Origin of the sequence: Hydrotalea sp. AMD (genome assembly GCF_004100315.1) — a bacterium.
GTDB lineage: Bacteria > Bacteroidota > Bacteroidia > Chitinophagales > Chitinophagaceae > Hydrotalea > Hydrotalea flava.
Genome location: NZ_SCKY01000011.1, coordinates 57,672 through 115,342 on the forward strand (window position 1 = coordinate 57,672; position 57,671 = coordinate 115,342).

The 57,671-nt window shown below is 37.1% G+C and carries 56 protein-coding genes and 1 tRNA gene (1 of these 57 only partly in view); 42 read left to right on the forward strand and 15 right to left on the reverse strand.

The window, feature by feature from the left end:
• On the reverse strand, positions 1-193 hold the start of the coding sequence (locus EO766_RS09620) for a dipeptide ABC transporter ATP-binding protein (protein WP_287100946.1). The gene continues 1,565 nt to the left of window position 1, outside the view; 193 of the gene's 1,758 nt are visible here — the first part of the coding sequence; its start codon is at positions 191-193; its stop codon lies beyond the left edge, outside the window.
• Positions 194-322: 129 nt separating this feature from the next.
• Between EO766_RS09620 and ccsA the strand changes: the two genes are divergently transcribed.
• From ccsA to EO766_RS09640, 4 genes are all read left to right on the forward strand, one after another.
• Positions 323-1,000 (forward strand): cytochrome c biogenesis protein CcsA, encoded by a 678-nt coding sequence (gene ccsA, locus EO766_RS09625; RefSeq protein WP_081301279.1) that lies wholly within the window; start codon positions 323-325, stop codon positions 998-1,000.
• On the forward strand, positions 1,000-1,215 hold the full coding sequence (locus EO766_RS09630) for a CcmD family protein (protein ID WP_074419936.1): 216 nt from the start codon (positions 1,000-1,002) through the stop codon (positions 1,213-1,215). Before ccsA ends, EO766_RS09630 begins: the two co-directional genes overlap by 1 nt.
• A 102-nt stretch (positions 1,216-1,317) precedes the next feature.
• Entirely contained in the window at positions 1,318-2,736 is a 1,419-nt protein-coding gene (locus EO766_RS09635) for a Glu/Leu/Phe/Val family dehydrogenase (protein WP_074419937.1), read from the forward strand.
• Positions 2,737-2,856: 120 nt separating this feature from the next.
• Positions 2,857-4,335 (forward strand): hypothetical protein, encoded by a 1,479-nt coding sequence (locus EO766_RS09640; protein WP_074419938.1) that lies wholly within the window; start codon positions 2,857-2,859, stop codon positions 4,333-4,335.
• On the opposite strand, the gene EO766_RS09645 is transcribed toward EO766_RS09640, so the two are convergent.
• Positions 4,326-4,757, reverse strand: coding sequence for a type I restriction enzyme HsdR N-terminal domain-containing protein (locus EO766_RS09645; protein ID WP_074419939.1), 432 nt, complete (start codon positions 4,755-4,757; stop codon positions 4,326-4,328). The genes EO766_RS09640 and EO766_RS09645 overlap by 10 nt on opposite strands.
• 224 nt (positions 4,758-4,981) lie before the next feature.
• Here EO766_RS09645 and EO766_RS09650 point away from each other — a divergent pair, with 224 nt between their 5' ends.
• Positions 4,982-5,752 (forward strand): AMP nucleosidase, encoded by a 771-nt coding sequence (locus tag EO766_RS09650; RefSeq protein ID WP_074419940.1) that lies wholly within the window; start codon positions 4,982-4,984, stop codon positions 5,750-5,752.
• Here the strand turns inward: EO766_RS09650 and EO766_RS09655 are convergent.
• Together EO766_RS09655 and EO766_RS09660 are read right to left on the reverse strand one after the other, a co-directional pair.
• A complete protein-coding gene (locus EO766_RS09655; RefSeq protein WP_074419941.1) occupies positions 5,749-6,405 on the reverse strand; it encodes a heme exporter protein CcmB in 657 nt (218 codons plus the stop codon). The two genes, EO766_RS09650 and EO766_RS09655, sit on opposite strands and share 4 nt — an antisense overlap.
• Positions 6,405-6,974 (reverse strand): thymidine kinase, encoded by a 570-nt coding sequence (locus EO766_RS09660; RefSeq protein ID WP_074419963.1) that lies wholly within the window; start codon positions 6,972-6,974, stop codon positions 6,405-6,407. Before EO766_RS09660 ends, EO766_RS09655 begins: the two co-directional genes overlap by 1 nt.
• 74 nt (positions 6,975-7,048) lie before the next feature.
• On the opposite strand from EO766_RS09660, the gene EO766_RS09665 reads away from it, so the two are divergent.
• Positions 7,049-7,681, forward strand: coding sequence for a DUF8457 domain-containing protein (locus EO766_RS09665; protein WP_074419942.1), 633 nt, complete (start codon positions 7,049-7,051; stop codon positions 7,679-7,681).
• On the opposite strand, the gene EO766_RS09670 is transcribed toward EO766_RS09665, so the two are convergent.
• Positions 7,654-8,913, reverse strand: coding sequence for a 3-deoxy-D-manno-octulosonic acid transferase (locus EO766_RS09670; protein WP_074419943.1), 1,260 nt, complete (start codon positions 8,911-8,913; stop codon positions 7,654-7,656). The two genes, EO766_RS09665 and EO766_RS09670, sit on opposite strands and share 28 nt — an antisense overlap.
• 118 nt (positions 8,914-9,031) lie before the next feature.
• Between EO766_RS09670 and EO766_RS09675 the strand changes: the two genes are divergently transcribed.
• The 7 genes from EO766_RS09675 (at position 9,032) to EO766_RS09705 (ending at position 15,723) form a co-directional block, all read left to right on the forward strand.
• Complete coding sequence (locus EO766_RS09675; protein ID WP_074419944.1) at positions 9,032-10,162, forward strand: DegT/DnrJ/EryC1/StrS family aminotransferase; 1,131 nt, start codon at positions 9,032-9,034, stop codon at positions 10,160-10,162.
• A gap of 3 nt (positions 10,163-10,165) precedes the next feature.
• Positions 10,166-11,467, forward strand: a complete 1,302-nt coding sequence (locus tag EO766_RS09680) for a UDP-glucose dehydrogenase family protein (RefSeq protein ID WP_074419945.1) — start codon at positions 10,166-10,168, stop codon at positions 11,465-11,467.
• Positions 11,468-11,477: 10 nt separating this feature from the next.
• Positions 11,478-12,458, forward strand: a complete 981-nt coding sequence (locus EO766_RS09685) for a UDP-glucuronic acid decarboxylase family protein (protein WP_074419946.1) — start codon at positions 11,478-11,480, stop codon at positions 12,456-12,458.
• Positions 12,459-12,479: 21 nt separating this feature from the next.
• Positions 12,480-13,754, forward strand: a complete 1,275-nt coding sequence (locus tag EO766_RS09690) for a nucleotide sugar dehydrogenase (protein ID WP_074419947.1) — start codon at positions 12,480-12,482, stop codon at positions 13,752-13,754.
• A gap of 9 nt (positions 13,755-13,763) precedes the next feature.
• Positions 13,764-14,657, forward strand: a complete 894-nt coding sequence (rfbD, locus tag EO766_RS09695) for a dTDP-4-dehydrorhamnose reductase (RefSeq protein WP_074419948.1) — start codon at positions 13,764-13,766, stop codon at positions 14,655-14,657.
• A gap of 97 nt (positions 14,658-14,754) precedes the next feature.
• Positions 14,755-15,219 (forward strand): redoxin domain-containing protein, encoded by a 465-nt coding sequence (locus EO766_RS09700; protein WP_074419949.1) that lies wholly within the window; start codon positions 14,755-14,757, stop codon positions 15,217-15,219.
• Between the two features lie 156 nt (positions 15,220-15,375).
• Positions 15,376-15,723, forward strand: coding sequence for a T9SS type A sorting domain-containing protein (locus tag EO766_RS09705; RefSeq protein WP_074421153.1), 348 nt, complete (start codon positions 15,376-15,378; stop codon positions 15,721-15,723).
• Positions 15,724-15,730: 7 nt separating this feature from the next.
• Here the strand turns inward: EO766_RS09705 and EO766_RS09710 are convergent, their stop codons facing one another.
• On the reverse strand, positions 15,731-16,906 hold the full coding sequence (locus tag EO766_RS09710) for a class I SAM-dependent rRNA methyltransferase (protein ID WP_074419951.1): 1,176 nt from the start codon (positions 16,904-16,906) through the stop codon (positions 15,731-15,733).
• Between the two features lie 92 nt (positions 16,907-16,998).
• Here EO766_RS09710 and EO766_RS09715 point away from each other — a divergent pair, with 92 nt between their 5' ends.
• Together EO766_RS09715 and dnaJ are read left to right on the forward strand one after the other, a co-directional pair.
• The gene (locus EO766_RS09715) at positions 16,999-17,559 is read left to right on the forward strand and encodes a nucleotide exchange factor GrpE (RefSeq protein ID WP_074419952.1); all 561 of its coding nucleotides are present in this window, start codon (positions 16,999-17,001) and stop codon (positions 17,557-17,559) included.
• 40 nt (positions 17,560-17,599) lie between these two features.
• Complete coding sequence (gene dnaJ / locus EO766_RS09720) at positions 17,600-18,760, forward strand: molecular chaperone DnaJ (protein ID WP_074419953.1); 1,161 nt, start codon at positions 17,600-17,602, stop codon at positions 18,758-18,760.
• A 121-nt stretch (positions 18,761-18,881) separates the two neighbouring features.
• Here the strand turns inward: dnaJ and rfaE2 are convergent, their stop codons facing one another.
• From rfaE2 to panC, 4 genes are read right to left on the reverse strand one after another with little or no spacing between them, the layout of a single operon-like run.
• Positions 18,882-19,376: a D-glycero-beta-D-manno-heptose 1-phosphate adenylyltransferase gene (rfaE2, locus tag EO766_RS09725; protein ID WP_081301280.1), complete on the reverse strand. Its 495-nt coding sequence runs from the start codon at positions 19,374-19,376 to the stop codon at positions 18,882-18,884.
• A gap of 31 nt (positions 19,377-19,407) precedes the next feature.
• Complete coding sequence (locus tag EO766_RS09730; protein WP_068246550.1) at positions 19,408-20,430, reverse strand: lysylphosphatidylglycerol synthase transmembrane domain-containing protein; 1,023 nt, start codon at positions 20,428-20,430, stop codon at positions 19,408-19,410.
• 40 nt (positions 20,431-20,470) lie between these two features.
• Positions 20,471-20,815 carry an aspartate 1-decarboxylase gene (gene panD / locus EO766_RS09735; protein WP_068246547.1) on the reverse strand — a complete coding sequence of 115 codons (345 nt, stop codon included), beginning with the start codon at positions 20,813-20,815 and terminating at the stop codon, positions 20,471-20,473.
• Between the two features lie 50 nt (positions 20,816-20,865).
• On the reverse strand, positions 20,866-21,720 hold the full coding sequence (panC, locus tag EO766_RS09740) for a pantoate--beta-alanine ligase (protein ID WP_074419954.1): 855 nt from the start codon (positions 21,718-21,720) through the stop codon (positions 20,866-20,868).
• 105 nt (positions 21,721-21,825) lie between these two features.
• Here panC and EO766_RS09745 point away from each other — a divergent pair, with 105 nt between their 5' ends.
• From EO766_RS09745 to EO766_RS09770, 6 genes are all read left to right on the forward strand, one after another.
• Complete coding sequence (locus EO766_RS09745) at positions 21,826-22,638, forward strand: glycogen/starch synthase (RefSeq protein ID WP_074419955.1); 813 nt, start codon at positions 21,826-21,828, stop codon at positions 22,636-22,638.
• A gap of 95 nt (positions 22,639-22,733) precedes the next feature.
• Entirely contained in the window at positions 22,734-23,987 is a 1,254-nt protein-coding gene (gene metK, locus EO766_RS09750; RefSeq protein ID WP_074419956.1) for a methionine adenosyltransferase, read from the forward strand.
• 93 nt (positions 23,988-24,080) lie between these two features.
• Positions 24,081-24,668: an NUDIX domain-containing protein gene (locus tag EO766_RS09755; RefSeq protein WP_074419965.1), complete on the forward strand. Its 588-nt coding sequence runs from the start codon at positions 24,081-24,083 to the stop codon at positions 24,666-24,668.
• Positions 24,661-25,407: a 23S rRNA (guanosine(2251)-2'-O)-methyltransferase RlmB gene (rlmB, locus tag EO766_RS09760; protein WP_074419957.1), complete on the forward strand. Its 747-nt coding sequence runs from the start codon at positions 24,661-24,663 to the stop codon at positions 25,405-25,407. The genes EO766_RS09755 and rlmB overlap by 8 nt, the downstream gene beginning before the upstream one ends.
• A 39-nt stretch (positions 25,408-25,446) precedes the next feature.
• Positions 25,447-26,313 (forward strand): hydroxymethylglutaryl-CoA lyase-like TIM-barrel protein, encoded by an 867-nt coding sequence (locus EO766_RS09765; RefSeq protein WP_074419958.1) that lies wholly within the window; start codon positions 25,447-25,449, stop codon positions 26,311-26,313.
• A gap of 42 nt (positions 26,314-26,355) precedes the next feature.
• Entirely contained in the window at positions 26,356-27,360 is a 1,005-nt protein-coding gene (locus tag EO766_RS09770; protein WP_074419959.1) for a GSCFA domain-containing protein, read from the forward strand.
• Between the two features lie 19 nt (positions 27,361-27,379).
• Here the strand turns inward: EO766_RS09770 and EO766_RS09775 are convergent, their stop codons facing one another.
• Positions 27,380-27,988: a MiaE family protein gene (locus EO766_RS09775; protein ID WP_074419966.1), complete on the reverse strand. Its 609-nt coding sequence runs from the start codon at positions 27,986-27,988 to the stop codon at positions 27,380-27,382.
• Between the two features lie 88 nt (positions 27,989-28,076).
• On the opposite strand from EO766_RS09775, the gene EO766_RS09780 reads away from it, so the two are divergent.
• From EO766_RS09780 to trhO, 4 genes are all read left to right on the forward strand, one after another.
• A complete protein-coding gene (locus EO766_RS09780) occupies positions 28,077-29,174 on the forward strand; it encodes an aminotransferase class I/II-fold pyridoxal phosphate-dependent enzyme (RefSeq protein WP_074419960.1) in 1,098 nt (365 codons plus the stop codon).
• 167 nt (positions 29,175-29,341) lie between these two features.
• Entirely contained in the window at positions 29,342-31,804 is a 2,463-nt protein-coding gene (locus tag EO766_RS09785; RefSeq protein ID WP_287100955.1) for a penicillin acylase family protein, read from the forward strand.
• 66 nt (positions 31,805-31,870) lie between these two features.
• Complete coding sequence (locus EO766_RS09790) at positions 31,871-32,224, forward strand: hypothetical protein (RefSeq protein ID WP_068247083.1); 354 nt, start codon at positions 31,871-31,873, stop codon at positions 32,222-32,224.
• A gap of 142 nt (positions 32,225-32,366) precedes the next feature.
• Entirely contained in the window at positions 32,367-33,413 is a 1,047-nt protein-coding gene (gene trhO / locus EO766_RS09795; protein WP_218331173.1) for an oxygen-dependent tRNA uridine(34) hydroxylase TrhO, read from the forward strand.
• Here the strand turns inward: trhO and EO766_RS09800 are convergent.
• Positions 33,410-34,339 (reverse strand): phosphoribosylaminoimidazolesuccinocarboxamide synthase, encoded by a 930-nt coding sequence (locus tag EO766_RS09800; RefSeq protein ID WP_287100957.1) that lies wholly within the window; start codon positions 34,337-34,339, stop codon positions 33,410-33,412. The genes trhO and EO766_RS09800 overlap by 4 nt on opposite strands.
• A gap of 171 nt (positions 34,340-34,510) precedes the next feature.
• Between EO766_RS09800 and EO766_RS09805 the strand changes: the two genes are divergently transcribed.
• The 12 genes from EO766_RS09805 (at position 34,511) to EO766_RS09860 (ending at position 50,192) form a co-directional block, all read left to right on the forward strand.
• The gene (locus tag EO766_RS09805) at positions 34,511-37,381 is read left to right on the forward strand and encodes a TonB-dependent receptor (protein WP_287100958.1); all 2,871 of its coding nucleotides are present in this window, start codon (positions 34,511-34,513) and stop codon (positions 37,379-37,381) included.
• Between the two features lie 131 nt (positions 37,382-37,512).
• Positions 37,513-38,499: a pyruvate dehydrogenase complex E1 component subunit beta gene (locus tag EO766_RS09810; protein WP_068246497.1), complete on the forward strand. Its 987-nt coding sequence runs from the start codon at positions 37,513-37,515 to the stop codon at positions 38,497-38,499.
• A 155-nt stretch (positions 38,500-38,654) separates the two neighbouring features.
• Positions 38,655-40,718 (forward strand): TonB-dependent receptor, encoded by a 2,064-nt coding sequence (locus EO766_RS09815; RefSeq protein WP_287100960.1) that lies wholly within the window; start codon positions 38,655-38,657, stop codon positions 40,716-40,718.
• A gap of 68 nt (positions 40,719-40,786) precedes the next feature.
• Positions 40,787-41,947, forward strand: coding sequence for a sigma-54-dependent transcriptional regulator (locus EO766_RS09820; protein WP_287100961.1), 1,161 nt, complete (start codon positions 40,787-40,789; stop codon positions 41,945-41,947).
• A 122-nt stretch (positions 41,948-42,069) separates the two neighbouring features.
• Positions 42,070-43,605: a signal peptidase I gene (lepB, locus tag EO766_RS09825; RefSeq protein WP_218331178.1), complete on the forward strand. Its 1,536-nt coding sequence runs from the start codon at positions 42,070-42,072 to the stop codon at positions 43,603-43,605.
• A 99-nt stretch (positions 43,606-43,704) separates the two neighbouring features.
• The gene (locus EO766_RS09830) at positions 43,705-44,184 is read left to right on the forward strand and encodes a cytidine deaminase (RefSeq protein WP_218331179.1); all 480 of its coding nucleotides are present in this window, start codon (positions 43,705-43,707) and stop codon (positions 44,182-44,184) included.
• A gap of 379 nt (positions 44,185-44,563) precedes the next feature.
• On the forward strand, positions 44,564-45,859 hold the full coding sequence (locus EO766_RS09835) for an aminopeptidase P family protein (protein WP_218331180.1): 1,296 nt from the start codon (positions 44,564-44,566) through the stop codon (positions 45,857-45,859).
• Positions 45,860-45,886: 27 nt separating this feature from the next.
• Positions 45,887-46,657: a CDP-alcohol phosphatidyltransferase family protein gene (locus tag EO766_RS09840; RefSeq protein ID WP_074421081.1), complete on the forward strand. Its 771-nt coding sequence runs from the start codon at positions 45,887-45,889 to the stop codon at positions 46,655-46,657.
• A complete protein-coding gene (gene purS / locus EO766_RS09845; RefSeq protein WP_074420570.1) occupies positions 46,654-46,926 on the forward strand; it encodes a phosphoribosylformylglycinamidine synthase subunit PurS in 273 nt (90 codons plus the stop codon). The genes EO766_RS09840 and purS overlap by 4 nt, the downstream gene beginning before the upstream one ends.
• Positions 46,927-46,933: 7 nt before the next feature.
• Complete coding sequence (gene rsmI, locus EO766_RS09850; protein WP_074420569.1) at positions 46,934-47,641, forward strand: 16S rRNA (cytidine(1402)-2'-O)-methyltransferase; 708 nt, start codon at positions 46,934-46,936, stop codon at positions 47,639-47,641.
• A 32-nt stretch (positions 47,642-47,673) separates the two neighbouring features.
• Positions 47,674-48,120: a PepSY-like domain-containing protein gene (locus tag EO766_RS09855; RefSeq protein ID WP_074421082.1), complete on the forward strand. Its 447-nt coding sequence runs from the start codon at positions 47,674-47,676 to the stop codon at positions 48,118-48,120.
• A gap of 128 nt (positions 48,121-48,248) precedes the next feature.
• Entirely contained in the window at positions 48,249-50,192 is a 1,944-nt protein-coding gene (locus EO766_RS09860; RefSeq protein ID WP_074420234.1) for a M1 family metallopeptidase, read from the forward strand.
• A gap of 44 nt (positions 50,193-50,236) precedes the next feature.
• Here the strand turns inward: EO766_RS09860 and rsmG are convergent, their stop codons facing one another.
• Together rsmG and EO766_RS09870 are read right to left on the reverse strand one after the other, a co-directional pair.
• Positions 50,237-50,869 carry a 16S rRNA (guanine(527)-N(7))-methyltransferase RsmG gene (gene rsmG, locus EO766_RS09865; protein ID WP_074420233.1) on the reverse strand — a complete coding sequence of 211 codons (633 nt, stop codon included), beginning with the start codon at positions 50,867-50,869 and terminating at the stop codon, positions 50,237-50,239.
• 25 nt (positions 50,870-50,894) lie between these two features.
• Positions 50,895-52,019, reverse strand: coding sequence for a glycosyltransferase (locus tag EO766_RS09870; protein ID WP_074420232.1), 1,125 nt, complete (start codon positions 52,017-52,019; stop codon positions 50,895-50,897).
• 141 nt (positions 52,020-52,160) lie between these two features.
• Here EO766_RS09870 and tgt point away from each other — a divergent pair, with 141 nt between their 5' ends.
• The 5 genes from tgt to EO766_RS09895 all read left to right on the forward strand — a co-directional run bounded on the left by tgt (position 52,161) and on the right by EO766_RS09895 (position 57,135).
• Positions 52,161-53,300 (forward strand): tRNA guanosine(34) transglycosylase Tgt, encoded by a 1,140-nt coding sequence (tgt, locus tag EO766_RS09875; protein WP_074417675.1) that lies wholly within the window; start codon positions 52,161-52,163, stop codon positions 53,298-53,300.
• A gap of 457 nt (positions 53,301-53,757) precedes the next feature.
• A complete protein-coding gene (locus EO766_RS09880; protein WP_074417676.1) occupies positions 53,758-54,861 on the forward strand; it encodes an LptF/LptG family permease in 1,104 nt (367 codons plus the stop codon).
• Between the two features lie 228 nt (positions 54,862-55,089).
• On the forward strand, positions 55,090-56,412 hold the full coding sequence (locus tag EO766_RS09885) for a citrate (Si)-synthase, eukaryotic (protein ID WP_074417677.1): 1,323 nt from the start codon (positions 55,090-55,092) through the stop codon (positions 56,410-56,412).
• Between the two features lie 171 nt (positions 56,413-56,583).
• Positions 56,584-57,000 (forward strand): EamA family transporter, encoded by a 417-nt coding sequence (locus tag EO766_RS09890; RefSeq protein ID WP_074417678.1) that lies wholly within the window; start codon positions 56,584-56,586, stop codon positions 56,998-57,000.
• Positions 57,001-57,061: 61 nt separating this feature from the next.
• A tRNA-Ala gene (locus tag EO766_RS09895) sits at positions 57,062-57,135 on the forward strand.
• A 243-nt stretch (positions 57,136-57,378) separates the two neighbouring features.
• Here the strand turns inward: EO766_RS09895 and EO766_RS09900 are convergent.
• Positions 57,379-57,594, reverse strand: a complete 216-nt coding sequence (locus tag EO766_RS09900; RefSeq protein WP_074420230.1) for a hypothetical protein — start codon at positions 57,592-57,594, stop codon at positions 57,379-57,381.
• Positions 57,595-57,671 lie beyond the last annotated feature (77 nt).

Below are 57,671 nucleotides of genomic sequence, written 5' to 3' on the forward strand. Positions count from 1 at the left end.
TGCCACTACCGCTTTCTCCCACAATGGCCACCCATTCGCCCCGCGATATTGTGAACTGAATGTTTTCAATAGCAGTGGTAATGTTTTTATTTTGAACAAAATCAACTGATAGTTGATTGATTTCTAACAAAGGTTTAGACATAGTGCTAATTAAACCATTTTTCTGCATAGAATCTCTAATAATTTCAAACATTGTTTAAATGTTGTTTAACAATTGCATCACTGGTTAATCTTTGCGTAAATTTTATAACATGTATGCATTTCATGGCATACAATGCCCTAATTTTGCGAAACTAAAGTTTTGGTACAGCCTATTTTTGTTATGATAAAATCAGCCTGGTGGAAGATATTGAGTTTCTTGTTATTAATGTACACCTGTTTTATGGGGTTTTTAGTAAGAGTGCCTACGCCACCCGGTGTTCCTTTACAACAAAGCATCCGTAATTTATTTTTTCATGTGCCCATGTGGTTTGGGATGAATATTTTATTCCTGGTATCCTTTATATATGCCATAAAATATTTACGTAATCCGCTTAAAAAGTATGATACCTATTCATTAGAATATGCCCGTACCGGAATAGTTTTTGGCATTCTGGGCTTAGTTACAGGTGCCATTTGGGCCAAATACCAATGGGGTGCTGCCTGGAGTGGCGATGCCAAACAAAATGGGGCCGCTATTGCTTTACTCATTTATTTGGCTTATTTTGTTTTAAGAGGTTCGTTGAATGATGATGAGAAAAAAGCCAGGGTAGGTGGTGTTTATAATATATTTGCATTTTTTATGTTATATCCCTCTATCTGGATATTACCCAGATTAGTAGAAAGTTTGCATCCGGGTGGATTGGGTAGTGACGGCAACCCGGCATTGAATGGGAATGATTTAGACGCTTCCATGCGTTTGGTGTTTTGGCCCGCTGTTATTGGCTGGTCACTTTTAGGTGTTTGGATAACCACCTTGCGTATTCGGTTACAATTTATTAAAGAAAAAGCCATAGCATAATGATAAAAAAAATAAAATTTTGGATGATGGCAGTATGCTTATTCTTATTGAATAATGTACTGGTGGCACAAACCAATACACCAGATGATGGTAGCATCATGAAAAGTAATGGAAAAATTTATGTAGTAATGGCAGTGGTAGTGGTAATTGTGCTGGGCTTATTCATTTATCTGATTGCATTAGACCGTCAAATCAGGCGCATTGAAAAAAAGTAGAACATCCTATTTCTACCACTTCATTATTAAAAATACACACAATTTTATCTTCACTAGCATAAACGATTTACTACGATACATAATATTTAAAAACGATTGATTATGTCAAATGAACAGTACAGCTTTTTTCATAACGTAGAACGCAGTTTTGATAAAGCAGCAGAATTTACCAAATGGGATAAAGGTTTGTTAGAACAAATCAAAGCCTGTAACAGCGTGTATAGAATGCGTTTTCCTGTTAAAATGGATGACGGCAGGATAGAAGTAATTGAAGCCTATCGGGTACAACACAGTCAGCACAAATCACCCTGTAAAGGGGGTATTCGCTTCAGTGAAGCAGTTGATCAGGACGAGGTAATGGCTTTGGCCAGTTTAATGACTTATAAATGCGCCATTGTAAATGTGCCTTTTGGTGGGGCCAAAGGTGGAATTAAAATTAATCCCAGAAATTACAGCACTTATGAGTTAGAAAAAATTACCCGCCGTTATACCAGTGAATTGGTAAAGAAAAATTTTATTGGTCCCGGCATAGATGTTCCGGCACCTGATTATGGAACAGGAGAAAGAGAGATGGCCTGGATTGTAGATACCTATGCTTCATTAAAACCCGGCGAAATTGATGCTGCCGGTTGTGTTACCGGAAAACCCGTATCGCAGGGTGGGGTTCGGGGCAGAAAAGAAGCCACCGGATTGGGGGTATTTTATGGTGTTCGCGAAGTATGCAATATGGCCGGCAGAATGAAAAAATTAGGTCTTACTCCCGGTGTTGAAGGAAAGCGAGTAGTAGTGCAGGGTTTGGGTAATGTGGGCTATCACTCTGCAAAATTTTTCAGAGAGCATGGTTCAATCGTTATTGCCATTGCTGAATATGAAGGTGCTATATTTAACCCCAACGGTTTGAATGAGGAAGCGGTATTTCAGCATCGAAAATCAACCGGTTCAATTTTAAATTTTCCCGGTGCAACAAATATTGTAAAAAGTACTGATGCATTGGAGTTAGAATGTGATATTTTGATACCTGCAGCATTGGAGAATGTAATTAATGGCAATAATGCAGACCGCATCAAAGCAAAAATTATTGGAGAAGCTGCCAACGGTCCATTAACACCTGAAGCCGATGCTATTTTAAACAAAAAAGGCACTTTAATTGTGCCCGATATGTACTTAAATGCCGGTGGAGTAACGGTGTCTTATTTTGAATGGCTTAAAAACCTTTCACATGTGCGTTATGGCCGTTTGGAAAAAAGGTTTACTGAAAATATGAATAGCCATATTTTAACGCAAATGGAAGGACTAACCGGGAAAAAAGTTTCTGATGCTGAAAGAAAATTCATTATGCATGGGGCTGAAGAAGTAGATTTAGTGCATAGCGGATTGGAAGAAACCATGATTACTGCTACACAGGAAATTATTGAGATTTGGGATAAAAATTCTGAAATTCCTGATATGCGTACTGCAGCATATGTTTGTGCTATTAATAAAGTAGCTATTTCATATAATGAATTGGGAATTTTCCCATAATCTGCTTCATGTACAATGCTGAATAATATTGCCGTTGCTTTTGCAACGGCTTTTTTTCGGTGTACAAAAATTGATGATACCAAATGAATTCATTAATTTAACTGTTGATTCATTGATGATATGAGAAACCTTATTGCTATATTCCTGCTCATTCCTGTTTGCATTGAAGCACAACCGCCCAAATGGATCAATAATATTTTAAGTAATGAGGTGATTAAAATTCCCGTTTATCAGATAGATGCAGTCAGTACTTCTGTTTTGTATTTACCCATGCCTTTTGCCAAATCTGATTTTGTTGATACTGCCGGTGTCTTTCATTTACAACATGCAGATATTTTATCGGTTGATTTGGTATTTACTGATTATCCTGCAGTCAAAACATTAACATCACTCAATGGTGCCCGGTTCAAATCATTGCTACAACTTATTCCCTTTATTCATGATCAATCTTTTACACAATGGAGAATGATTCGCCAAACCAATGGAAAGGATGCCATCACTTCAGAACAATTGATGCACGGATTCGTAATTCATTATCGTTCCTTTCCTACACTTGCCTCGGTTCAAAAAGAATTAACCCTGGTAAAACAAACAGCAACTGCACTCCGGCAATTATCATATCATCCGGTTCTGCAAACTGCTTCCAATGCACCTGAACCGGCTAAAAAAATCAGGTATTGGGATGTAATTTATGGTTCATCAGCATCCACCGCATCTGTATTCTATATCAAAAATAGGCCGGTATTGCAAATTGCTGATACTGTTTTTACTTCAATTGTACCATCCGATTCAATTGTGCAAATGCCTTTTAAGGCTGCCATGCAAAAAAGAATGCTTACCCGGCAACAACAACAAAAGTTTCAAAAAGCAACACAATTGTATTGTTTATTAGGTGCACCACGTGAATGGTCGGATGATCAACCGCATCAATCAGTTGTAATCGCCAATCCATTACCGTTACCAGACATAACATTATTACATAACCTGCGGCAACAAACATTCAAACAGGCATTATTGGTGGTAGATGTTACGGCCAGTATGTCGTTGTATACGGTACAACTGTTACATTGGTTGCAACAAACAGATACGCTGCATTCCATTAAACAGTTTTCCTGTTTTAATGATGGAGATGATATGCCTACAGAGCAAAAGGTAATGGGGCATACCGGCGGTATTTATATAACGCCATACACCAATATTAAAAATGCTGCTGCATTGATGGAAACTGCCATGCAAAAGGGTTCCGGGGGTGATACGCCCGAAAATGTTTGTGAGGCGCTCATTCAATCTATAGCGCGTTGTGCAGATTGTAAAGAAGTTGTTTTAATAGCTGATAACTGGGCGCCGGTAAGAGATATTGAACTGGTACAAGAAATAAAAAAGCCGGTACACATTATGATTTGCGGTGGTACAATTGGCGTGCATCCTGATTATGTAACCATTGCCTATAAAACCGGTGGAAGTTTGCATTTCACTGATAAAACAATTTCAGATTTTAGTGCGTTGCAAAATGGGGGGGAGCTGCTGATCCGTTCTTTGCCATTCCGGATAGATAAAAATGGCCGGGTTATGGTTAGTATCCACAGCCGTCATGAATGATATTCGGGTAAATCGTCAAGGGCTTTTCCATTCATGGTATCCCAACAAAAACTTTGGTTCCCATTTGTTATTACCAGATAATCGGTTTTTAATATTTGTTGGTATGATAAAATCTGGTCAATAATAGAAGTGGATAAGGATACCTTCATCTCCTTACATTCTATCAGCATCCAGGGCACCTTGTTTTTATAAATGGCAATATCAAATCTTTTCTTTTTATCGCTTATCCGTATTTCCTGTTCAACTGCAATCAACGATGCAGGATATTTTTTTTCTTTTACCAGATAATTTAAAAAATTTTGTCGTACCCATTCTTCCGGCGTTAAGGTTACCCAGCTTTTTCTGATTGTATCAAAAATAAAAGCTTTTTCGCCTTGTTCTTTAATACTAAAATCCGGTTTGGGGTACTGTATTTGAATCATGATTTGAAGTTGGTTTTTGCCATCTCAATTTTTTTGAAATAGTTTGTAAATATACGTTTTGATATTTTTTTAATGGAAGCATGCAGAATTTAAGCAAAAAATGGCTACATTTACCGGTTAAACTATTGGGAAATATTGAAATAAATCAATTACCTGTTGTTTTGAAAATTAGAATGATGTAACGATTGTGTATTTAAATAATATACATTATATATTAAGAAATTATGAAAACAAAATCTGAAATTGTAAAAAACTGGTTACCCCGTTATACCGGCGAAAAATTAGAAAACTTTGGGGAATATATATTGCTCACCAATTTCAATAATTATGTTGAAAAATTTGCAGAATGGAATAAGGTAAATGTAGTGGGAAGAGATCGTTCTTTTCAATGTGCAACAGCGAATGATATTACGATTATTAATTTTGGGATGGGGAGTCCGGGTGCAGCCACGATTATGGATTTACTTTCAGCCATTGAACCCAAAGCAGTATTGTTTTTAGGAAAATGTGGTGGCTTAAAAAAACGTAATAAAATTGGTGATTTAATTTTACCCATTGCTGCCCTTCGCGGCGAAGGTACTTCTAACGATTATTTTCCACCTGAAGTGCCTGCACTGCCGGCATTTGCTTTGCAAAAAGCTATTTCAACCACCATTCGCGATAATAAAGTTGATTATTGGACAGGAACTGTTTACACTACCAACAGACGGGTTTGGGAACATGACGATGATTTTAAGGCCTACCTTACCAAGGTTCGTGCTTATGCCATTGATATGGAAACAGCAACAATATTTACTGTTGGTTTTTATAACCATATACCTACAGGGGCATTATTACTGGTAAGCGATTCTCCTATGATTCCTGAAGGGGTAAAAACAGAAGCAAGTGATAAAAAAGTAACCAGCAAATTTGTAGACCGTCATCTTAAAATTGGTATTGATTCACTTTTACAACTTAAAAATAACGGATTAACGGTAAGGCACTTGCGTTTTTAATCTTTCCATAAAAAAGGAAACAATATAAAGGCCAGTATGGCCACCATTGCATCGAGGCCAATCATTAAACCCACCATTTGCCAGAGGCCACCCTGAACAACAGAGGAAAAGCCAATGGATGCAATTTTGATGAGTAGCAATAGCTGCGGTATAATGAGTGGAAACCCCATGATAGCCATCAATGCAGCCTGTTGTTCTGCTTTAGCAGCAATGGCAGCTAAAAATGTAAATACCAAACTAAGGCTAAGCCCGCCTAACATACTAATACCCACAAAGGCGGTCATGTTTTTAAGTGGATTACCCAATAGCAAGGTAAATACAGCCAAACTAACAAGGCTCATCAATAACATGAGTATGGCATTGAACACCAGTTTTGCGATCATAAAATCGCCGGCACCTGCAATTGAATAAAAATACAACATTCTACCCCTGCTTTCAGCTAAAAAACTTTTGGCTACAGCATTAATGCATATAAATAATTGCACTACCCAAAATAAAGCATTCCAAACCCGATCTTCCGGTTGCCCCATACTTAAATACACTACAAAAATAGTAGAAGCCACATACAGTAAAATACCGTAGAAGGTATATTGCTGTCGGGTTTCGAGCAATATATCTTTTTTAATTAGGGCAATAATGTGCTGCTTGTTCATCAGGGCTTAATTTGATGGCATTTCCTGCATCTGGGTTCATAAATATCTTTTTCGCCCAATAAAACCTGGCCAGACTGTTCTGTTTTTCTATGCGATATGTTCGCGATATTGCCACATACTACACAAATGGCATGTAGTTTGGTAATGTAATCTGCTCGTGCTAACAAATTGGGCATTTGTCCAAATGGGTTGCCTAAATAATCCATATCTAATCCTGCAATAATAACGCGTATACCCCTTAAAGCCAATTTTTCACATACATCACCAATTTCATCATCAAAAAATTGCGCTTCGTCAATACCAACTACGTCAACATCCTGTGCCAAAAGTAGTATAGTTTGTGAATTTTCTATAGGAGTGGAAGCAATGGCATTGGCATCATGACTTACCACATCATTATCATCATATCTGGTATCAATTGCAGGTTTAAAAATTTCAACTTTCAAATTAGCAATTCTGGCTCTTTTCAATCTTCTAATCAGTTCTTCTGTTTTTCCGCTAAACATACTGCCGCATATCACTTCAATCCAACCAATTTTATCGCCTTTGATGTGTGGTTCTATAAACATTTTTTTAAAAGGGTTAATTGGTAAAAGCTTATTAACTTTAACCGTATTTTCAAACATCAAATGTATTACATCCTATGGAAAGAGTAGATACTCTTATCAACAAATTAAATGAGCAATGGGCAAAAAAAGAGTCATCGGCTGCTTTATTAGCCACTGTTCAATTGTTGCTGGCAGCCTTGCAGCAGGATCATCATCATGCGCCTGTGGGTAATCATGTATCGGTGGTGATGCCATTTCATTTTCCTGCTTCTGGTTCAGAACAGGCTATGCCCATTCCGGAAAAGAAAATTTTAGAGGATAATAAGGATACATCGAATACCTACATAGCAAATCTATTCCAAAAGCCAACATTCATTCCGCATCCTAACAAACCCGCCTCCGAATTTAAGGAAGGAATGGAAGGCGATAAAAGCCTGAACGAAAAATTAAAAACAGAAAAGAAAGAATTAGCAGCCACCTTACAGGAAGCACCCATAAAAGATTTACACAAAGCCATTGGCATTAACGATCGCTATCTTTTTGTGAATGAATTGTTTCATGGAGATGAAACCATGTTTGAAAGGAGTATTAAAACCATTAATGGTTTTGCATCTTTTCCGGAAGCTTCATTTTGGATGGAAAAAGAACTAAAACTGAAATTAGGCTGGCAGGATGAGAATGAAACAATTGCCACTTTTTATCAATTGGTTAAAAGAAGATTTTCCTGAATATATTTTATAATACCTCTGGTTGAACCAGCATGCTGTTGTACATAATTTCCGGAAATTTTACAGGCATTTGAATATAGCTCCGCTTCATTCAATAATTTTTTAAATTCTTGTTCAAGCATCAAAGCATCATCTATGCTAAAGGCTCCACCTAATTCAACCAAGGCTGTTGCTTCAAAAAATTTATCGTAAACGGGGCCAAAAACAACAGGTTTGCCATAAACGGCGGCTTCTAAAATATTATGTACCCCATCTTCCCCAAATCCACCTCCTACATAGCATATAGTGGCGTATCGGTACAATCGGCTTAACATACCAATATTATCAATGATTAAAGCGTTGCATCCTGAAAAATCGATACCTGCATGTAAACCGGAGTAGCAAATATTATTTTTATATAGTGCTTTGCATTCGGCAATTCTATCTTCATCAATTTCATGTGGGGCAATAATAAAGCATAACTCAGGATGGGAATTGGCAAAATGATCTAAGGCTTCATCGTCTTCTGTCCATGTACTGCCAGCAACAATAACCTGCCTGTTTTGAATAAATTGTTCAATCAATGCATTTTGATAAGACTCAAGGGCAATATTAATAACACGGTCAAATCTGGTATCTCCGGCAACAGTGGTTTTATTGTCCAATCCAATAGAAGCAAGTAGTTTTTTTGAATCCTGATTTTGAACAAACAGATGTTGAAAGCAATGTAGCATGTTTCGATGCAGGCCTCCATACCATTTAAAAAATGGCTGGTTGCCTCTGAAAATGCCTGATACCAAAATGGCAGGGATATTTTTATTTTTGATAGCAGTTAAATAATAATACCAAAATTCATATTTAACAAATACTACCAAAGCAGGCATTGTTATGGTCAGCCATTGCTCAGCATGGGCAGCACTATCCATTGGTAAATAAAACATCCAATCAGCAATGGCATCATTCTTTTTTGCTTCATAACCCGAAGGAGAAAAAAAAGTAACCAGAATTTTATAAGCAGGAAATTGGGTTTTTATCTGTTCCATTAATGGCCTTCCCTGTTCAAATTCGCCTAATGAGGCGCAATGAAACCAAACAGTGGGTGAAGTATTGTTTTGTAAAGCATCTGAAACCTGATCAAAAATATTTTTTCTGCCGGTTAACCACAAAGCAGCCTTTTTATTGCCACGTTGAATGAGCCTGGCAATAACCACATACAATTTTAAAAAAAGGTTATAAAAAAAAAGTTGCCACATAATTGTTGGTACAAATAAACGCTTTTAAACCATTTAATGTACAAGTTATGGCATGAAATATGTAAAACTGTTTTCAATTATAATTTTGTTTTACTTTTGCCGCACTTAAATTGAGCCCATGAAACCAATTCAAATGGTGGATACCAAAACCCAGTATCTTAAAATTAAAGATGCTATACAAGAAGGAATTCAGGAAGTGTTAGAGAGTGCTGCATATATTAATGGGCCTGCTGTTCAAAGGTTTACCCATTCTTTAAATACCTATATGGGGTCCAAACACACCATTCCTTGTGCCAATGGTACCGATGCGTTACAAATTGCTTTAATGGCATTGGGTTTACAACCCGGCGATGAAATAATTACTCCATCCTTTACCTATATTGCAACTACTGAAGTGGTGGCTTTATTGCGTTTAAAGCCGGTGTTTGTTGATGTGGATCCTGTTACATTTTGTATTGACCCCAATGTTATTGAAAAATCCATTACTCCAAAAACCAAAGCAATTGTGCCGGTGCATTTATACGGACAGGCGGCGAATATGGAAGCAATTATGGCCATTGCAGAAGCACACCATTTATTTGTTGTGGAAGATAATGCGCAGGCCATTGGTTGTAACTATACCTTCTCAAATGGTACAACTGTAAAAACAGGAACCATTGGCCATATTGGATGTACCTCTTTTTATCCCAGTAAAAATTTAGGTGCTTATGGTGATGGGGGTGCTATGTTTACCAACGATGACACATTGGCGGACAAACTGCGAATAATTGCTAATCATGGTCAAAAGGTTAGGTATTATCATGATGTGGTAGGATGTAATTCCAGATTAGATGCCATACAGGCCGCTATTTTAGATGTTAAATTAAAACACCTGGATGAATATATTGCCGCACGTAATCAGACTGCTGCATTTTATAACCAGGCATTTGCCAACCATGCAAATATTACTGTGCCGGGTATTGCATCGTATTCAAACCATGTTTATCATCAATATACGCTGGTATTGAATAATGCTGACAGAGATGCTTTGAATGCCTATTTGGCTGAACAAAAAATTCCTTCCATGATCTATTATCCTGTACCCGGCCATAAACAAAAAATGTTCAGCACATTTGGTTTGCCGGAAGTGCAGTTGCCTGTTACTGACTGGCTTACCGAACGGGTAATTTCACTGCCCATGCATACAGAATTAGATGCAGAACAATTAGGATATATTACCACGCATGTTTTAAATTTTTTAAATAAATAATATATGAAGATAGCAGTTGTTGGTACCGGATATGTTGGATTAGTTTCCGGAACCTGTTTTGCTGAAACCGGAAATCATGTTACTTGTATTGATATAGATGCCAAAAAGGTGCAAAAATTAGCTGCCGGCACCATTACCATTTATGAGCCGGGTTTAGAAAAAATTTTCATCAGAAACTTAAATGAAAAGCGGTTAGATTTTACTACCCATCTTGCCGAAGGCATAAAAGATGCACAAATCATTTTTCTGGCATTGCCTACCCCGCCGGGGGAAGATGGTTCTGCTGACTTAAAATATATTTTAGGGGTTGCAGACCAGTTAGGAAAATTATTAAACGGTTATAAAGTAATAGTTGATAAAAGTACCGTTCCGGTTGGAACGGCCGATAAAGTAAAAGCAGCCATTGCCGCAAATTTTAAGGGTGAATTTGATGTGGTAAGTAATCCTGAATTTTTAAGAGAAGGTGTTGCTGTAGATGATTTTATGAAACCAGACAGGGTAGTGATTGGTACTACTTCTGAAAGAGCCAGAAAAATAATGGGTGAATTGTATGCTCCGTATGTGCGGCAAGGTAATCCCGTTATATTTATGGATGAAAAAAGTGCAGAGCTCACAAAATATGCTGCCAATTCTTTTTTGGCAACCAAAATATCATTCATGAATGAAATTGCACAACTCTGCGAAAAGTTAGGAGCAGATGTGGATATGGTACGCAGGGGTATTGGTAGTGACGAACGCATTGGAAAACGATTTTTATTTCCTGGTATTGGTTATGGTGGCAGTTGCTTTCCAAAAGATGTGCAGGCCTTAATTAAATCTGCCGAACAAGTGCAATACGATTTTAAAATTTTAAAAGCAGTTGAAACAGTAAATGAAAACCAAAAATTGCACCTGCTTCCTAAAATAAAAAATTATTTTTCAGGCAAACTGACAGGTAAGCATTTTGCATTGTGGGGTTTAGCTTTTAAACCGAATACAGATGATATTCGTGAAGCACCTGCTTTGTATATCATTCAGGTATTATTAGCCGAAGGTGCTACCATTACAGCTTTTGATCCGGAAGCAATGCACAATGTGCAACAGCAAATTGGCGATCGTATTCACTATGCAAAAGATCAGTATGAAGCCCTGCAAAATGCAGATGCATTAATTATTGCTACTGAGTGGAATGAATTCAGAACACCCGATTTTGACGAAATGGTAAAAAGAATGAATCAGAAAACTATATTTGATGGCAGAAATTTATTTGAAGTAAAAATCATGCAGGATAAAGGTTTTTATTACGAAAGTATTGGCCGTCCATAAAAACAATTACATGGAAAAAAAACGCATTCTCATTACCGGAGCAGCCGGATTTTTAGGCTCGCATTTATGCGACAGATTTATAAAAGAAGGCTATGATGTTATTGGTATGGATAACCTGATTACAGGCGATCTGCGCAATATTGAGCACCTGTTTAAACTGCCCGAATTTGAATTTTATCATCACGATATATCTAAATTTATACATGTACCCGGTAAGCTGGATTATATTCTTCACTTTGCCTCTCCGGCCAGCCCCATCGATTATTTGAAAATACCCATTCAAACTTTAAAAGTTGGCTCATTGGGAACGCATAATTGTTTGGGTTTGGCAAAAGAAAAGAAAGCAAGAATGCTCATTGCTTCTACTTCAGAAGTATACGGCGACCCATTAGTGCACCCTCAAAATGAATCGTACTGGGGAAATGTGAATCCAATCGGTCCTCGTGGTGTATATGATGAAGCCAAAAGATTTCAGGAAGCCATTACCATGGCATACCATACCTATCATGGATTAGAAACCCGTATTGTTCGTATTTTCAATACGTATGGCCCTCGTATGCGTTTAAATGATGGCCGGGCATTACCCGCTTTCATTGGTCAGGCTTTGCGTGGGGAAGATTTAACCGTATTTGGTGACGGAAGCCAGACTCGCTCTTTTTGTTACGTAGATGATTTAATTGAAGGAATTTACAGATTGTTGTTAAGTGATTATCCTTATCCGGTAAACATTGGCAATCCCAATGAAATCAGTTTAAAAGATTTTGCAGAAGAAGTATTGAAATTAACCGGCGCCGCTGTAAAAATAGTGTACAAACCCTTACCTGTAGATGATCCAAAGCAAAGGCAACCCGATATTACAAAAGCAAAAGAAATTTTAGGATGGCAACCCACTATTGACAGAGCAGAGGGCTTGAAGCGCACTTATAATTATTTTAAATCTTTACCACATGAAGAATTATTTAAGCAGCCAAAAGAATTTGTTCAGCATTAAATTGTATTCAACAAAAAAATTATGCAGCAAAAAGAGAAAGTAGCTATTATTGGCTTAGGCTATGTGGGGCTTTCTCTTGCATTGGCATTTGCCAAAAAAAGAGCAGTAATAGGCTTTGATATTAATGCTGATAAAATTCAATTACTGCAAAATAAGATTGATCCAAATCAGGAATTTGATGCAGATGCTTTCAATGATATTGATATTCAATTTACAGATCAGCTAAAAGATATTGCCGGTGCTGATTATTATATTGTTGCAGTACCTACTCCTGTAAATGGAGAACGGATTCCTAATTTAACAGCATTGCTCAATGCCTGTAAAAGTGTGGGAACCGTTATTACTCCCGGTAATATTGTTATTTTCGAATCCACCGTTTATCCCGGTTGTACCGAGGAAGATTGTATTCCTTTGATTGAACAGGTAAGTGGCTTAAAAGCGGGTACTGATTTTTTTTATGGATACTCTCCCGAACGAATTAATCCAGGTGATGCGCAACATACCCTGGAGCAAGTGATAAAAGTAGTAGCAGGGTGTAATGAATACGCCACTTCAAAAGTTGCTGCATTATATGGCGAAGTAGTGCAGGCAGGTATTCACATTGTACCGAATATTCAAACCGCAGAAGCCGCCAAAATAATAGAGAATACCCAACGCGATTTGAATATTGGATTGATGAATGAATTGTCGATGATTTTTGATAAAATGCAGTTAGATACCAAAGCCGTACTGGCTGCTGCAGCCACAAAATGGAATTTTATGCCATTTTCACCGGGGTTAGTGGGCGGTCATTGTATTGGTGTTGATCCCTATTACCTTACTTATAAAGCAGCCAGATTAGGCTATAATTCCCAAATTATTACTGCTGCAAGAATGATTAATGATGGAATGGGAAAATATGTTGCCGATAAAATTATACAACACTTAATTGTAGCTGTTGATGTGGTGAAAAGTGCGAAGGTGTTGGTGATGGGTGCTACTTTTAAAGAAAATGTATCAGATATCAGAAATGCCAAAATTGCTGATGTGGTATTTGCATTACAGCAATTGAATATACAGGTGCATGTAACAGACCCCAGAGCCAGTCACAATGCCCTGATGCAGGAATATGGATTTGGATTAACAACATCGGTTGAGAAAGATTATGATGTGGTTATTGTGGCTGTGCCACATAAAGAATATCTATTATTAACTGATGATTATTTTAGTTCTATTACACAACCACATGCATTGATTGTAGATATCAAAGGAATTTATTCAAACAAAATTTATTCCAGAAAATATTGGTCACTTTAATTTACGTTCATGTATTTACCAGTTGTACTTGTTACCGGAAAAAATGGTCAGTTAGGCAGTGAACTGCAACAACTTGCTGTTCAGTATAAAGCGCTGTTTCAGTTTATTTTTACAGATAAATCTACATTGGATATCACCAATCCTGATCTCGTTTACCATTTTTTTGAGCAACACAGGCCTCAGTTTTGCATTAACTGCGCCGCCTATACAGCTGTAGATAAAGCAGAAACTGAACAACAACAGGCCTATGCCATTAATGCAGAAGCTGTGAATACATTAGCCAAAGCCTGCGCTGCAACGAATGCTGGTTTCATTAGTTTTTCAACTGATTATGTTTTCGATGGCACACAAAATAAACCCTATAAGCCGGATGATGCTACGCAACCTGTTAACTATTATGGTTATTCAAAATACATGGGTGAACAACTGGCGCTTAAAAATTGTGAAAAATCAATCATTATTCGAACATCGTGGGTTTATAGCAGGTATGGCAATAATTTTGTAAAAACCATGTTGCGTTTAATGAAAGAACGAACTGAAATTAACGTGGTAAACGATCAATATGGCTGCCCAACCTATGCTGCGGATCTTGCAAAAGCTGTATTGGATATTTTGCAACCATTAAGCAATGCATCTTTCAATTATTTCCCATCCGGAATTTATCATTATGCCAATGAAGGTGCTATTTCATGGTTTCAATTTGCACAGGCTATACAGCAATTAACCCAATTGCCCTGTACTGTACATCCCATTCCATCATCTGCGTATCCAACTGCGGCAAAGCGGCCAATGTATAGTGTATTGAACATAAAAAAAATATTGCATGTGTTTCATCTGCAACAGACTAACTGGCGGCAGAGTTTACAAAGTTGTTTAACTGCAATGAAAGCTATGCAACAATAATATTCATATTGCCATAATATTTATATGTTATGGAACAATTTCAAAATTTTCTTGTTATAACTTCAGTTCATTCTAAACATTAAAAAATATAAATTTTATGCAATTACAAAAAGGAATGCAGGCACCTGATTTTGCGCTTTATGATACTGATAGAAATCAGGTAACATTAAGTTCATTGAAAGGCAAAAAAGTAATCTTGTTATTTTTTCCAATGGCTTTTACCGGTGTTTGTACCAAAGAATTATGTGCAGTTAGAGATGGTATGGCAGTTTATAATAATTCAGATGCAGTAGTATTGGGCATTTCAGTAGATTCTCCTTTTACTTTAGCAAAATTTAAAGAAGCAGAAGGCCTGAATTTTCAATTGTTGAGCGATTTCAATAAAGAAGTTTCAACGGCTTATGGTGCAATATATGACTCATTTATTGGATGGATGAAAGGTGTTAGTAAAAGAGCAGCATTTTTAATTGATGCCAATAGCACTATTCAATATGCAGAAGTTTTAGAAAATGCCGGCGATTTGCCTAATTTTGAAGCCATTCAACACATACTGGCAGCATAAATGTAGCCATTTTAAAAAGGGATTGTTTCGTTAACAATCCCTTATTTTTTCTACAAACCTGCTTCATATAATTGTACAGTTGTTGTAGTAATTACCAAAATGGTTCTCTTGTTCACCGGTATGCAGTAACTTAGCTAAGCAATTAAGTGTTGATTGATGACAAAACTTTGCTTTACAATTTTATTGTTTTTTACATGTTTTGCGGGCAATGCACATCCTGAAAAACCTGTTTTCCCTGATAATTTTGATCAGGTAAAATTGGTAACTGTCTACCCCAATCCTGCTACTTCATTCATTAATTTTGAATTTGAAGGAAATCAGAATTATAAAAATTATACTTTATATATATTCAGCTTTATTGGCAAAAAAATGAATGATTATTTGGTGGATGGTACCAAAATTACTGTTCCGCTGGATGATTATTACCGCGGCATGTATGTGTATCAGTTACGCAATCAAAACGGCATCATTGTTCAATCCGGGCGCTTTCAGGTAGTAAAATAATATTGCGCTATTGGTCTTGAACTTCTACAATTAAAAATTTCAGGTATTCCGTATTGTCTAATCCCCGGATGATTGGATGGTCATTGGATTGTGTTTGAAACAAAACCTGTCGTATTCTTTTTCTTGCATCCTTTGCAGCCATTTCAATGGTGGTTAAGAATTGCTGTGGTGTTATTAAATTGGTACAACTGGAGGTAACCAAAAAACCGCCGTTTTCTACTAATTTTATGCCGCGTAAATTAATTTCCTTGTATCCGTTTAATGCATTTTGAATATTGCTCCTGCTTTTGGTAAATGCAGGCGGGTCTAACATTACTACATCATATTTCTGTTCTTCTTTGGCCCATTGTTTCAGCACATCAAATGCATTGGCTACTTCAAACCGGCAAATGTTTTCTAATCCGTTTAAAGCCGCATTTTTATTGGCTTGCTGCACTGCCTGTTCGCTACTATCAATTCCTTTTACTTTTTTGGCACCAAAATGTGCAGCATGAATTTCGAATGTGCCGATATAAGTAAAAGCGCCTAAAACATTTGCATTTTTTACAATGGGTTCAATTGCATTCCGGTTGTGTTGCTGGTCTAAAAAATAACCGGTTTTTTGTCCGTTTTCTATATCCACATAAAATTGTAACCCGTTTTCATTCAATAGAATATTGGTGGGAAATGCAGCCGATAAAAACCCTTTTTGCTGTGGTAAACCCTCCAGTTCCCTTACTGGCACGTCATTGCGTTCATAAATTCCTTTAGGATGAAATATTTGTTCCAACGCAGCTATAATGGCAGGTTTCCATCGGTCAATACCCAATGCCAATGTTTGAATAACAAAATAAGCATTAAACTTATCAATAATCAGAGCGGGCAAACCATCGGCCTCACCAAAAACCAACCGGCAATTTTCCCGGTAGCCTAATTTTTGCCGGTATTGCCAGGCCAACATTATTCTATTGTAAAAAAAGTCTTCATCTATTTTTTCCTTTTTTCTTGTTAACAGCCGAACCGTGATCTGCGATTTTGGATTGTAATAGCCAATTCCAATCAATTTTTTATCATTGCTGTATACTTCAACCAAATCGCCTGGTGTAATGTGTTCGGGAATAGGTTGTAATTCATTCCCAAATATCCATGGATGGCCACCGGCAATTCGGGGATTCATTTTTTTGTTTAAAAAAACCTTTGTCATTTTGCAAAAATAAGCGCAACACCTGCCAATTTTACTGATTCAGGCTTATTGGCAAAAAAATTGCCTTTCTTTAATCACTTCAAATATAAACTATGCAAGGAAAAGACAAACACCAAAAACACCTTACTGAGAGTGATTTATCATTAAATACTGACGAAAATGCAGCCGGGTCTGCACATTTAAAAGAACCCGTGGCAGAACAGGGGGAAATAGAAAAATTAGAAGCCGAAATACAGGAACAAAAGGATAAATATTTACGTTTATTGGCTGAATTCGAAAATTTTAAGCGTAGAACAGCGAAAGAACGTTTGGAATTGCAACAAACAGCCGGAAAAGAAGTGATTGTATCTTTATTGGATGTATTGGATGATTGTGACAGGGCCGAGAAACAATTGAACAGCACAGATGATATTGCCCTGCAAAAAGAAGGTATTCAATTAGTTTTTAATAAACTAAGAAATGTGCTGCAAAACAAGGGGTTAAAAGTAATGGACAGCATGCAAACTGATTTTGATATTGAAAAACATGAGGCTATTACCGAAATTCCTGCTCCGAATGAAAGTTTAAAAGGTAAAGTATTAGATGAGGTACAAAAAGGCTATTATTTGAATGACAAACTGATACGTTTTGCGAAAGTAATTGTTGGAAAATAATATGTAGTGTCTACTACCACAATCACAAGAAAAATTCTATATGTCAAAAAGAGATTATTACGAAATCCTAAGTGTTTCTAAAACTGCTACTGCTGAAGAAATAAAAAAGTCGTACCGCAAAGTAGCAATGCAATACCATCCGGACAGAAATCCTGGCGATAAAGCGGCGGAAGAAAAATTTAAAGAAGCAGCAGAAGCCTATGAAGTGTTAAGTGATCCGGATAAACGTGCCCGCTACGACCGTTATGGCCATCAGGCTTTTGGCCCGGGAAGCAGTGGTTTTGGTGGTGCCCAAAATATGGAAGATATCTTTAGCCATTTTGGCGATATATTTGGAGATGATGTATTTGGCAGTTTTTTTGGCGGCGGAGGTTCCAGACGCGGTAACAGTGGCAGAAGACCAACCGGACAAAGAGGTAGTAATCTTCGGATAAAAATTAAACTAACTTTTGAAGAAATTGCCAAAGGAGTTAATAAACAGGTAAAAGTAAAAAAATACATTGTTTGTTCTACCTGTGGAGGCAATGGTGCAAAAGATAAAAACAGCATACAAACCTGTGGTACTTGTGGTGGCTCCGGACAGGTGCGGAAGGTTACCAATACTTTTTTAGGACAAATGCAAACAGTAACCACCTGCCCTACCTGTAATGGTGAGGGTAGTGCTGTCACCAATAAGTGTACTGCCTGTAAAGGTGAGGGAAGAGTATATGGCGAAGAAACCATTTCAATTGATGTACCTGCCGGCGTGCAGGAAGGTATGCAATTGAGCATGAGTGGAAAGGGCAATGCAGGAGAACGAGGAGGTATGCCTGGCGATTTACTCATTCAGATTGAAGAAGAAGCTCATTCTGATTTACAACGTGATGGGTTAAATGTAGCATTCGATTTGCATATTTCTATTCCGGAAGCCGTTTTTGGTACACAGGTAGAAGTACCTACTATTGATGGAAAAGCTAAAATTAAGATACCGCCCGGTACACAAAGCGGGAAAATATTTCGTTTAAAAGGGAAAGGCTTCCCCGAAGTACAGGGTTATGCTAAAGGTGATCAATTGATTCATGTCAATATCTGGACACCTCAAACAGTTTCGGCGGAAGAAAAGGAAATTTTGGAAAAATTAAGCCATAGCCCCAATTTTAAACCGCAGCCCGGTAAAAATGATAAATCATTTTTTGAAAGAGTAAAAGAAGCATTTCAATAAACTCAAAAGCCCCGAAAGGGGCTTTGGTTTTATAGGTATAATACTGAAAAATAGTTGGTAAAATCGTCTGTAATTCAATACAGAGTTGAGTTATAAGGAAGTTTGGTGAAAATATTTTCGACTAACCAAGTTGCCTTATTTTTTGAAGAATGCCAGTGGTAGAAAAACCTTCAATTATCGGATTAATGACTACACGACCATGATTGGCTAAAACTTCTTTTGCGCCTACAATAGTTTCAATTGTATAATCTCCACCCTTTACCAATACATCCGGTTCCAGTGATTTAATTAATTCTAACGGGGTATCTTCCTCAAAAATAACTACAGCATCCACCATTAATAAAGAGGCAAGTAATAGTACACGGCTATGTTCATGGTTAATTGGGCGCTCTGCACCTTTTAAGCGTTTGGTACTGGCATCACTATTTACACCCACTATCAAAAAATCTGCTTCTTCAGCAGCTTTTGATAGTGAGGCAATATGCCCTTCATGTAAAATATCAAAACAGCCATTGGTAAAAGCAACCGTTTTATTGCGCATTTTCCAGCCTGTTCTAATGGCTTTAAGGGTTGCTAAAGGCATTATTTTTTGTTGAATAGCTTGTGTGTACCGCATACATTTCCTATATAAAAATTCATTCAATTTGTTATGAAGCCTGTGATGTTGGCACCATTCTTTTTTTATTATACCAGGGTAATAATCCCAAACAAACAAATCCCCAAATTAATATAATAATAAATTGTGCAAACCATTGTAATGTTCCATTGGCATAACCAATTCCAAAAGCTATTCCGTTTTTTTCTAAAACCATTGCCATTAAATAAGCATAGGCTCCAATGCCGCCGGGTGTTACAATCATACCAATACTTGCAAAAGCTAATGCAGAAAAAGCTACAGGAATGCCTAAACCGTTGGTACCAACGGTAGCATAAAAACCAACCCAGGTGCCCAACAAGTATAATAACCAAATGCCAAAAGAATAAAAAATGAATAAGCCTTTTTGCTGAATATCTTTAATACTGCTTAATCCTTCCCAAATGCCACGTATAATTTTTTTTAATTGAATTACCAGTTTTAAATGCGCAAAACGGTTAAACCAATGCCTGATGATTACAATGATAATCAGCAAAATACCCATTGCAATGGCCATTTTCCGCACCGAAATTCCTCCCGATTTTGATTGAAAGGTTTCTTTGAATAACTGGATGGCATAGTCGCCTATAATTTCATATTGGGTTAGCAGCGCCAGCAGGAAAACAATTCCAAGCGATAGTACATCAAACGCCCTTTCGGCTACAATAGTGCCAACTAATTTTTCGGCGGGTACTTTTTCATAGCGTGCCAGCAATGTACACTTTAATACTTCACCCAGTCGGGGTACGGCCAAATTTGCCAGATAACCTATCATTACAGCAAAATAAGTATTGATGACAGATGGTTTATAGCCCATGGGTTGCATCAATATTTTCCAGCGCAGCGCTCTGAGAATATGGCTTAATGTAAGTATGAAAAATACCGGAATGAATAGTATATATTTTGCATGGGTTAAAGCGCCGGTAAACTCTCCCCACTGATTAGCAGGTATTTGATGAAGACTCCACCAAACCAAAAATATACCCAGCCCCAGGAAAAAAAGATATTTTACAAATACTTTCAGTTTTCTTTTCATGCAGGAAAATTCTACTGCAATTTACAGAAGCCTGTGTTAATTATAATTTATTTCCCGGTTTTGGAAAAACTACAATTGGTTTAAAAGTTTTGGCAGCGTCAAAATCCATGTGTGCATATGACATGATTACAATAATATCTCCAACAGCAGCTTTTCTAGCAGCCGGCCCGTTTAAACAGACCACGCCTGAACCTCGTTGCCCTTTAATTAAATAGGTTTCTAAACGTTCACCATTATTTACGTTCACCACCTGTATTTTCTCATTTTCAATCATATTGGCAGCATCCATTAAATCTTCATCTAAGGTTAAACTGCCAACATAATTCAAATTTGCCTCGGTAATTACCGCACGGTGAACTTTTGATTTTAATATTTCTATCAGCATAATGGGCGCAAATGTAAAAGATGATAGGATTATAACAAGTTTCCTTTTATTTAGTTAATCATCAAATTGTCAATTAACCGAACGCCTTGTATATATGCGGCTGCCAGTACAATGGTTCGGTTGGCAGGTTTCGTGGTTGATATTGGGGCAAGTGTAGCAGCATCTGCTATGCTAATGTAATCAACTTTTTCAAACCCAGCTTTCAACAGCATTTGGGTTGCCTGTTCCACTAATTCAGCTATTGTAAATTGTTGTATATTAGACTGAATAAATACAAGGCTTTGGTACAGAGCAGCTGCTTTTATCAAATTTTCTGCCGAAAGCCGCCTGTTTCTGGAACTCATGGCCAGTCCGCTTTGTTCACGAATAGTGGGTTGCAGGTGCAATTGTATTTTCAAAAATGCCGGGTTTAATTGTAATAAACGATTTATTACTATGCATTGTTGGTAATCTTTACTTCCCATGTACAGTTGATGCGGCTGAATAATGGTTAATAACCGGTCAACTATTTGACAAACGCCCTGAAAATGGCCTGGACGGTACTTGCCTTCTAAAATGGTTTCTAAGGTTCCTAAAGGGTATGGGGTAATCAGCTTTGGCCCATTGGGGTACATTTCTGAAACTGAAGGCAAAAACAAAACATCACACTGGTGGGTTATTAATAAAGCAATATCGGCTTCAATTGAAATGGGGTATTTTTCAAAATCTTCCGGATTATTGAATTGCGTTGGGTTTACAAAAATGCTGCAAATAGTAAAATTGTTGGCTTGTTTGGCTGCTTCAACCAGCGCAATATGGCCCTTATGCAAAGCCCCCATAGTGGGCACAAACCCAATTGAGGCATTGGCCTTTTTCTGAGATTGAATCATCTCCTGCAGTGCTATAATACTTTTACAAATGACCATATTTTGCCGATATTATTTTCTATAAATATGCTTTTATCACCTATTTGGTGTATTTTAATTAACTTTGCACCCTTATTTTTCGCCTCACTTAAATTGGCTTAGTAGATGTCAAAGAAAAGAATTTTATTTATTGCAACCGAAATGTCGCCTTATTTAGAGTTGACAGAGTTTGCAGAAATTGTAAACAAACTTGCAATAAAGAGCAATGACAGTGGTTTAGAAGTGCGTTGTATTATGCCCCGTTTTGGTGTTATTAATGAACGCCGGCATCGATTACATGAAGTAGTGCGTTTATCGGGAATTAATGTTTCGATTGATGATGATGATTATCCGCTTCAAATTAAGGTAGCTTCTTTACCGAATGCCCGCTTACAGGTTTATTTTTTAGAAAATGAAGATTTCTTTAAACGCAAACAAATTTTTCATGATGATGAAGAAAACTGGTTTGATGATAATGGCTTAAGAAGTATCTTTTTTTGTAAAGGAGCACTTGAAACGGTAAAAAAATTTGGCTGGCCTCCCGATATTATTCATTGCAGCGGCTGGATGACTGGTTTGGTGCCTGCCTATATTAAAACTGCCTACAAACGTGAGGCTGTGTTTAGTAACAGTAAGGTTGTTTTTACCGTAGGGCAAAATACATTTCAGGAAAAATTAAGTGCCGATTTTGTGAAGAAAGCAGTGATTAATGCCAATATTAAAGAGAAAGATTTAGAACTTTTTAAAGACGCTACCAACACTTCTCTTTTCAAAGGTGGTGCGCATTTTGCAGATGCCGTTACAATTGGTGATGATCAATTAGAGAAAAAACTAATGGACGATATCACAAAACTGAAAGGCAAAACCATTGTTCCTTTTAAAGGATGGGATTCTGATTTAACTGAGTATATAGAACTCTATCAGGAATTGTCTAAATAACCGTTGATCAAAAATTATACAGTTGTCTTAGCAACCCATTTATCATTATAACAATACTATTATCTTTGCTTACATTTCAATAAAAACAAATATTCATGTCTTATTTATTTACCTCCGAAAGTGTTTCTGAAGGCCATCCTGATAAAGTTGCCGACCAGATTTCTGATGCATTAATCGATAATTTTCTTGCATTTGATCCACAATCAAAAGTAGCTTGCGAAACTTTGGTAACTACAGGTCAGGTAGTATTGGCAGGTGAAGTTCGTTCGAAAGCTTATTTAGATGTTCAGGAAATTGCACGTGGTGTAATTCGCAAAATTGGATATACCAAAAGTGAATATATGTTTGAAGCACACTCTTGTGGTGTTTTATCTGCCATTCACGAACAATCACCTGATATTAATCAAGGTGTTGACCGTAAGAAAAAAGAAGAACAGGGTGCCGGCGATCAGGGCATGATGTTCGGGTATGCTACCAATGAAACGGATGATTACATGCCACTTACATTAGATTTGGCACAAAAAATATTGATTGAGCTGGCCGCCTTGCGTAGAGAAAACAAACAAATTAAATACCTGCGTCCCGATGCAAAAAGTCAGGTAACATTAGAGTATGATGACAATAATAAACCTGTTAGAATTGATACCATTGTGGTTTCTACACAACACGATGATTTTGATACAGAAGAAAAAATGCAGGCTAAAATCAGGAAAGATATTATTGAAATATTAATTCCGAGAGTAAAATCGAAATATAAGAAGTATGCCAAATTATTCAACAACCAGGTAACATACCATATTAATCCCACCGGAAAATTTGTAATTGGCGGCCCTCATGGCGATACCGGTTTAACCGGAAGAAAAATTATTGTAGATACTTATGGCGGTAAAGGCGCACATGGTGGCGGTGCATTTAGCGGAAAAGATCCTTCTAAAGTAGACCGGTCAGCCGCCTATGCTACCCGTCATATTGCAAAAAATTTAGTAGCTGCAGGTGTTGCCGATGAAATTCTGGTACAGGTTTCTTATGCCATTGGTGTTGCACAACCCACCTCCATTTATGTAAATACATACGGCACAGCTAAAGTGAACATGAGTGATGCTGAAATCAGTAAAATTGTTACTGAAATTTTTGATATGCGTCCTTATTTTATTGAACAACGTTTAAAATTGCGTAATCCAATTTATAGTGAAACGGCAGCATATGGACACATGGGCCGCAAAAATGAAGTGGTAACCAAAGAGTTTAAAACACCCGATGGTAAAGTAAAAAAAGTAAAAGTTGAATTGTTTACCTGGGAAAAATTAGATTATGTTCCAAAAGTGAAAAAAGCTTTTGGCATTAAATAGCTGTAAGTTAATTTTTTATTGAACAAAAAAGGGCTGTCTGAAAAGATGGCCTTTTTTCTGTTCAATGCAGTAGTTTTAACCAAAATAATTTGTATGTCTGCAAACAGGGAAGTCAATCCGTGGATAATTTTAGATGAACAGGAAGTATATCAAAATGCCTGGATACAGCTCAATCATTACAAGGTAATCAACCCATCCGGTAAAGAGGGGATATATGGAAAAGTACATTTTAAAAATAAAGCTGTTGGCGTTATTCCAATAGATGAAACGCTGCATACATATCTGGTAGGCCAATATAGGTTCACCATTCAACAATATAGTTGGGAAATTCCGGAAGGTGGTTGCCCTGAAAATGAAACAGCTTTAAGTGCTGCTAAGCGCGAATTGATGGAAGAAACAGGGTTACAGGCAGAAAAATGGGAATATTTAGGAGCAGCATTTCTTTCCAATTCGGTAACCGATGAAGCGAGTGAATTTTTTGTAGCAACCGGATTATCAAAATATAAATCTGCTCCCGAAGAAACAGAACAGCTGGCAGTAAAAAAAGTAGCACTTCAACAGGCATTTGAAATGGTTGAAAACGGAACTATTACTGATGCATTATCGGTACTGGCTTTGCAAAAACTGCAATTATTGTGGATGCAGGGAAAATGGAAACCAATAATTTTGCAACATGGGTAAATCATCATCAACCTTAATCATTGGGCGGCAACCATTAATTGAAGCTATTGAACAGGGTAGGACAATCGATAAAATACTATTACAAAAAAATGCATCCGGCGAAACTGTGGCTGACATTCGGCAACTATCCAAACAACATCAAATACCCATTCAACTGGTTCCGGTTGAAAAATTAAATTATTTATCCAAAGCCAATCATCAGGGCGTAATTGCTTTTGCAGCTTTGGTGCCTTATATGGATTTACAGGAAGTAATTAACTTTGTGGTGCAACAGGGAACGGTGCCTTTATTTGTAATGTTAGATGGTATTACCGATGTAAGAAATATTGGCGCCATAGCAAGAAGTGCATTGTGTTGTGGTGCGCAGGCTTTGATTCTACCCGATAAAGGAGTAGGCGCCCTCAATGAAGAAGCTTTAAAAAGCAGTGCCGGTGCATTAGAGCAGATACAGGTATGCAGAGTAAACAGTTTGCTGAAAGCTATTGATACACTGCATTTAAATGGTATTCAGGTGTTTACTTCAGAAATGCGTGCCGATAAAAATGTATTTGAATTAAATTTTACCTTACCCACCTGCGTTATAATGGGTGCAGAAGGAAAGGGGGTGCAGGCTTATCTTGCAAAAGCTGCTGATTATTTTTTTAAAATACCTATGGCCGGCAATTTTAATTCATTTAATGTTTCAGTAGCTACAGGTATTATTTTGTATGAAGCACTCAAACAGCGACAGTTTTCATAATATACAATCATTATTTTTTCACTTTAGAATGTGTTTACCATGCCATCTGCTGTTAAAACCATACAATTGATTGAATGTCCGCGAGATGCAATGCAGGGCTGGCCACATCCCATACCTACCGAAAAAAAAATTAACTATATCAACCAACTTTTGCAGGTTGGCTTTCATACCATTGATTTTGGCAGCTTTGTTTCACCCAAAGCCATCCCACAAATGGCAGATACGGTTCAGGTATTGAAGGGGCTTCATTTCAACAATAGCATTACAAAACTATTGGCCATTGTAGCCAATGTAAGAGGTGCTGAAGCAGCGGTTTTGTTTGATGAAATTACTTATCTGGGTTTTCCTTTTTCGGTTTCGCCAACATTCCAAATGCGCAATACCAACAGTACACAGGAAGAAAGTGTGCAAACCATTGAAACCATTCAGGAACTGTGTATCAAAAACAACAAACAGTTGGTGGTGTATTTAAGCATGGGTTTCGGCAATCCCTATGGTGATGTATATAACAGTGAAATATTACTGCAATGGGCCGATGCAATGATACAAAAAGACATTACCATCATCTCACTGGCCGATACGGTTGGACTGGCAGCGCCTATACAAATTAGCGAAGTATTTCAGGCATTAATTCCTGCTTATCCACACATTATTTTTGGTGCACATTTACATGCAAGCCCCGATAATCGTATCGCCAAATTAGCAGCCGCCTATCATGCAGGCTGTATGCGTTTTGATGGCGCTTTACGTGGGTATGGCGGATGCCCCATGGCGCAAAATGAACTGGTCGGGAATATGGATAGCTTATCTATCATAGATTACTTCAGTAAGGAAGGATTGTCGTTTCATTTCAATGCAAATGCGTTAGAAAATAGTGTATTATTAGCGGGTGAAATATTCAGCTAATGTGCTTTTGATGCGTTTTTATTCCATATTAAAAATCTGAACATGAAGTTCCACGCCGAATTCGATATTAAAAAAATAGATGAACCCATTCATCATCGGCATAAAATAATGCTGATAGGTTCTTGTTTTACTGAAAAAATAGGTGAAAAATTAAGTAATAGTGGCTTTTCAGTGCTGCAAAATCCAAATGGAATTCTGTTTAATCCGGTAAGTGTGGCGGAAGCCATTATAAACATTATTCAACACAAAATTTATACAACATCCGATTTGTTTTGTTTTAATGAAACATGGCATAGCTGGCAGTTTCATAGCCGATATTCCGGCATTACTCCGGAAGATGCTGTTCAAAAAATAAATACATCTATTCAAACAGGGCATACCTTTTTAAAGCATGCCGATTATCTTATAATTACATTAGGTTCTGCCTGGGTGTACACATTAACGGAACAGGCTGCCAATGGCAAACCCGGTACCGTTGCCGCCAATAATCATAAAGCACCGGCCGGTTGGTTTCAAAAAAAATTAATGGATACCACACAAATTATTACCGTGTTGGGTACTATGCTGGATAGATTGGGCATTTTTAATCCAAATATAAAAATTATTTTCACCATCAGTCCGGTGCGCCATTTACGCGAAGGTGCTGTTAATAATAATCGCAGCAAAGCAGCTTTAATCAGTGCAGTGCATTACTTAACAGAACAACTCCCCAAATTGTATTATTTTCCTGCCTATGAACTTGTAATAGATGATTTGCGTGATTATCGGTTTTATGCGGAAGATTTGGTACACCCCAACCATACAGCAACAGAATATGTATGGGCTAAATTGATGAATGCATGTATGAATGCAGATACCATTGCATTGATACACAAGATTGATGAAATTAATATTGCACGCAGGCATACACCATTCAATCCTTCATCGGTGCAGCATCAGGCGTTTTTAAAAAAATATGCCGCCCTTACACAATCGTTACTAAACGAGTTTCCATTTCTTCCTTTAGCAGAAACATTGCAATATTTTCAGCAGGGCAGTAAAAATTAAAACTGTGGGCACTCATTTTTTAATGTATTCTGTCGCCTCTTAATGCAGTGCTTTGCATAACGAGCATTTCATGTTCAAGCCATTGTTGCCAACGTTTTTCCACTTTTTCGGGTGTGGTATATTGTTTGGCTAAATCTAAAAACAGTGTATAATGACCTGCCTCACTTGCCATAAAACGACGGTAAAAATTACGCAGGCCTGCATCTTCCAAGCCTTCGCTTAATCTTTTAAAACGTTCGCAACTGCGTGCTTCAATCAATGCCATGGTTAACAGCTTGTCTAATAAACGGCTATCTTCATGGCCTCCTTTTTGTTGAAAGGCTAATAATTGATTTACATAAACGTCTTTCCGTTGGTTGCCTAACGGTAAATTTCTTCGTTCTAATTCCTGTAAAACTAATCTGAAATGTCCCCATTCTTCGGTTACTATGGGCGATAAACGGTATACAATTTCTTTTTTTGAAGAATAATGCTGAATGAGTGAAATACAGGAAATGGCTGCTTTTTGCTCGCAATAAGCATGATCGGTTAAAATACCACCGATGCTGATTGCTGCCAGATTTACCCAGCGTGGATCTGTGGCTAAAGGTAAGTTTAAAATTGATTTTACATCTGCAGATAAATTCATAAAAACACTTAAGCACTGCAAAAATATCAATTGCTGCTGTTTAAGTTGCAGGCTGCACAATACAATTGTATTTATGTAGTTTTGAAACATGTACCACGATGAATTTCTTGACGATAAATTGAACGACCGAAAATTGCAAAGAAGCTATCGCTCTTTACAACCATCGGACAATAAAATAGATTTTTTTTCAAACGATTATTTGGGAATAGCCCAACAACGGCTGCTTACATCCGAAGATGTGCATATTTATGCCGCAGGTGCAACAGGTTCCAGATTATTGTCGGGCAATTATGCATTGATTGACGCGGCAGAAAGCACCTTAGCAACATTTCACCAAACACCTGCGGCGCTCATTTTCAATTCGGGTTATGACGCCAATGTAGGTTTGCTTTCTGCCATACCTCAAAAAGGCGATACCATTTTATACGATGCTTTATCACACGCCTCTATACGGGAAGGCCTTCGTTTATCTTTTGCACAAAGTTTTTCATTCCGGCATAATGACCTTATGCATTTGGAAGAAAAGTTAAAACTGGCAAAGGGTCATATTTTTATTGTAACCGAAACGGTTTTTAGTATGGATGGAGACAGGTGTCCATTGCCTGATTTGGTTTTACTTGCCCAAAAATATGGTGCACACCTTATTGTAGATGAAGCACATGCCACAGGAATAATTGGGAAAAATGGAGCAGGACTTACCCAACACGATCAATTACAGGAAGCTATTTTTGCCCGTATCCATACTTTTGGAAAAGCGGTGGGCTGTCAGGGTGCAGCAGTATTGGGTTCTGAACGATTGAAAGCATATTTAGTTAATTTTTCCAGACCCTTTATTTACACAACAGCACTTCCACCATTGGCCATTAAAGCAGTAATCAAGTCCTATCAAATATTTCCTGAAATGCACACTGAACGGCAGGTATTACAGCAGCATATTCAACAGTTTCAACAGGCAAAACTTCCATTTCAAAAGTTGATTTCAGATACACCTATTCAGGGTTTGATAATACCTGGCAATGAAAATGTAATTCAGATAGCTACAACCTTACAAAATAATGGGTTTGCAGTACGGCCTATTCTTTATCCAACAGTGCCCAAAAATGCAGAAAGGCTGCGCATTATTTTGCATGCTTTCAATACCAAAAACGAACTGCAAAATTTATTACACCTGCTCGCTTCCACATAAAATCAACAATTGTTGAAATAAAAAAAATGAATGTATGCAAAAAATTATTATTTTCAATGCTGAATAAAACCTGAAATTGTTTTCAATGATTTTTTTGTTGTACAAGTATTGCTGAAAACAATAGGTTTGAACACTGCCAATACCCTGAACTTTTATAAAACTTGTCTATGAAATATGTTTACACGGGCTTAGCTGCACTGCTCACCATTGCTTTAATTGTAGTACTCAATATTCAGTTGCCGGTTGGTAATTCAAAAACACCAAGGCTAGGTTATTTTTTATCTCCTCAACAAGGATTTTGGCAAAATGCAGAATCTGATAATACTGATTTTGGTGGAGAAATTGTTTTAAGTGGATTAAAAGGCAAAGCAGATGTTTATTTTGACAATCGTTTAGTACCTCATATTTATGCCGACAATGATGCAGATGCATATTTTTTGCAAGGCTATTTGCATGCGAAGTTTCGTTTGTTTCAAATGGAGTTTGAGACCAACGTGGCTGGAGGAAGATTAAGCGAATTAATTGGAAAAGACGGGCTGGCAATTGATAAATATTTCAGGAGATTAGGGATGGTATATGCTGCCGAAAATTCGTTAAAAGTTATGGAAGCAGACCCGGTAGTAAAATCAGCCATGGATGCTTATACAGCAGGTGTAAATGCCTATATAGCTCATTTAAAACCCAATCAAATTCCTTTAGAATTTAAATTGTTAAATGCTACACCTGAACCCTGGACCAATTTGCGTTCGGCATTGTTTTTAAAATTTATGTCGTATGATTTAACCGGGCAGGGCGACGATGATTTATTAATGACCAATACCAAAAACCTGTTAGGATACAATATGTTTCAAAAATTATTTCCCGACAGGGCCGATTCATTAGATCCTATTTTACCTATTGGTACCACTTTTGAAAAACCTTCTATTGTACCCAAAATACCTGTGAATGTAGATTCTGTATACTACGGAATTTCCGGGGGCACCTCCACAGCCATTCCACCTGTTATGCCCAATAAAAATAATGGCAGCAATAACTGGGCAGTTAGTGGCAGTAAAACAAAAAGCGGAAGGCCTATTTTGTGTAACGACCCACATTTGGGTTTAAATCTTCCTTCTCTTTGGTATGAAGTGCAAATTAGCACCCCAACACAAAATACGTATGGTGCAACATTTCCTGGTGCACCTTGTGTAATTATAGGGTTTAATGACAGTTGTGCCTGGGGGGTAACCAATGCAGGCAGAGATGTGAAAGATTTTTATGAAATGCAGTTTAAAGACAGCACCATGCAAGAGTATTGGTTCAATAACGCATGGGAAAAAGCTGAGATACGGAAAGAGGTGATTAAAGTAAAAGATGGTCCCGATGATGTGGAAACATTAGCCATGACTGTATTTGGACTGGTAATGTATGATAAAAATTATCAGAGTAAAAATAAAGATGGCCGTTACTATGCCGTACGTTGGAAAGCGCATGATGGTAGTAATGAATTGGCTACTTTTTATTATTTAAACAGAGCTAAAAACTATACCGATTACAGCAATGCCGTTAATTATTTTGAATGTCCAGGGCAAAATTTTGTATTTGCCTGTAAAAATGGAGATATTGCCATTAAGCAGCAGGGAGCTTTTGTAGCCAAGTGGAAACACCAGGGCGAGTTTGTGATGCCGGGTACAGATAGCGCTTATATGTGGCAGGGAATTATACCCAATAAAGAAAACCCGCTGATGTATAACCCGGCACGTGGTTTTGTAAGCAGCGCCAATCAAATGGTTGTAGATACAACTTATCCATATTATTTAGGCAGATCTGGAAATTTCCCTATTTACAGAGGGCTCATCATCAATCGGTTTTTAGCAGGTATGAATAATATTACACCCGAAGATATGATGAAAATGCAAACCAATAATTACAATGTATTTGCCGAAATGGCCAGACCCGCATTGTTTAAATATTTAGATGAAACCGCATTAAGCCCAACAGAAATGCGTTATATGGATAAATTGAAAGAATGGAATTTGGTGAGTGATTATAATGCAACAGCTCCTACTATTTTTGAATGTTTTTGGGATAGTGTTTTTGTAGATATTTATGCTGATGAATTGAACAGTACCGGCTTGCCGTACATGTGGCCGGAGCAAGCAACCTTAGTGGAGGCAATGATTAAAGACACGAATTACCTGTTTGCTGATGATATTAGAACAAAAGATGTGAAAGAAAATATGCGCACCATTGTACAAAATGCATGTAAACAGGCCTGTGCAGCATTAGAAAATTTAGAAAAAATGGGTAAGTTAAACTGGGGAAAATATAAGGACACCTACATTGGTCATTTATTAAAAATTCCTGCACTGAGCAGGTTGCATGTGCCAATAGGAGGTGGAACAAACATTATTAATGCCACCACATCCAATCATGGGCCCAGTTGGCGAATGATTGTACAATTAACGGATAAAACAGAAGCTTATGGAGTTTATCCTGGCGGGCAAAGTGGTAATCCGGGCAGTAAATATTATGATAATTTTATTGATACATGGGCAGCCGGTAAATATTATCCGCTATTGTTTTTAACGAAAAGTATGGCTGCAACAAGTTCTGATATGAAATGGCATTTGGAAGTGAAAAATGGATAAAACATCTGTTGGAGGAAAACTTTGCATTATTCAATTGCTAAAAAAAACATTTATAAAATTAAAAATATGAAGTTTGTAATATCTGTTATCATCACTGCTTTTTTAAGTTACTCATTTGGGTTATATGCAGCATTCCCCTGGTATAGTTTTGCTATCTGTGCATTGGCAGTTGCATTGGCCATACATCAAAAACCATATAAAGCATTTTTGTCGGGATTTATTGCTTTATTTTTATTGTGGGGAATCATGGCATTATTGATGGACAATGCCAATCACCATATTCTTTCGCAAAAAGTAGCCCAGATATTACCATTGGAAGGTTCTTCCATGGCAATTATATTGCTAACTGCATTCATAGGCGGATTGGTAGCTGGAATGGCTGCATTAACCGGCAGTTTAATCAGAAAAAGGTCAAATTGATTGGTTTAAAAAGAAAGGCCTTTTTTGTTACAATCATAAAATAAGTATTTTCGCACCGATATTTTGCCCACCCTGCAAGTGGGTCCATATTTAATCATGGAACTTTTGCCTTTGCGTAAAAAGTCTGAAATGTAATTTCTTTATGGCATTGTTACACAATCGTATTAATAATGAGGAGTTGAAAAAGCGCCTCATGGAAGAAAAAGAACCCCGCATTACTGTAAGTTTCTATCAGTATTTTGAAGTATCCAATCCACTGGCTTTTCGAGATTACCTGTATAAGCATTTGCATGCGCTGAAAGTGTTTGGCAGAATTTATATTGCCAAAGAAGGTATTAATGCACAAGCCAGTGTGCCCGAATCTAATTTTGAAGCATTCAAAACATTTTTATATAGTATTGAACCTTTAAATGGCTTACGAATTAATATTGCCGTGGATGATGATGGGAAAAGTTTTTGGGTATTAAAAGTTAAGGTGCGTGAAAAAATAGTAGCAGACGGTATTAATGATCCCGATTTTAATATGTATCAAAAAGGGAAGTATGTAGACGCCATTACCATGAACCGGTTACTGGCTGACCCCAATACCATTGTAATTGATATGCGTAACCATTACGAATATGAAGTGGGCCATTTTGTAAAAGCATTAGAAGTGCCTTCAGATACTTTTCGCGAACAATTGCCCATGGCAGTGGAAATGATGAAAGGTAATGAAGACAAAAACATCATCATGTATTGTACAGGTGGTATTCGTTGTGAAAAAGCCAGTGCATATATGTTGCATAAGGGCTTTAAAAATGTATATCATTTGGAAGGTGGAATTATTAATTATGCCCGCCAGACCCAACAATTGGGGTTAGAAAGTTATTTTAAAGGTAAAAACTTTGTGTTCGATAACAGGCTGGGTGAAAGAATTACACCCGATGTAATTGCGCATTGCCACCAATGCGGAAACCCCTGCGATACCCATACCAACTGTAAAAATGATGGTTGCCACCTTTTGTTTATACAGTGCGATGAATGTGCCACAAAATACAATGGTTGTTGCAGTGAGGCCTGCGCAGAAACCATTCATTTACCTGTTGAAAGGCAAAAGCAAATTAGAAAGGGAATAGATAAAGGTCAAAATATATTCCACAAATCTAAAGCCCGTTTAAGGCCCAGATTGAATGAAATAAATGGCGTTTAGTGATAAACGCCTAATATTTTTAATGCTTCCATTGTTTTTTCAAAAGTAATTTCATCAGAAAGAGATTGTGGAACAAATTTTTCTCCAATCAGTTTTTCGTATAATTCAATATATCGGTTCGATATGGTTTGAATCCATTCATCCGTCATTTCCGGAACAACTTCTCCTGCTTTTCCCATGAAATGATGGGCAATTAACCATTCTCTTACAAATTCTTTACTCAATTGTTTTTGTTTTTCGCCTTTTTGCTGGCGCTCCTCAAATCCTTCTGCATAAAAATATCTTGAACTATCTGGTGTATGAATTTCATCCATTAAATAAATTTCATCTCCAATTTTCCCAAACTCATATTTGGTATCTACTAAAATCAGCCCCCGTTGTGCAGCCAGTTGTTTTCCCCTTTCAAAAAGCGCTAATGCGCATGTTTCTAATTGTGCCCAATCTTTTTCACTGGCCAGTCCGCCTGCAATTATGGCTTCTTTTGTAATATCTTCATCATGCCCTTCTGCAGCTTTGGTAGAGGGTGTTATAATGGGTGACGGAAAAAAATCATTTTCCTGCATCCCCTCGGGTAATGCCACACCGCATAATGTTCTTTTGCCCGATTGATAGGTACGCCAGGCATGTCCGGTTAAATTACCCCTTATCACCATTTCTATTTTAAACGGTTCGCATTTTTTTCCAATACTTACATTAGGCGCAGGTACACTTAACAACCAGTTTTTGCAAATATCTTGGGTAGCCTGCAACATATAAGCAGCAATCTGATTCAGTACCTGCCCTTTAAATGGAATGGGCTTGGGTAGTATTACATCAAAAGCCGAAATTCGGTTACTGGCCACCATTACCAGTATATTTTGGCCAATACTATATACATCTCTTACTTTACCCTTGTAAAAATTGGTTTGTTGGGGAAATTGATACATTGCCATGCATCAAAAATACTCTTGCAAAATAATATACAGGCGCTTTTTTCGTTTTTTTTCTTTCGGATAATTTTTTTGAACGATTACATAAAAGTATTTTTCAAGTATTTTTTAATATTTTTTTTATTCAGCCAACTATTTTCTAAATTGCTGTTAAACAAAAACTGCCGTATGAGAAAATTAATGTTAATGGTTTCTTTTTGCATTACTGTTTCATTGTTTTATGTAACAGCCCATGCACAAGAAGCTACCACTGTTAGTGGCGTTATTAAAAATGCAAGTAACAATGAAACTGTATCATCTGTTTCAGTAACTATTAAGGGAGGTTCAACTGGTGCCTATACCGATGAAAAAGGTTATTTTAAATTTACTACCGCACAAAAACCGCCATTTACATTGGTTATCTCTTCTGTTGGTTTCTCTAATAAAGAAGTAACATTTAACGGAACACCTATTGAAGTGAGCCTTCAGCCACACTATATTTTAGGTGATGAAGTGGTAGTAGCTGCCTCTCGTGTTCCTGAAAAAATTATTGAATCGCCGGTAACTATTGAAAGGGTAAGTGCTGCTACCATTCGTTCTGCTCCTTCTTCTAACTATTATGATATTATCGGAACTTTAAATGGGGTAGATGTGGTAGCTTCCAGTTTAACATTTAAATCGGTAGGTACCCGTGGATTCAATGTTAATGGAAATTTAAGATTGAATCAAATTGTGGATGGTATGGATAACCAGGCCCCTGGCTTAAATTTTCCGGTAGGTGGTGTAATTGGATTAACTGAATTAGATGTAGAAAGTATAGAACTGTTGCCAGGTGCTTCTTCTGCATTGTATGGCCCTGGTGGTATGAATGGAACTGTTTTAATTAATAGTAAAGATCCATTCAAATATCAAGGATTAAGTTTTCAAATTAAACAGGGTGTAAACCATGTAGATAATTACCAACGCAATGCTGCTCCATTTTATGACTGGAGTGTACGTTGGGCCAAAAAAGTATCAGACAAGTTTGCTTTTAAAATAGCTTCACAATATGTACAAGCACAAGACTGGCTGGCCAATGATAAAAGAGATTATTCTCGTACTACCGGAACGCCCAATGGGCAAGTAATACCGGGTACCAGAGATTCTGACCCTGCTTATGATGGTGTAAATGTATATGGTGATGAAACAAACTTAGTAAGTGCTGGCGGTATTACTTTTAATTCGCTGGCGCAACAGGTAGGGCAGGGATTTATTGCTCAGGGTGTTCCCAGTTCAATCATTAATGGTATTGTTTCAACTATTCCGGCCAATCAGAATATATCCAGAACCGGATTTGATGAAAAATATGTGATTGCACCTACTACCTACAACTTTAAAATTTCAGGTGAAGCGGTTTATAAAATCAGTAGCCGAACTGATTTAATTTTTGATGGCAACTGGGGCACAGGTAGTACTGTGTATACGGGTTCTGACCGTTATGCACTGAAAAATTTAAAAATGGGTCAGTATAAAATTGAATTGAAAAACAAAAACTGGTTTTTAAGAGCTTATACTACGCAGGAAAATGCCGGTGATTCTTACAATTCAACCATTGCTGCCCGTTTGTTTAATGAGGCTTTATTACCCAGCGGTGGTGCCACCGGCTGGTTTTCCCAGTATACGCAGAATTATATTAAATCGCGTTTACCTGCTTCATTAGGTGGCGCTGGTTTAAGCGATGCTGCTGCTGAAGTGTATGCCCGTTCTGCTACCGACGCTGCTTCAGGAAGGCCGAACGGCGCTATTTATAATAACCCCTTGTTTCAAAAAATTGTACAAACCCCTATTTCTAAAGGTGGTGCACTTTTCGTAGATAAAACTGCATTGTATATGATAGAAGGTCAATACAATTTATCCCCTGCATTAGGGTTAGAAAAAACTAAAACCGATTTATTGATAGGCGGCAATTGGAAACAATATGCATTAAACTCACAGGGAACTTTGTTTGCAGATACTGCAGGTAAAATTTATATAAATGAAGTGGGAGCCTATGCTCAACTTTCGCAGCAATTATTTAATGATGTTTTAAAATTAACCGCTTCCGGCAGGTACGATAAAAATTCAAATTTTGATGGAAAGTTTACCCCTCGTTTTTCAGCAGTGGTAAAATTAGCTAAAAACCATAACCTGCGTTTTTCTTATCAAAACGCCTATCGTTTCCCTTCTACACAAAATCAATGGATTAACTTATTGGTGAGTGGCGGAATTCGTTTAATGGGCGGCTTGCCACAATTACGTAATTACTACAATTTTAATAATAATCCTTCTTACACTTTGGCCAGTGTGCAGGCATTTGGAGCATCGGTACTCAATGGCAGTCCTAATCCCGGTTTGTTGCAAGTGCAAAACTTCGGCAAATTTAAACCTGAGTCTTCCAACTCATTCGAAGTGGGTTATAAAGGTCTGATTGCCCAAAAATTGTTGATTGATGTATATGCTTACTGGGCAAATTATAAAGACTTTTTGGGTGGCGTTACTGTTGTTCAATCGCAAAATGGTTCGCCCTTGGGCTTGTTGGGCTTAAATCCAAATGGTTCATCCGGCAATGCGGCTGCTACAAGAACCATTTACAGCATTTCAGTAAATACACCGGGTAATGTAAATACCAACGGATGGGGTGCCTCTGTTCAATATTTATTACCCAGAAATTTTGCATTGAATGCCAATGTATACTCTGACCAAATAGGCAGTCTGCCTTCAGGTTTTGTTTCTTATTTCAATACGCCTAAAATCAGAACCAATATCGGTTTCAGTAATTCAGGATTTTTATTAGATAATCGTTTGGGCTTTAGTTTAATGTATCGTTATCAGGATAGTTTTTATTATGAAGGAACTTTTGGAACCGGTAATGTACCTTCTTTTGCAACCATTGATGGCGTAATTACCTTTAAATTGCCTGCTACCAAGTCAATGATTAAAATTGGTGGTACCAATTTATTAAACCATTACTATACCAATGGCTTTGGTAATGCACAGATTGGTGGTTTGTATTATGTAAGTTATGGGTATAATGTGTTTTAAAAATTACAACCCTGTTTTTAAAGCTCTTCGGTTGCTTCCGAAGAGCTTTTTTTATTACAGAACCGCTGTTTTTGGTTTTATACATGATAATCTTCTATTTTTGCTGCTCAATTTACTAATCGATATAAATTATGCGATCAATTGCTTTTAGAGAGGCACTCAGAGAGGCCATGCAGGAAGAAATGAGAAGAGATGAAAGGGTTTTTTTAATGGGTGAAGAAGTTGCTGAATACAATGGTGCTTATAAAGTTAGTCAGGGTATGCTGGCTGAATTTGGCGCTAAGCGTGTCATTGATACGCCGATTTCCGAATTAGGTTTTGCCGGTGTAGCAGTTGGTGCTGCACAGAACGGTTTAAGGCCGATTGTTGAATTCATGACTTGGAATTTTGCAGTGTTACCATTAGACCAAATTTTAAATACAGCTTCTAAAATGCTGGCTATGAGTGGTGGACAAATTGCCTGCCCCATCGTTTTCAGAGGGCCTAATGGCAGTGCCGGACAATTAGGAGCGCAACACTCCACCGCTTTTGAAAGTTTATATGCCAATATACCGGGTATTAAAGTGGTATCTCCCTCAAATGGCTATGATGCTAAAGGGTTACTGAAACAAGCCATTCGTTACGAAGAAGATCCGGTTATGTTTATGGAAAGTGAAGTAATGTATGGAGATAAATCTGAAGTGCCTGATGAAGAATATTATATTCCATTAGGAAAGGCAGACATAAAAAAAGCAGGAAGCGATATTACCATTGTTTCTTTCAACAAAATGATGAAAGTTGCATTGGGCGCAGCCGCAGAATTGGAAAAAGAAGGGATAAACGCTGAAGTGATTGATTTAAGAACCATACGCCCCTTAGACTGGCATACTATTTTAGAAAGTGTTAAAAAAACCAATCGGTTATTGATTGTAGAAGAACAATGGCCCTTTGCATCAGTAAGTTCTGAAATTACGTATCGTATACAAAAAGAAGGATTTGATTATTTAGATGCACCCATTCGCCGCATTACCAGTGCCGATGCACCCATGCACTATGCACCTAATTTAGCAGCTTTAGCTATTCCCGATGTGGAAAGAACTGTAAAACTGGCTAAAGAAGTGATGTATATGAAAAAATAAAGAAATAATTGTGTTAATGGTTATACTATTTAATCCCGAAACTCACCTTTCGGGATTTTTTTTGATATCAATCATATTACGTATTGGGTTAGGTATAATGCTGTGGGTTAACTTTAGGTTGCTAATCAATTAAAAAGCATATTGGTTTAATTTGCATGAAAAAATATTTCTATTTTATAGTGCTCGTAATTGTACAAAAAGCAACTGCACAAAACGAAGCATTGCCTACCTTTGGAAATGATACACTACAAGATGTAACGGTGCATGCCTTTATGCTGAATAAAAAATGGAAAGATGCGCCTGTTGCTGTGGCACTCATCAGTCAGGCCGATATTCAACGAAGTGCCCCCACCAGTTTATTACCGGTGCTTAATGCTGTTGCAGGTGTTAGAATGGAGGAACGTTCTCCAGGCAGTTATCGTCTTTCTATTAGGGGAAGTACCCTTCGCTCACCTTTTGGTGTTCGGAATGTGAAAGTATATTGGAATGATATTCCATTAACCGATGGTGGTGGCAATACCTATTTAAATCTGGTAGATGTGCGCCAGATCAACAATGCAGAAGTCATCAAAGGGCCTTCTTCCAGCGTATATGGTGCAGGTACCGGGGGTGTTTTGCTGCTCAATTCAGTACCCTCTTTCACATCAAAAAATCAAAGCCATTTTAATGTGGGTATTACCGGTGGTTCATATGGATTATTTGTACAAAATGCAGGATATACTTATCAAAATAAACAGTTTACTTCTTTGTTACAACAAAGCCATTTGCAATCCAATAGCTATCGTCAACAGTCGGCCGTTAGAAGAGATACATATAATTGGATAGCCAAATGGCAAACCGGTTCACAAATATTTGATGTGCTGGCATTTTATACCAATATGTATTATCAAACACCGGGCGGACTAACATTGGCAGAAATGTTAAAAAATCCCACTGCGGCAAGACCTGCAACAGGAACAACGCCGGGTGCGGTAGAACAAAAATCAGCTATTTACGATAAAACTGCTTTTGCAGGAATACATCATTCTATACAAATTAATTCATCTCTTTCGGCAGTATCAGTAGTTTTGGTGAACGATAATGTTATTACCAATCCCTTTTTAACCAAATACGAAAACCGTGATGAAATCAATACCGGCATATCGTCTAAACTCATTTATCAACACAAAATTGGAAATGCTGCTTTACAATGGGTAAACGGGGGAGAATGGTTATACAATCATTCCAGAATAGATGATTATGTAAACAATGGAGGGGTACAAGGCAATGTACAGTTTAAAGATAATTTGTTTGCCAGTCAATGGTATGTTTTTTCTCAATTACAGCTTAGCTGGAAAAAAATTACACTCAATGCAGGCGTAAGTTTCAATAATCAGCAATTGCAGTATCGACGTCTTACTGACAGCACCATGTTACATGATTTAAGTACCCAAAATCAACAGGTATTCACGCCTCGTTTTTCATTGGGTTATCAATTAACGTCATCTGTTTCGTGGTATGCCATTGCAGCCAAAGGATTTTCTCCCCCAACACTGGCAGAATTTTTCCCACAGGATAGAATTTTTCACAGTAAACTAAAAGCAGAATATGGCTGGAATATTGAATCCGGTATTAAAGGCAGTGCGTGGAACAATAGTTTACAATTTGATGTAGCAGCTTATCATTTTCAATTACAAAATGCCATTGTAATGCGGGTAAATGCTCAGGGGGCACAGTATTTTGTAAACTCCGGCGGTGCGCTCGAAAAAGGTATTGAAGTAACGGGCAAATATCGTTTATGGCAAAAGGCTTCAGCTTTTATCAGTCAGTTCAATATATGGGGCAGTTTTAGCTATCAGCCTTATTATTTTTCAGATTATAAACAGGGCAATAACAATTATACCGGCAATGCGGTAACAGGTGTTCCCAAACATATTACCAATGCGGGCATTGATATGGCCACAAAAAATAAATATTATCTGCATTTGCTGCTCAATGCTACTGCTGCTATTCCTTTAAATGATGGCAATACAAACTACGCAAATGCCTATCAAAACTTACAATTAAAAATGGGCAGGTATATCCATTGGAAACAGGCTAAACTCAATATTTTTTGTGGTATTGATAACCTGTTGAATCAAAATTATAGTTTAGGTAATGATATCAATGCATTTGGAGGGAGATATTATAATCCGGCACCCAGTCGGAATTATTATGCAGGAATAAATTTTAGCTGGTAGCTTTATTCCGTATCTGTTATGTGCAAACAGTAACTAACACTTATCTTAGCAAAAACTTACCAAAAATTATGTTTCAAATTCTCGTAATTGATGATGAACGTGCCATTAGAAGCGTTCTGAAAGATATTTTAAGCAATGAAGGATATAAGGTAGAGGAAGCTATCGATGGTGAAGATGGTTGGAAGAAATTTATCGCAGCCAATTATGATGTGGTATTATGCGATATTAAAATGCCCAAAATGGATGGCTTTGAATTTTTAACGAAAGCTTTGGAAGAAAAACCGGAAGTGCCCATTATCATTATTAGCGGACACGGTAATATTGAAACCGCAGTAGATGCTGTTAAAAAAGGTGCATTCGATTATATTGCCAAACCGCCCGACTTAAACAGGATGCTCATTACCATTCGTAATGCAATGGATAAAACAACTTTGGTAAAAGAAACCAAGGTATTGAAAAGAAAAATAGGTCGGGTTCAGGAAATTATTGGAGAAAGTGATGTCATCAAAAAAATTAAAGCTACCATTGATAAAGTAGCCCCTACTGATGCTCGTGTATTAATTACCGGAGAAAATGGAAGTGGCAAAGAATTGGTTGCCCGATGGTTGCATGAAAAAAGCAACAGAGCCAAGGCACCATTAATTGAAGTAAATTGTGCTGCCATTCCAAGTGAACTGATTGAAAGCGAATTATTTGGTCATGAAAAAGGTTCTTTTACTTCGGCCATCAAACAACGCATCGGCAAATTTGAGCAGGCCAATGGTGGTACGTTGTTTTTAGATGAAATTGGCGACATGAGCCTGCAGGCACAAGCCAAGGTATTAAGGGCATTACAGGAAGGTAAAATAACCCGTGTAGGTGGTGATAAAGAAATTAACGTGGATGTTCGGGTGGTAGCTGCTACCAATAAAAATTTGTTGGAAGAAGTAGAAGCAAAAAATTTCAGGTTAGATTTATACCATCGGCTGGGCGTAATATTAATACATGTACCTTCTTTAAATGAAAGAGCTGAAGATATTCCGCTGCTAATAGAAAAATTTTTGGAAGATATTGCCGAAGAATATGGCGAAGCCAAAAAAGCAATTGAAAAAAATGCAGTGTTGGCATTAAAGAATAAAAAATGGTCGGGCAATATTCGTGAATTGCGAAATGTAATTGAACGACTGGTAATTTTATCCGGTAAAACCATTACGGCCGATGATGTAAAAAATTATGCATTGGCCATGTAATGCAAGTTTGTATTTTGTTTAACAAAACTAAACTAAGCTTTGTAAACTTCATATTGCAAATCACATCATCATACAAACCAATGTATTACTGATGCATGATTTACTGTAACTAAAATATATTTATGGGTATAACATTATTTATTATTGGAATTATTGGCTGGCATGTAGGTATGTATGGTATGTTTAAAAAAGCAGGTATTGAAGCTTGGAAAGCATTTATCCCATTTTACAATACCTGGTTAATTACAGAAAAATGTAACATAAAAAAATGGTGGTTCTGGTTACAACTTATTCCCATTGCCGGGCAGTTCATTACAATATGGATTACTATTATTTTTACCATGTATTTTGATAAGTTTAATTTAATACACCATACGCTGGCGGTTTTTCTGCCCTTTATTTATTTTCCATATTTAGGTTTTTCGAAAGATGTGCGTTGGGTTGGCGAAAAAGCAGTAAAACAATACAAAAAATCGGTTGCACGGGAATGGATTGATGCGGCAGTATTTGCTATTGTGGCAGCTACCATCATCCGAACTTTTGTATTTGAAGCCTACGTAATTCCAACCGGTAGTATGGAGAAAACCTTAATGGTGCACGATTTTCTTTTTGTAAACAAAATGGCCTATGGCCCAAGAATTCCGGAAACGCCTTTATCTTTTCCTTTTGTGCATAATATTATGCCTTTCAGTGAAACAACCCCATCTTATTTAAAATGGATAGAATTAAAGTACATGCGCCTGCCGGGTTATGTGCCCATTAAAAGAAACGATGTAGTAGTATTCAATTTTCCTGAAGGTGATACCATTATTAATTTGCCCGGTTATGGTTCTGCCCAACCTTATTATGATTTTGTTAGAAGACAAGGAAGGGATGCAGTATGGCAACAATTTGGAGAACACATTTTAGTACACCCGATGGATAAAACTGATAATTACATTAAACGTTGTGTGGGTTTGCCGGGCGATACTATTCAGGTAAAAGAAAGTGTGCTGTATGTAAATGGGCAAAAGGCTATTCAGCCCGAATATTCGCAAACCACTTTTGTGGTGAAAACCAAGGGCAGACCACTTGATTTTGATATATTGAAAACCCAGTATAATATTGATGTGCGCAACGATGAAAAAACAGATCAACTACATGATGATTTGCAAAACATGTACCGGCAAAGTGGTGCCTATTATATGCCCTTAACACATAACGATGCCATGGCATTACAAAAAATACCCGATGTGTTATCAGTGGAGCGTTTCGTAATTCCTTTCGATTCTTCTGAAGCTGCCTACAGCATATTCCCTTATCAATTATCACGTGGTTGGGGTGTAGATAATTATGGTCCATTATATATTCCTAAAAAGGGTGCAACTGTTACGCTTACAACCGAAAACATTCCTATTTACAGGCGTTTGATTCATGTATATGAGCATCATAGCCTTGAAGAAAAAAATGGAACTTTTATTATCGATGGTAAACCACAAACGCAATATACCTTTCAATACAATTATTACTGGATGATGGGAGATAACCGCCACAATAGTCAGGACAGTCGTTTCTGGGGTTTTGTACCGGAAACAAATATTGTGGGAAAAGCATCACTCATTTGGTTTAGCTGGGATAATGGCCCCCGGTGGAACCGAATTTTTAAATGGATAAAATAGTTATCTTTATCCTCATATTTTTTTAAGTCCTTGTTACCTAAGTAACAAGGATTTTTTTATCGAATAAATTTAACCGCTTGAACCATAAAATATCTCGGAATGCAACAACAATATCAATTTAATTATCAGTTATTCCAACACATTCAGGAACTTTCTGAATCAGATGCACTTTTATTAGAAAAAGCAAGAATCAATACCAGTCTGGCTTATGCACCTTATTCACAGTTTCTTGTATCAGCAGCAGCCATGTTAAGCAATGGAAAAATAGTAACAGGAACCAATCAGGAAAATGTAAGTTATCCTGTAGGCATTTGTGCAGAAAGAAGTTTACTGGCATCTGCGGCAGCATTATATCCAAAAGCGCATGTGGTAACCATGGCCATTAGTTATCAATCGCTCAAAGGCAGTAGCAACAAACCTATTTCGCCCTGTGGTATGTGCAGGCAGGCTATTGTAGAACACCAAACAAGGTATCGGCAAACCATGCGTTTAATTTTAAGCGGACAAACAGGACTAATATTTGTAATTGAAAATGCAGCGGCCTTGCTGCCATTGGCATTTACCAGTAAAGAAATATAATGGAAGCCTAAAAAAGAGGAACCCCCGAAGAATCGGAGGTTCGATAATTATTTTGAAAAATTAACATTATGAATCAAAAGTACTGGGATACCTGTATACCTCATTGTTAAGAATTACAATTTCAGTATAATTTAATGGCTTTTAAACCACTATTCAGCATAAAGGTATCAATTATGTATTTTTTAATACAAAAAAAGCATAATATATTTTTGGTTTTAAATATATGTATGCAAAATGTGTAACGGTTTATAGCATCCATTCATGTAAGTGATGGTACAAACTATTGATTGAATTGCAGGATGTATAATCAGTAACCGTTCTATTTGATTGAATATTTTTTGGTATTAAAACTTTATCTTTCCACTTTAAATTTTTTTGTATGAAACACTTACCCTTGCCATCAAAACTATTTGAAGAAAATCGGCAACGCTTCATCAAGGCCATGCAACCCAACAGTATCGCCATATTTGTTAGTAATGATGCTTTCCCATCTAACGGAGACGCCTTACATGTATTTAAACAAAATAGTGATTTGTATTGGTTAAGCGGTATTACGCAGGAAGACTCAATGGTTATTTTATATCCCGATAATTCTGAAAAAAAATTTCGTGAAGTGCTCGTTTTGGTACGTCCGAATGATTTGAAGGAAAAATGGGATGGTAAGCGTTTAAGAGAAGCAGAAGCCCGGGCAATTTCCGGAATGGAAACTATTGTGTGGGCCGATACTGTTGATGCGCTATTGCAAGGTTGGATTCATGCAGCAGATACCATTTACTTAGATTCAAATGAAAACGATCGGAAAGCTTCCTTAATTCGCAGCAGTGAATATCGGTTTATTGATGAAATGAAGGCACTCTACCCATTACATGAATACAAACGGGCTGCTAAAATTTTAAAACAGTTACGCAGTATTAAAACAAAAGAAGAAGTAGCAGTAATTCAAAAAGCTATTGACATTACTGAAATTACTTTTAGAAGGTTATTGCAATTCATAAAACCGGGTGTTACTGAATATGAAATTGAAGCAGAAATTTATCATAGCTTTTTAAGTAACCGCGCAGAAGGCCCTGCTTACCATAGCATCATTGCCAGTGGCGATAATGCCCGAACATTACATTATGTTTTCAATAATCAGGAATGTAAAGATGGGGATTTGGTATTGATGGATTTTGGTGCGGAATATGGGGGCTATTGTGCCGATTTAACCCGTACAGTTCCTGTTAATGGTAAATTTACCAAACGTCAGAAAGAAGTGTATAATGCCTGTTTACACCTTCATAATTACGCTAAATCTATTTTAAAACCCGGAATACTTTTGGCAGATTATCACAACAAAGTAGGAGCGGAAGCCACCAAACAGTTTATAAAAATTGGCTTACTATCCAAAGCCGATGTAAAAAATGAGGATAAGAATAATCCCGCTTATCGAAAATACCTGTATCATGGCATCTCACATCATTTAGGAATTGATGTGCACGATTTGGCCAATAAACACCAACCGGTTACTGCCGGAATGGTATTTACCGTTGAGCCGGGTATTTATATTGAGCAAGAAAAAATGGGTATTCGTATTGAAAACAATGTTTGGATTACCAAAAACGGTAATACCGATTTAATGAAAAATATTCCTGTTACCGTTGAAGAAATTGAAAAATTAATGCATATTAAAAAATAATATTTATATAGCTTTTATACAGCCATTATGCGTAAACAAATTCCCAATGCTTTTACAATATTGAATCTGCTTTTTGGCTGTTTTGCCATTGTAGTAATACTGCAACCGGGTTTAATGTTAAGTGTAGATGAAACCGGCCAGCAAACTATTGAAATACCACAAAAAATTTACTGGGCTTCTGTTTGTATTGGTGTGGCTGCATTGGTTGATTTTTTGGATGGTATGGTAGCACGTGCATTGAAAGCCAGTTCAGAAATGGGGAAACAATTAGACTCCTTAGCCGATGTGGTAAGTTTTGGAGTGGCACCCGGCATGATATTGTTTGAATTTTTAAAAAGAGCCTACGCAGCTCAACCCAATGGATTAGATGTTTCCATTCTTTGGTTATTGCCTGCTTTTTTAATACCCTGTGCCGGAGCATATAGATTAGCAAAGTTTAACATTGATACAACACAAACGCATTATTTTAAAGGCGTACCCATTCCGGCAGTAGGTATTTGCATTGCTTCTTTTCCGCTTATTTATTGGTTTTCGAATACTGCCTGGATGATTGAGTTAATGGTGAATAAATGGTTTTTATACAGTTGTGCAGTTGTATTGAGTTTTTTGATGGTATCAAAAATGCCTGTAATGGCATTAAAATTTAAAAAACTTTCTTTTGCTGCTATATGGCCTTTCATAATTATTGTTGTTGTTGCAGTGGTGAGTGCATTGTTTTTAGGATGGATGGCTGTGCCGGTTAGTTTTATCGCTTATGTAGTTTTATCTTTGCTTTTAAAACAAAGGATAGTATCATGATATACCATGTTCAAATTAAGGTAATGCCTTTAAAAGATTTATTAGATCCACAGGGAAAAGCCGTATTAGGCGGTTTGCATAATCTCGGCATACTGGCGGTAAACGATGTAAGGGTGGGCAAACATATTACCCTGCAAATTGAAGCTGATTCTGAGAATACTGCAAAAAGTATTGCTGAGGAAGCCAGTAAAAAATTATTGGCCAATCCGGTAATGGAATTTTATGAAATTGAAATGATTCATTCAGGCATAAATAAAAAATTTTTATAAGCCGGCTATGGATGCTGAACAACAATTGCAACGAACCAACCAATCCGTAAGGCTCTATCTTGTACCAACCCCCGTCGGCAATTTAAAAGATTTTACGTATCGCTCCGTTGAAGTGTTGCAACAGGCAGATGTTATTTTGTGTGAAGATACGCGCACCTCTTCCCGCTTACTGCAGCACTATGGCATTCAAAAACCGGTATCGCCATATCATCAGCATAATGAACATAAAATAGTAGACCATTTGGTTACGCAAATGCTATCGGGTAAAGTTTTTGCATTAATTACCGATGCGGGTACGCCAGGTATTTCCGATCCGGCTTTTTTACTGGTGCGGGCCTGTGTGCAGCAGCAAATTCATGTAGAGTGTTTACCCGGAGCCACAGCTTTTGTTCCTGCATTGGTGGTAAGTGGTTTACCAACCAATCGGTTTGTATTTGAAGGTTTTTTACCACCTAAAAAAGGAAGGCATACTTTGCTTTCCAAGTTGGCTTTGGAAGAAAGAACCATCATACTGTACGAAAGTCCAATGCGATTGCAAAAAACATTACTTGAATTAATCACCTATTTCGGCGCTGAACGCCAATGTTCAGTAAGCAGAGAAATTTCTAAAATGTTTGAAACCCATGTGAGAGGTACTTTACAACAAGTGCATGATTGTTTTCAGCAACAAGTTGTAAAAGGCGAAATTGTTATAGTAATTGGAGGTATATCCTGATAACAATATTTTATTCAATTAAAACATTATCCATGAAACGTATTATGAGTTTTTTATTTGTTATTGTATTGTTGAGTTCGGTTCAAGTGCAGGCTCAATTTCGTAAAATACCGGCAGAGGTAACTGAAGCCTTTACTACACAATTTCCACATGCCACCAAATTGAGTTGGAAAGATAATATTACCAACTTTCAGGCAAATTTTAACAATGGCGATACGTTGATGCAGGTAAAATACAATAACAAAGGCCAATGGTTAGAAACCATTTCAAAAATGCCATACGACCAGTTGAATGATGCCATAAAAGATGGATTTGATAAAAGCAAATTCAACGATTGGGAAATTGTATTGGTACAGAAAATAACTTCATTAAACAATGAACTGCTTTACAGGATAGAAGTTCGTAAAAATGCATTTCGCAAAACCTTTCTCTATTTTAGTCAGAAAGGTCAACTTCAAAAAGATATACCGGCACTGTAAATTTTATTTGTAATAAAAATTTTACCTTGCCCAATAGCATTCATAAATTGAAAATGATTTTAATTTTTTATAAGATGAGGTTGAGTTTCTGTTAGAACATTCATTGATTTTTTAAAATTTTACGGCATATGATGAAACAATTTTTAGCCATTCTATTCATTGTTGGCATTGCACAGCAAGCTTTATATGCACAGCCCGATCGCTGGCAGCAACATATTTATTATCAAATTGATGTACGTATGAATGTGGTAACCAACAGGTTTACCGGTACTGAAAATATTGTATACACCAATAATTCACCTGATACTTTGCATCGTGTGTTTTTTCATTTATACTGGAATGCGTTTCAACCCAATAGTAGTATGGATGTTAGAAGTAGAGAACTGGGTAAAATTGCTACCCGCCAGGATCGCAATGGTAACCCCATACCTGATTGGGATGAAAGAGTGAAAGATCGAATCAGTAAACTTGAACCAAATGAAATTGGGTATGATAGTGTAATCAGTATTGTTATTAATGGTGTAGAACAAAAATTAATTTATCATGAAACCATTTTAGAGGTGCCTTTATCTACTCCAATATTGCCTAACAGTAAAACCAATATGAAGGTAGTGTTTAAGGCGCAGGTGCCCATTCAAATTAGGCGTAGCGGACGCGATAATGCTGAAGGTGTGCGTTACAGCATGAGCCAGTGGTATCCTAAAATGGTAGAATATGATTATCAGGGCTGGAATGCCAACCCTTACATTGCCAGAGAGTTTTATGGCGTATGGGGCAATTTTGATGTTAAAATTACCATTGATAAACATTATATGGTGGCTGCTACGGGTATATTGCAACATCCTGATGAAATTGGTTTTGGCTATGAAAAGCCGGGTATAAAAGTTCCGGAGCACAAGGGCAATACCATTACCTGGAATTTTATTGGTAATAACGTGCACGACTTTGTGTGGGCTGCAGATCCTGATTACAGGCATTTATCTAAAAAAGTTAGACCAGGGTTGGTATTAAATGTTTTTTACAAAGCAGGAGATGCTCATACTGACAGTGCCTGGAACAATGTGCTATGGTCGGCAGAAAAAGCACTACCTTATATTGAAAAACGTTTTGGCGCTTATGCCTATCCACAATATTCTTTTATTCAGGGTGGCGATGGGGGTATGGAATATGCCATGGCTACTTTAATAAAAGGGTCTGGTTTGGGTACTGTTTTTCATGAATGGATGCATAGTTGGTATCAGCACATGCTGGGTACCAACGAAAGTTTATATCCCTGGATGGATGAAGGTTTTACTACTTATGCAGCCTCTGAAGTGATGGCATGGTATAACCAGAATATTGCACAACAATCGCCTTATACCAGCATTCCCGTTAAAAATTATATTAAAAACAGAGTAATGGAAGATGTTGAAAAGTTGCCTAAAAATCAATATGATAGCTATATGGGGTATTTTGCCTTAGCCAGAAGTCCTTATGAAGAACCCATGAGTACACATGCCGATCATTATAATACCAACTTTGCCTATTCGTTGGCTGCATATAGTAAGGGGGCAGTTTTTCTTGAACAATTAGGATATATTATTAGTGATAGTTTGCGAGATAAAGTTTTATTGGCATACTACAATACCTGGCGGTTTAAACATCCCAATGCCAATGATTTTATAAGAGTAGCTGAAAAAGTTAGCAATATTGAGTTGGAATGGTATAAAGAATATTGGGTGTATACTACCAAAACAATTGATTACGGCATTGGAGATATTAATGTAGTGAATGGCAAACCACAAATAACTTTAAAACGTATTGGCAAGATGCCCATGCCCATTGATGTATTGGTAACTTATAAAGATGGAACCAGTGAGCTGCATTATATACCCATGAGCCTGATGTATGGTATAAAGCCTGCTGAAGATACAATACCCAGAATTATACATGAAGAATGGCGCTGGACACATCCTGAATACAATTTCACCATCAGCAAAAGTATTCGTGATATTAAGAGTATAGAAATAGATCCTACACAGCGTATGGCCGATGTAAACCGTAGCAATAACAAATTAGTAATACCTGAATAATTGATTGGATTGCATAGAATAGGAGGCACATAAAAAATTGCTTCCTATTTTTTTACATGTACTATATATTTTTCCTGAAAATAGGGTTCAGGAAAAATATCATAAATGCTGTATAGAGAGGGGCGGGTTAAACTTTCTGAAATTTCCTGATGCAAATCACCGCCTTTCAGACATATTAAGCCATTTGCCAAATTATCGGCAGTAACGGTATTCCCTTTTTTAAGGAGTGGTTTACTCCATTGCCATAAGTCTTTCAATGGTGCTACTGCACGGCTTATGGCAAAATCAAATTTTCTGTTTTTAATTTGTTCTGCACGGGTATGTTGTGTAGTTACATTATGAATTTGGGCTCCTTCACAAACAGCCTGTACTACAGTAAGTTTTTTAGCAATACTGTCTACCAAATGAAAATGAACATCGGGAAAAAATATGGCTAAAGGTATTCCTGGAAACCCGCCACCGCAGCCAATATCTATTATTTCCATACCCGAATCAAAATTGGTAATGGTAGCTATACTTAGTGAATGTAATACATGGTGTAAATAAATACTGTCTATATCTTTTCTGGAAACAACATTTATTTTTTCGTTCCATTCTTTATAAAGAGGCGCCAATGCCATAAGCTGATGCTGCTGTTGAGCTGTAAAATCAGTAAAATATTTTAAAATATTATCCATACAATAAAATTATGGAGCATTCAAATTAGCTCCATGTTTTTTTCGGCTTTTTCCATAATGCCGGGAAAAATAATATATAATAAAAAAACATCCAGATATCAAACAACAAATACATGGGCCATAAATCTTTTTCGTTTAATTTTTTCATGGCATTAAAATAAATAATACCCTGAATCAATAAACGTAATCCAAATACAGCCAGTGTTAGCCACCAGTTAAACAAAATAATACTGGCTGCTAATAATGGATAAATCCAAAAAAAACTAAAAGTATACAATCCCAGCCAGAATTTATGTTTGGCTTTATAATATTTAGAAGTAGAATAATGCCTGTTTTTTTGTTTCATCCAGTCACTCCATTTTTGTTTTGGCTCACTCAATGTAAAAGTATCCGGATCAATCACTACTGCGGTATTGTTTTTCCTGGCTACTTTATTAATAAATAAATCATCATCTCCTCCGGGTATCTGATTCATGGACGAAAAACCTTTGGTTCTAATAAATACATCCCGCTTATAACTTAAATTTCGCCCAACACCCATATACGGCATGCCGGCCAAAGCATAGGAAAAATATTGCAGTGCGGTATGAAATGTTTCAAAACGGATAATTTTATTCAGTAATCCCGGTTTTTTATGATAGGCTCCATAACCCAATACAATTTCAATTCCATCATCATAAGCAGCCTGCATTTTTTGAATCCATAATTCGCTGGCAGGAACACAGTCTGCATCAGTCAGTAAAAGGTATTCATAACGGGCGCTTTTAATGCCCATCGATAATGGGAATTTTTTACCGGCAATGAGTTTTGCTTCCTGCGTCAGTTCTATGTGATGAATATGCGGAAATGCTGCTTTTAATTCATCTAAAATATATTTTGATTCGTCGGTTGAATTATCATTCACTACAATTATCTCATGTATGGCATTGTATTCCTGTACCAGAATGCCAGGTAGGTTTTTTACCAAATTAGCTGCTTCATCTCTGGCACAAACAATAACAGAAACGGGTTTTTCTGCCTGCTCTGAAAAATCTTTGTTTTTATAAAATGCAGTTTTGCTAAATAAAAATAAATAATATAAAACTTGTATGGCAATGCAAGTGCAGAATGCAACAAAAATAAAGAAAGGTAAGGGTAAAGGTATTGTCATTATGCAAAAATAGCTTTCCCAATAACTTGCTTTAGTTGGTTGAACGCTTTGTGGATAACAATTGCTTAACCTGTAGTTATTTACAGGCAATCTGTATAATCTTGTTTTAAAAAACGGCCATACACTTATTTTTGCAAACTTATGCCGCAACTTCAATTTAGTATTCAGGAAACAGATGTTGCCTGTGCTGCCCGTGCCGGTACAATCATTACTGATCATGGTAGTATTCAAACTCCTATTTTTATGCCGGTTGGAACGGGTGGGTCTGTTAAAGCCATTACGCAGCAACAATTGCAAGATGATATTCATGCACAAATTATTTTGGGCAACACCTATCATTTGTATTTAAGGCCTGGAACCGATATTTTACAACAAGCCGGTGGATTGCATAAATTTATGGGTTGGAACCGGCCAATCTTAACCGATAGTGGTGGTTATCAGGTGTTTTCATTGGCTACCCAGCGAAAGATTAAGGAGGAGGGTGTTACTTTTCAATCGCATATAGATGGCAGCAGGCATCTTTTTACACCTGAATATGTAATGGATATACAACGCAGTATCGGGGCAGATATTATTATGGCTTTTGATGAATGTCCGCCTTATCCTTCTGATTATGCATATGCAAAGAATAGCATGGAGCTTACACATCGCTGGTTGGATCGGGGTATTGCCCGGTTAGCCGAAACCCCCGACTTATATGGCTATACACAAAATCTATTTCCCATTGTTCAAGGCGGTACATTCAAAGATTTACGAACTGCTTCCTGTGCATACATTGCGTCAAAGCAGGCTGCGGGTAATGCTATTGGAGGATTATCTGTAGGGGAACCTGAAGAGATGATGTACGATTTTACTGCTTTATGTTGCTCAATTCTGCCTTCAGAAAAACCACGATACCTGATGGGGGTAGGAACCCCCTGGAATATTTTGGAAGGAATTGCTTTAGGAGTGGATATGTTTGACTGTGTAATGCCAACCCGAAATGGCCGGAATGGGATGCTTTTTACCTCAAAAGGTATTATTAATATTAAAAATAAAAAATGGGCTACCGACTTTTCGGTTATTGACGATGGTATACCCGCATCCATCAGCAATTATTATTCAAAAGCATACTTGCGCCACTTATTTGCAGCAAATGAAATTTCAGCTTTGCAAATTGCCAGTTTACACAACCTTTCATTTTATTTATGGCTGGTTGCTGAAGCACGTACACAAATACTGCTGCGTAACTTTAATCCATGGAAGCAGGAGATGGTACCAATCCTAAAACAACGCTTATAAAATCATCATTCCATATGGAATGTAGTATTGGGGTTTCATAAAATTGTAACCGAAATTATACATATAAATTTTTTAAAACAAATGTGAACAATTGAAATACTAATTCATTACTTATCCACCAACTCTTCTTTTGTTTTGTATTCCGGCAAAATAAAATTAGTTTCATACTACATTACTAATCTGTTACCTGTGAAATGCATTTCCCCCTACATCCATTTTAATGGATGTTTTTTTCTCTGCTGCCGTCCATGGGGTTTAACAGCTTGTTGCCCATTGGTATATTTTCTCCCATTATCTTTGTGCCCATTGTTATTTGTATTACATCAATAAATTGATATTGGTGATGAATCAAAATCATTTCAACAATAATTGGAAACAATTACAGTAAATGAGTTGATTTTAACCTACACCCATTGCAAAAGCTTTAGTGCTTGTTTGTGCGGGAAATTAGAAAAGTATGAAAAAGATAGACTGGTATATTATTAAAAAATTTTTGTCCACCTTCTTCTTTTCCATTTTTTTATTTACCGTAATTGCCGTTGTTGTTGATATTAGTGAAAAGGCCGATGATTTTGCCAAATCAGGGTTAAGTGCCAGAGCCATAGTAAGCCAGTATTACTTTGGATTTGTTCCCTATATTCTTGCATTACTCTTTCCATTATTTATATTTATTGCAGTTATTTTTTTTACTTCCAAAATGGCCGGCAGAAGCGAAATAGTGGCTATTTTGGCCAGTGGTACTGCTTACAATCGCTGGTTGCGGCCTTATTGGATGGCGGGTATTCTATTGGCGGGTATTCTATTGGTTTCCAACTTATACATCGTTCCAAAAGCCAATGTTATCAGAGGAAATTTTGAGGCCAAATACCTTGATCCCAATTCTTCCTATGAAAACCTTACCAAAAGCAGAAACGGCAGTGGTAGTGATTTTTATATGAAAGTAGATTCATTTACCTATGCCGGTATTTATAATTATGATACCATTAGCAAAAGAGGTGGCCCCATTTTTTTAGATGAAGTTCGGAACAACCAAATGGTTAAAAACACCCGTGCAGAAGGCATTTCATGGGATACCCTTACCAAAAAATGGAAATTGGAATATGTTATTGAACGTGATATATTACCACTGGGTGAAAATGTAAGAATGCTGCCTGCATTGTATAAAAATTTAAACTTTACTCCAGTTGATATTCGACAGGATAAGTACACAAAAGATAAATTAACCTCGCCGCAATTGGCCCATTTTATTAAACTGCAGGAATTACGAGGTGCCGAAGGATTAAACGAACTAAAAGTAGAGGCAGGCAGAAGGTATGCCACGCCAATAACCGTTATTTTATTAACCCTGATTGGTGCTATCGTTGCCGGCAGAAAAGTGCGTGGCGGCAGTGGCTTGCATTTAGCCGTAGGATTTGTAATTGCTGCTTTATTTATTATTACAGATAAATTTTCAACCATTTTTTCAACCAAGGGCAACTTGCCCCCTGAAATTGCCTCCTGGATTCCTAATATACTGTTTTTATTTGTTGTGTTTTATTTATACCGCAAAGCACCCAAGTGATTCCGTTTATCAATTTCTTGTTATAAACAGGCAACTTACTGTTATTTGTTTTGTTACAACAATGAAGTTCTTTTACCTTTATAGCCGCTAATTATCATATTAAGGGTAGCAGTAAATTGCTAATTGTAATTCAACCATTATTGCTTAGCCACAATGCTGCATTTTTTTAAACAGGACTTGGCCAAATATTTTTAAATTAATTTTTAATAGAATATAAAATGTTGCACCATGGGAATTATTAAAGAGCGGTTTAGATTAAAAGCCGAATCTGCCAATGCAGAAATTAAAGATCTTTTAAAAGATCATGGTAATAAAAAAATTGGAGAAGTAACCCTTTCTCAAATATATCAGGGTATGCGCGGTATTACCGGATTGGTTTCAGAAACCAGTTTATTAGATGCGCAGGAAGGTATCCGGTTTAGAGGCTACTCTATTCCTGAATTGCAGGAAAAATTACCCAAAGTACATCCAAACGGAGAGCCCTTACCTGAAGGCTTATTTTATTTGATGTTAATTGGTGAGCTTCCTGGTGAAGAAGATGTGCAGCACGTTACCAATGTTTGGCAACGGCGCAGCCATGTACCTACACACGTGTTCAAAGCAATTGATGCATTACCATTGTCTACCCATCCAATGACGATGTTTGTAGTAGGTGTTATGGCCTTGCAAACAGAAAGTGATTTTGCCAGAGAATATGCAAAAGGTATCAATAAAAAAGATTATTGGAATCCGGTATACGATGATGTGATGGACCTGATTGCCCGGTTACCTCGTATTGCTGCATACATATACAGGCGCAAATACAAAAATAAAGAGCACATTGAGCCGGATGGACTGTTAGATTGGGCAGGTAATTTAGCCCACATGATGGGTTTTGAAGATGAAAGCTTTAAAGAACTGATGCGTTTGTACATGACCATTCATGCTGACCATGAAGGCGGTAATGTAAGCGCTCATGCCACTCATTTGGTGGGTAGTGCCCTTAGCGATCCTTATTTAAGTTATGCTGCAGGTATGAATGGATTGGCTGGTCCGTTACATGGTTTGGCTAATCAGGAGGTGATAAAGTGGATTTTTGAAATGCAAAAAGAATTGGGTACCGATAATCCATCTAAAGAGCAAATTGAGGAATATGTGAAGAGAACTATTGCTGATGGGAAAGTGGTTCCGGGTTATGGTCATGCCGTTTTACGTAAAACGGATCCACGCTTCACTGCACAAATGGAATTTGGCAAAAAACATATGCCCGATGATAAATTAGTAAATACGGTATGGAAAATTTATGAAACCGTTCCGCCAATCCTGCAGTCAATGGGCAAAATTAAAAACCCATGGCCCAACGTAGACGCCCACAGCGGCGCATTATTGGTGCATTACGGTTTGGTAGAATATGAATTTTATACGGTTTTATTTGCAGTAAGTCGTGCGTTGGGTGTATTGGCCAATTTGTGTTGGGACAGGGCATTGGGTTTCCCATTAGAACGCCCGAAAAGTGTAACTACTAATGCCATAAAACGCTGGTTAAAAGGCGAAGACGAAATTTGGGATTAATATTGTATCATACCATTTCTTACACATTACAATATTTGATTGAAAGGGAAACAATAATGGATGCAAATATTTTAGTAAACATGTTTGCCCGTTGCGTGGCAAGCAGTTTTTTTATTGTGGAACTTAAGCATCAACAACAAGAATTAGCCTTACTTTTAAATAAAAACTATTATGTGGTGGGTTTATGCACTTTTATCAGCCTTTTTTGCAGCCCTTACCGCCATTTTTGCCAAGAAAGGTATTAGCCATATTGACAGTGATTTGGCAACGGCTATTCGAACCTCTTTTATTTTATTGCTTACCTGGAGTATTGCTTTGTTTAAAGGAAATATGCAGGAAAGTATTCATTCTCTCAGCAAACAAAACTGGTGGTTTTTATTATTATCGGCCATGGCCACCGGCCTCTCATGGCTATTTTATTTTAAAGCATTGCAAATTGGTAAAGTATCGCAGGTGGCACCGGTTGATAAGGCCAGTGTGGCTATTGCCATTATTTTATCTGTTATCTTTTTAGGAGAAACCATTACCCTTAAAATGGCCATTGGAGCTACGCTGATTATTATAGGAACTTTTGTTCTAATAATTTAAATGAGAAAAATTTTGTGTAACAAACTACACGTTATACATTTGCAATCCCATCAAACAAAAAGGGGAATTAGCTCAGTTGGCTAGAGCGCTTGCATGGCATGCAAGAGGTCACCGGTTCGACTCCGGTATTCTCCACAACTCATCCCGTGAAAACGGGATTTTTTTCTCCACAACTAAACTTTATAAAGTCACCTCATACTTTTTTTACCTGCACATTTTCAACCTGTTTTTTCTGCCATTTTTCCTGTAATTTGGCCAATTCAGAATAGTTTAATTGCCGGTTAGTCAAAATTGAGGCAATTTAAACTTTCAAATTGCAATAGGGCAACTATCAGGAATTTTCAAGAATTGATAATTTGTATGATCGAAGAAGATGAATCAAATACCATTTACTGCAATATTGTTTAAAAATACAGCTTGCAAATAAAATTGTAGGAAGCATTCATTTCTGCTGTCTCTTACCGGCATTGTTTTCTTTTTTCTTTTTTTGGCTTCACTGGCCTTTATTAACACAGGAAGTCTTGCTCCTTTATTAGATATTAAAAGCATCGTCAGAGAGGGTTTCTTTTTATTGTTTGATGTGATAGCATCCATATATTTTGTGTATTATATTATTATTTTTTTAATAAAAAATTTGCTGCAAAAGCATGTCCATTCAACGCTATTCCATT

Excerpts from the sequence above, each read along its gene's own strand:
- EO766_RS09730 (WP_068246550.1), bottom strand. The coding sequence starts at position 20,430 with ATGAAAAGAAAACTGAAAGTATTTGTAAAATATCTTTTTTTCCTGGGG.
- EO766_RS09820 (WP_287100961.1), top strand. The coding sequence starts at position 40,787 with ATGTTTCAAATTCTCGTAATTGATGATGAACGTGCCATTAGAAGCGTT.
- EO766_RS09690 (WP_074419947.1), top strand. The coding sequence starts at position 12,480 with ATGCAGCAAAAAGAGAAAGTAGCTATTATTGGCTTAGGCTATGTGGGG.
- rsmI (WP_074420569.1), top strand. The coding sequence starts at position 46,934 with ATGGATGCTGAACAACAATTGCAACGAACCAACCAATCCGTAAGGCTC.
- EO766_RS09765 (WP_074419958.1), top strand. The coding sequence starts at position 25,447 with ATGCCATCTGCTGTTAAAACCATACAATTGATTGAATGTCCGCGAGAT.
- EO766_RS09830 (WP_218331179.1), top strand. The coding sequence starts at position 43,705 with ATGCAACAACAATATCAATTTAATTATCAGTTATTCCAACACATTCAG.
- EO766_RS09635 (WP_074419937.1), top strand. The coding sequence starts at position 1,318 with ATGTCAAATGAACAGTACAGCTTTTTTCATAACGTAGAACGCAGTTTT.
- EO766_RS09715 (WP_074419952.1), top strand. The coding sequence starts at position 16,999 with ATGCAAGGAAAAGACAAACACCAAAAACACCTTACTGAGAGTGATTTA.
- trhO (WP_218331173.1), top strand. The coding sequence starts at position 32,367 with ATGGCATTGTTACACAATCGTATTAATAATGAGGAGTTGAAAAAGCGC.
- EO766_RS09840 (WP_074421081.1), top strand. The coding sequence starts at position 45,887 with ATGCGTAAACAAATTCCCAATGCTTTTACAATATTGAATCTGCTTTTT.
- tgt (WP_074417675.1), top strand. The coding sequence starts at position 52,161 with ATGCCGCAACTTCAATTTAGTATTCAGGAAACAGATGTTGCCTGTGCT.
- EO766_RS09630 (WP_074419936.1), top strand. The coding sequence starts at position 1,000 with ATGATAAAAAAAATAAAATTTTGGATGATGGCAGTATGCTTATTCTTA.
- EO766_RS09645 (WP_074419939.1), bottom strand. The coding sequence starts at position 4,757 with ATGATTCAAATACAGTACCCCAAACCGGATTTTAGTATTAAAGAACAA.
- EO766_RS09780 (WP_074419960.1), top strand. The coding sequence starts at position 28,077 with ATGTACCACGATGAATTTCTTGACGATAAATTGAACGACCGAAAATTG.
- EO766_RS09870 (WP_074420232.1), bottom strand. The coding sequence starts at position 52,019 with ATGACAATACCTTTACCCTTACCTTTCTTTATTTTTGTTGCATTCTGC.
- EO766_RS09785 (WP_287100955.1), top strand. The coding sequence starts at position 29,342 with ATGAAATATGTTTACACGGGCTTAGCTGCACTGCTCACCATTGCTTTA.
- panC (WP_074419954.1), bottom strand. The coding sequence starts at position 21,720 with ATGGTCATTTGTAAAAGTATTATAGCACTGCAGGAGATGATTCAATCT.
- EO766_RS09685 (WP_074419946.1), top strand. The coding sequence starts at position 11,478 with ATGGAAAAAAAACGCATTCTCATTACCGGAGCAGCCGGATTTTTAGGC.
- EO766_RS09670 (WP_074419943.1), bottom strand. The coding sequence starts at position 8,913 with ATGTGGCAACTTTTTTTTTATAACCTTTTTTTAAAATTGTATGTGGTT.
- EO766_RS09665 (WP_074419942.1), top strand. The coding sequence starts at position 7,049 with ATGGAAAGAGTAGATACTCTTATCAACAAATTAAATGAGCAATGGGCA.
- EO766_RS09880 (WP_074417676.1), top strand. The coding sequence starts at position 53,758 with ATGAAAAAGATAGACTGGTATATTATTAAAAAATTTTTGTCCACCTTC.
- EO766_RS09770 (WP_074419959.1), top strand. The coding sequence starts at position 26,356 with ATGAAGTTCCACGCCGAATTCGATATTAAAAAAATAGATGAACCCATT.
- lepB (WP_218331178.1), top strand. The coding sequence starts at position 42,070 with ATGGGTATAACATTATTTATTATTGGAATTATTGGCTGGCATGTAGGT.
- EO766_RS09660 (WP_074419963.1), bottom strand. The coding sequence starts at position 6,974 with ATGTTTATAGAACCACACATCAAAGGCGATAAAATTGGTTGGATTGAA.
- EO766_RS09790 (WP_068247083.1), top strand. The coding sequence starts at position 31,871 with ATGAAGTTTGTAATATCTGTTATCATCACTGCTTTTTTAAGTTACTCA.
- EO766_RS09680 (WP_074419945.1), top strand. The coding sequence starts at position 10,166 with ATGAAGATAGCAGTTGTTGGTACCGGATATGTTGGATTAGTTTCCGGA.
- EO766_RS09805 (WP_287100958.1), top strand. The coding sequence starts at position 34,511 with ATGAGAAAATTAATGTTAATGGTTTCTTTTTGCATTACTGTTTCATTG.
- rlmB (WP_074419957.1), top strand. The coding sequence starts at position 24,661 with ATGGGTAAATCATCATCAACCTTAATCATTGGGCGGCAACCATTAATT.
- metK (WP_074419956.1), top strand. The coding sequence starts at position 22,734 with ATGTCTTATTTATTTACCTCCGAAAGTGTTTCTGAAGGCCATCCTGAT.
- rfaE2 (WP_081301280.1), bottom strand. The coding sequence starts at position 19,376 with ATGCGGTACACACAAGCTATTCAACAAAAAATAATGCCTTTAGCAACC.
- EO766_RS09775 (WP_074419966.1), bottom strand. The coding sequence starts at position 27,988 with ATGAATTTATCTGCAGATGTAAAATCAATTTTAAACTTACCTTTAGCC.
- EO766_RS09700 (WP_074419949.1), top strand. The coding sequence starts at position 14,755 with ATGCAATTACAAAAAGGAATGCAGGCACCTGATTTTGCGCTTTATGAT.
- EO766_RS09675 (WP_074419944.1), top strand. The coding sequence starts at position 9,032 with ATGAAACCAATTCAAATGGTGGATACCAAAACCCAGTATCTTAAAATT.
- EO766_RS09650 (WP_074419940.1), top strand. The coding sequence starts at position 4,982 with ATGAAAACAAAATCTGAAATTGTAAAAAACTGGTTACCCCGTTATACC.
- rsmG (WP_074420233.1), bottom strand. The coding sequence starts at position 50,869 with ATGGATAATATTTTAAAATATTTTACTGATTTTACAGCTCAACAGCAG.
- panD (WP_068246547.1), bottom strand. The coding sequence starts at position 20,815 with ATGCTGATAGAAATATTAAAATCAAAAGTTCACCGTGCGGTAATTACC.
- EO766_RS09710 (WP_074419951.1), bottom strand. The coding sequence starts at position 16,906 with ATGACAAAGGTTTTTTTAAACAAAAAAATGAATCCCCGAATTGCCGGT.
- EO766_RS09815 (WP_287100960.1), top strand. The coding sequence starts at position 38,655 with ATGAAAAAATATTTCTATTTTATAGTGCTCGTAATTGTACAAAAAGCA.
- dnaJ (WP_074419953.1), top strand. The coding sequence starts at position 17,600 with ATGTCAAAAAGAGATTATTACGAAATCCTAAGTGTTTCTAAAACTGCT.
- EO766_RS09655 (WP_074419941.1), bottom strand. The coding sequence starts at position 6,405 with ATGAACAAGCAGCACATTATTGCCCTAATTAAAAAAGATATATTGCTC.
- EO766_RS09810 (WP_068246497.1), top strand. The coding sequence starts at position 37,513 with ATGCGATCAATTGCTTTTAGAGAGGCACTCAGAGAGGCCATGCAGGAA.
- EO766_RS09755 (WP_074419965.1), top strand. The coding sequence starts at position 24,081 with ATGTCTGCAAACAGGGAAGTCAATCCGTGGATAATTTTAGATGAACAG.
- EO766_RS09900 (WP_074420230.1), bottom strand. The coding sequence starts at position 57,594 with ATGGATGCTATCACATCAAACAATAAAAAGAAACCCTCTCTGACGATG.
- EO766_RS09860 (WP_074420234.1), top strand. The coding sequence starts at position 48,249 with ATGATGAAACAATTTTTAGCCATTCTATTCATTGTTGGCATTGCACAG.
- EO766_RS09855 (WP_074421082.1), top strand. The coding sequence starts at position 47,674 with ATGAAACGTATTATGAGTTTTTTATTTGTTATTGTATTGTTGAGTTCG.
- ccsA (WP_081301279.1), top strand. The coding sequence starts at position 323 with ATGATAAAATCAGCCTGGTGGAAGATATTGAGTTTCTTGTTATTAATG.
- EO766_RS09705 (WP_074421153.1), top strand. The coding sequence starts at position 15,376 with ATGACAAAACTTTGCTTTACAATTTTATTGTTTTTTACATGTTTTGCG.
- rfbD (WP_074419948.1), top strand. The coding sequence starts at position 13,764 with ATGTATTTACCAGTTGTACTTGTTACCGGAAAAAATGGTCAGTTAGGC.
- purS (WP_074420570.1), top strand. The coding sequence starts at position 46,654 with ATGATATACCATGTTCAAATTAAGGTAATGCCTTTAAAAGATTTATTA.
- EO766_RS09640 (WP_074419938.1), top strand. The coding sequence starts at position 2,857 with ATGAGAAACCTTATTGCTATATTCCTGCTCATTCCTGTTTGCATTGAA.
- EO766_RS09835 (WP_218331180.1), top strand. The coding sequence starts at position 44,564 with ATGAAACACTTACCCTTGCCATCAAAACTATTTGAAGAAAATCGGCAA.
- EO766_RS09745 (WP_074419955.1), top strand. The coding sequence starts at position 21,826 with ATGTCAAAGAAAAGAATTTTATTTATTGCAACCGAAATGTCGCCTTAT.
- EO766_RS09890 (WP_074417678.1), top strand. The coding sequence starts at position 56,584 with ATGTGGTGGGTTTATGCACTTTTATCAGCCTTTTTTGCAGCCCTTACC.
- EO766_RS09885 (WP_074417677.1), top strand. The coding sequence starts at position 55,090 with ATGGGAATTATTAAAGAGCGGTTTAGATTAAAAGCCGAATCTGCCAAT.
- EO766_RS09800 (WP_287100957.1), bottom strand. The coding sequence starts at position 34,339 with ATGTATCAATTTCCCCAACAAACCAATTTTTACAAGGGTAAAGTAAGA.